Raw genomic sequence first — 55,419 nt, 5'->3', positions numbered from 1 at the left:
CTCTTATACCATTCTGGCGGATTATCTTCAAGGGGAGAATCAGCGAACATTCTCCGCATATCAGTCACGTTGGACACGTTCCATTTGCTGATATCGCCATTGAAATCGGATTCATTGAACATTGCATACATATTAGTCACGTTAGACACATTCCACTGGCTGATATCGCCGTTGAATCGGGAACTATCGAACATATGTTCCATATTGGTCACATGCGATACATTCCACTGACTGATGTCACCGTTGAATTGGGAACTCCAGAACATATGTTCCATGTTGGTCACATGCGATACATTCCACTTGCTGATATCACCGTTGAATGATGAATGAGAGAACATATGATTCATATTTGTCACATTGGACACGTTCCATTTGCTTATGTCGCCGTTGAATTGGGAATTCCAGAACATGCCTTCCATGTTGGTCACATGCGATACATTCCACTGACTGATGTCGCCGTTGAATTGGGAACTCCAGAACATATGACTCATATCGGTCACGTTGGACACATTCCACTCGCTTATGTCGCCGTTGAATTGGGAATTCCAGAACATATGATTCATATTTGTCACATTGGACACATCCCACTGGCTTATGTCGCCGTTGAATCGGGAACTCAAGAACATCTCAGACATATTTGTCACGTTGGACACATTCCACTTGCTGATATCGCCGTTGAATGATGAATGAGAGAACATATGATTCATATTTGTCACATTGGACACATCCCACTGGCTTATGTCGCCGTTGAATTTGGATAAACAGAACATCTCAGACATATTTGTCACATTGGACACATTCCACTTGCTGATGTCACCATTGAATCGGGAACCATCGAACAAGTTCGACATATCTGTCACACAAGATACATCGATAAAATTTAGGTCGCAGTCACTGCCGTAACTAGCGATAGCGACGTTTACAATCCATTTTAAGTGACCTTTGTCAATTGCAATAAGTTTACTCGACGAATCTTTCGTTGAATCTAAAATCTTTTGCTTCAGATTCTGAATAGCATCCAAATTTTCTTTTGGCTGTTTATCTTCAACATTTCCAAATATTCCATCAACGTTAGCATTGACAGATATATTCCACTTGCTGATATCGCCGTTGAATCGGGAACTCAAGAACATCTCAGACATATTTGTCACATTGGACACATCCCACTGGCTTATGTCGCCGTTGAATTCGGAAAAACAGAACATCTTTGACATATTGGTCACGTTGGACACATCCCACTGACTGATGTCGCCGTTGAATTCGGAACTCCAGAACATATATGACATATCTGTCACGTTGGACACATCCCACTTGCTGATGTCACCGTTGAATGGTGAATGAGAGAACATAAACGACATATCCGTCACACGAGATACATCGATAAAATTCAGGTCACAGTTACTGCCATAGCAAACAATGGCGGCCTTTACAATCTGTTTTAAGTGGTACTTATCATTTGCAACAAGTTTACCCGACGAATCCTTCGCTGAATCTAAAATCTTTTGATATAGGTTCTGAACAGCATCCAAATTATCTTTTGGCTGATTATTTTCAACATTTTCGAATATTTTTTTGACATCTGCTTTGTCAGATATATTCCATTTGCTGATATCTCCGTTGAATTGGGAACCACTGAACAAATACGACATGTCCGTCACATTAGACACGTCCCATTTGCTAATGTCACCGTTGAACTTGGAACTATCGAACATCCGTGACATATCCGTTACATTTGACACATCCCATTTACTGATGTCGCCGTTGAATTTGGAACCGTTGAACATCCATGCCATATTGGTCACATTCGATACATTCCAGTTGCTAATGTCTCCATTGAATTGGGAATGAGAGAACATATATGACATATCTGTCACATGAGAAACATCGACAAAATTTAGGTCACAGTTACTGCCGTAATGAGCAATAGCGGCATTTATAATCTCCTTTAGGTGATCTTTGTCAACCGCGACAAGCTTACCCGTTGAATCTTTTGCTGAATCTAAAATCTTGTGATATTGGTTCTGAACAGCATCCAAATTATCTTTTGGCTGTTTTTTTTCAACACCTTTAAATATTCCAGCAATGTTAGCATTGGCAGATATATTCCACTTGCTTATATCGCCGTTGAATTCGGAAAAACAGAACATCTTGCTCATATCGGTCACATTGGACACGTTCCATTTGCTTATGTCGCCGTTGAATTTAGAGCCCCTGAACAATTCATGCATATCGGTCACATGTGAAACATCAATAAAATTCAGATCGCAATTTTCACCATCATGTCCAACGGCAAGTTCGATGAGTTCAATCAGATGTTCGCGGTCGCGGGCTGTGACTTTGAGATTATACCATTCTGGAGTGCGATTCTCAAGGGGAGAATCACTAAACATATGGATCACATCGGTTTCCTTAGACACGTTCCATTGGCTAATGTCCCCATTGAATTTGGAACTTCTGAACATATTATGCATATCGGTCACGTTGGACACATCCCACTTGCTGATGTCTCCATTGAATTCGGATACGCTGAACATGCATGACATATTGGTTACATTGGATACGTTCCACTTGCTGATGTCTCCGTTGAATTGAGAGTTGCTGAACATAAACGACATATCCGTCACCATGGAAACGTCAATAAAATTCAAGTCACAATTACAGCCATAATAAGCAATAGCAGCATTTATAATATCATTTAAGTGATCTTTATCAACTGCAATAAGCCTACTTGAAGAAGTTTTTGCTGAATCTAATATCTTGTGATATGTACCCCAAACAACATCCAAGTTATCTTTTGACTGATTATTTTGAACACCATTGAATATTCCAATAACATTTGCATTGTCAGATATATTCCACTTGCTGATGTCCCCGTTGAATTGGGAATCGCAGAACATCTCGCTCATATCTGTCACATTGGATACATTCCACTGACTGATGTTACCGGCAAACATGGAATATGCAAACATATAGTCCATCTTTTGGACTTTTGACACATTCCACTTGCTGATGTCACCGTTGAATTTAGAATCATAGAACATCCACGACATATCGGTCACATTGGACACGTTCCACTGACTTATGTTGCCATTGAATTGGGAATTGCAAAACATCGATGACATGTTAGTCACATTGGACACGTTCCACTGACTTATGTCGCCATTGAATTGGGAATTGCAAAACATCGATGACATGTTAGTCACATTGGACACGTTCCACCTGCTGATATCGCCGTTGAACTGGGAGTTGTCTATGTTGTCGTTATATTGGGAGTCAGAAAATATATCCGACAAATCTGTCACTTGAGACACATCTACAAAATTTAGGTCGCAGTTACTGCCATAACGAACAATGGCAGCGTGGACAATTCGTTTTAAATGAGCGTTGTCAACCGCAATAACTCTACCCGACGAATCCTTCGCTGAATCTAAAAATTTTTGATATAGGTTCTGAATAGCATCTAAATTATCTTTTGGCTGATTATTTTCAACTCCTTCAAATATTCCAGCAACGTTAGCATTGGCAGATATGTTCCATTTGCCAATGTCTCCGTTAAACTGGGAACTCTTGAACATTTCTGACATATCGGTCACATTGGACACATCCCACTGACTTATGTCGCCATTGAATTGGGAATTGCTAAACATCGATGACATGTTAGTCACATTGGACACGTTCCATTTGCTGATGTCGCAGTTAAGCTCGGAACCAGAAAACATCCAATGCATATTGGTCACATTGGATACATTCCACTGACAGATGTCGCCGTTGAACTGGGACCAGCTGAACATTGATGACATGTTAGTCACATTAGACACATCCCACTGGCTGATGTCACCGTTGAATTGGGAATTGCTAAACATCGATGACATGTTAGTCACATTGGACACATCCCACTGGCTGATGTCACCGTTGAACAGGGAACCATCGAACAAGTTCGACATATCGGTCACATGAGACACGTCAACAAAATTTAGGTCACAATCACAACCATAACGAGCAATGGCGGCGTTGACAATCCGCTTTAAGTGATCTTTGTCAACCGCAACAAGCCTACCCGACGAATTTTTCAATGAATCTAAAACCTTTTGATACAAGTTCTGAATAGCATCCAAATTATCTTTTGGCTGATTAATTTCAACACCTTCGAATATTTTAGCAACATTAGCATTGACAGATATATTCCATTTGCTAATGTTTCCGTTGAATTGGGAACCACTGAACAAATACGACATGTCCGTCACATTAGACACGTCCCATTTGCTAATGTCACCGTTGAACTTGGAGCTATCGAACATCCGTGACATATCAGTTACATTGGAAACATCCCACTTGCTGATATCTCCATTAAATTTGGATTTGTAGAACATCCATGCCATATTGGTCACATTTGAGACATTCCATCGGCTGATGTCTCCGTTGAATGGGGACCAACTGAACAAATCCGACATGTCCGTCACCTGCGATACGTCGATAAAGTTCAAATCACAATTTGAACCTTCTTGTTCTATGGTTTCTTTGATGAGTTGCTTTAGGTGTTCGCTGTCGCGGGCAATAACTTTTTCTGACATATTTTTCCTTTTGCGTATGAACAACGCAAAATCTTCATTATCTTCTTTATATATACATTATTTGGGTAAAAAAAATGAATCCCTCAAAAATCCATCCATAAAAGGGAGCTGTAGATACAATAAACCCACCCCTATATATCGGAAAAAGGAGTGGGGAGTGTATAATCAAGAAGGAAAGTTACCTTCCGACAACGAATCGTCTTCTCTCGAAATCAAATAGCACCTTGAAATTGCGGAAAAACTCATAGCCGATAATACCATCTACACCGAGATAAACCAAAGTATTTGCTATGGATTCCGTAGGTGGAGCAAAATTCATGCAAACAAACTGATTTCCGACATTAACGCGATGCTCAAAAAGCTTGACTTTGAACAAACTCGGTTCGCCAATGAAAAAATCGTCAATTTCGCCAACAGGATTTCCTACATTCACATAAGGCGTAAACAAATAACTCGTGCGAGCCCCGGTATCCAAAAGCATACGATGCATCTGCCCGTCGATACTGATTTGAATCGTCGGCCAAAGGTCCCGTAAATCGATTTCGAACCTTGCAATGGGGGATGCGATTTCCGGGATGCCGTTTATAAAGATTTCGTTATTCAAGTAATCTACAAGGATCTTGCGGTGAGACATCGTGTTCATGCCTTTCAGTATCGTAATAGACGAATCTACAAATTCATGAATTTTTGGAAAAATGTGCAAGTGATCGTTCGCAACGTTAATTGTCTGCTGACTACCCGTATCTAACAAAACAACGTCTGAGCCTTCTTTATAGACGATACAACCGTTTTTGATTTCGAAATGGAAGTTTTGAGAGTTGTTGTTCATGAACGCTCCTTTTTTTGACGATGATTTAGATACAATAAACCCACCCCTATATATCGGTAAAGGAGTGGGATGTGTAAAGGGGCAAGGAAATATCAATCCAAATATTTTATTGAATCATCTCCATTAGCTTTTTTGGTGTATTTTTTCAAGCATCTTTTCTATTTTCTTTCGCCTATCAGTAAGGAAAGCTTCCATATTTTCCAAAGTCCCGACAGGTTCAGCCCATTCAAATTTGTCCAAGTCCCATCGAGGATCTTCATTTTTTTTGATTTTAGCATAAGGCGGAACGATGTTGCAAACACCTTTGTATAAAGATTCCGCCTTGCGGAACAACATATTTCTAATAGCACCATTAAAATCAGTCAGTCTGATCAAATTTGTCGGCGTATAAACGGTATTGGACGGACAAGAATATAAACCATAAAATGGCTTTTGAAATTCATGACCGCGACTAAAAATAAACTCATCGGCCATTCTATTTTTTTCTTTTTTGTGGTCAACCAAATGAGCTAAGCTATACCCACCTGGACCAAATTTACTAAACTGTTTTCCTCTAAAAATAAAAGACCATAAATGCTTCGGGTAATCGTTGTCATCTATTCCAATTGCATCTTCAAATTTTGGCATTTCAACATGACCTCGTAAAGCAGAAACTTCCTCACTGCCGGCGGTTCTACGAATACCTGGAAAACAACAAGGAGATTTTTCCCATAAATAGAGCTCCGGGACTATTCCCGCTTCATTAAGATACTCACAAAACATATCTCGGTTTTCTTCATTGTCCCGAACAACGGCTTCAATTATTTCGGGAGACAAGAATCTTAAATATTTAGTTGTCGCCTTTGCGAATTGATAACATTCATCTTCAGCAGGCATATCCCAATCAGGCCATGGACGAGCACGTCTAGCAGCATGCACCACAGCTCGTGCAGCTTGCGCCACAGCCCGCACTTCACGAGCCCCACCATTGCGAAATTCAATATAGCGATTTAATGCAGATCTTAAGGTCGCTGTACCATCATATATATTTTTTTTGATTGGAACACTATGTCTAGCCGGATGCCCAGCACGTTCATCATCTTTTGAATATGAAAGTCGCCTTAACAATTCGGCACATTCATCTTCGTCATAATGTTCATCTATATCGCCCTCATAAGAGCAAATAGTCGAACAGTTTGCTATACGCGAATTAATCGTTCTCTCATCATATCCTGCATTTTCTAGCCATGCTCTAAATTCTTCTTTTTTCATATTATTCCTATCAAAGAATTGTTTCCTTTTAAAACAATTTAACAAAATTAATTGTAAGTTTTTCAACCCATTTTGAAAGGGTTAGTCTTTTTTCCAAGTCGGAAGTTTACCAGCCTCTCCCAAAGCAGAGTTTTTGAACATGTCTTGCATTTCCGTCACATTGGACACATATTACGAATAGCATTCGCTCGAATACGGCTTTTGAATATAATTCTGAGCCTCATCTTGAGCGGAGAGGAAATCCGCAAATTCTTTTTCCAGACCATTTTCTTCGGCGATAAAGCGAATCTTCTTGAAATTTGTATTAATCATCTGACGTGAAATTCCCATAACCTTCGCCATGTCTGTTTGGCTGACATAGCCAAGCTCGTCAAACGTCGCTACATACTTTTTAAAGAATGCTCGAAGCCTTTCATTTCCACTAAGACATTTTTCAATGGAGTTCACGATTTCCGTCATATCATCATCTTGATCTCGGAACTCATAACTATCATAATTCTCACAATAAGAGTTCCTCATCGACATCTCGGTATTAAACGACTTCTCATCCTTAAACGCATACTTGTTCTTCATCGCGAAATACGCAAGAAACGGCACGCTATAATTGGAATCATAAGTTTCGGCAGCCTTAGCCAAGTTAATATAAGAACTACCTAAACGGTAACTCCAGAGTTTTTCGGAATTCAAAAAGTCCTCAGAAAAATCCGGACGAATTTTATAATACTGGTTAAGGGTGACTTTCTTGATAAAATCCACATGCCGGATCCACAGTTCCGACAGAGCGTCAAAATCGCCATTCTGCGTCATGTTCACAAGTTGAACATCGTCAAAATGAGCGTAACTTTCGTTAATTGTATTTACCATATTTTTTCTCCTTATAATTAAAATCCTCATTTTTAAACACGACAAAACGTGTTTTTCAAAAATCCAAGCATGTCAAAAAACAAATAATTCTCACGGAATTATTTTATACAAAATCACAAATACAAAAATTCTATTTCAAATTTTTTATTTATCTACAACAATTTTTATTAAATAAAAAAAAACGCAACCCTTCAAAAACGGGTCGCGTAATATAGTAAATTTCACGTCATTTGTCAAGGGTCGTCACTAGAACGACAGATTCTCCAATTCACCATCATCAGATCGATTAAATTCTTCCTCCTTGACAGAATTTTCTTCGATGTCAAGGTTCTCTCTCTCAAGGCGTTGTTTTTCTTCAATAGCCCTATACCATTCGGGAATTTGCCCATTCAATTCTAAAAGGGAGCCGTTGAACATTCCGACACAAATAACATCATCGGCGACGTTCCATCCGCTGACATCCCCCGTGAATTGCGAATAAGCAAACATATCGGTCAATTCCCAAACATCAGAAACATTCCAGAGTGACACATCGCCATTAAACTGCGAATAGGCAAACATGCCCCCACATCGACACTACAGACGACACATTCCAACGGCTGATATCGCCATTGAACTGAGAATCCTCAAACATGCCCGACATGGATTCGACACAGGACACGTTCCAATTGCTGATGTCGCCATTGAAAACAGAATTTTGGAACATGCCGTCCATATAACAAACTCTCGAAACGTCCCAATCGCTGATGTCTCCATTAAACTGCGAACCGTGAAACATGTCTCGCATTGATTCTACATTGGACACATCCCATTGGCTAATATCACCATTGAAAATACTATTCGCTCCCGCAAACACGCCCTCCATATCTTCAACATTAGAAACATCAATGAAGTTCAGGTCGCAATTAGGGCCATTCTTTTGTATGGACTCATAAACTAACTGTCGGAGGTGATTACGGTCGCGGGCGATGACTTTTTTTCTTTGCAGGTTCATATTTCCCCTTAAAAACAAGATTCTTTATACCAAGCGGGGATTTTGCCAGACGTTTCCAGAGTGGAGCCATAGAACATATCTTCCATTTCCACGACATTGGAAACATCCCAATGGCTGATGTCGCCGTCAAAAGACGAGCCTGCAAACATGCGATTCATACAAGTTACATTCGACACGTTCCATTGGCTGATATCGCCATTGAACTGAGATTTATAGAAGATAGCGCTCATGTCCGTCACGTTCGAGACATCAATCACATTTAAATCGCAGTCGAAGCCGTTCAACTCGATCATCACTTTAATCAATTCCCTTAAATGGGCATTGTCGTTTGCCACAATCTTTCCGTCAGGATTTTTCGCATGTTCAATTCTTCGAAGATTAAACACATTCATCCAATCTTTAACGGCACCGCTCTTTTCAAAGGCCGAATCCTCAAAAAGACCATCGACAAGGCACAAGTCATCAATGTTCCACCCGCTCGTGTCCCTATCAAAAGGAGATGCACAGAACATCCAACGCATATCCCGGACTTTGGACACGTTCCACGAACCAATATCGCCATTAAATTGAGATTCCTGGAACATGCACCTCATATTCTTGACATTCGATACATCCCATTTGCTAATGTCGCCCGTAAAATGAGAAAGCGTGAACATGCAGCACATTTGAGTTACATTCGAGACATTCCACTGACTTATATCACCATTGAATTGAGATTCGCAGAACATCCAACTCATATCCGTCACGTTCGAGACATCCCATTTGCTGATATCACCCGTAAACTTGGAAGACCGAAACATGCCCGCCATATTTTGGACACTCGACACATTCCATCCACTAATATCGCCATTGAATTGAGATTCACAAAACACCTCGCCCATATCCGTAACTTTCGAGACGTTCCATTTACTGATATCGCCATTAAACTTGGATTCAGCGAACATACCGTACATATTCGTGGCGTTCGACACATCCCACTTGCTAACGTCTCCATTGAAACGAGAGCCATAGAACAAGTTGCCCAAATCCGTCACCTGCGACACATCAATACAATTCAAATCGCATTTATTGCCATACAGAAACGTCATCGCCTCAATCAAATCACAAAGATGAGTTCTGTCCCCCGCAATTATTTTCCCAGTTGAATCCTTTGAGCTTTCGATTTTCTTAAGATAACGTAAGCGAAGCCACTCTTTTGCCTTTCCGGACTTTTTAAAGACCGAGCCCGTAAAAATATCTTTTAAAGAACAATCGGCATCAACATTCCATTTGCTGATATCGCCATCGAATTGCGAACGCTTAAACATGCCGGTCATATCCAGCACATTCGAAACATTCCATTCGCTGATGTCACCATTAAATTGTGACCCGCGGAACATGTCATTCATATAAATTACATTAGCCACATTCCATTTGCTGATGTCGCCTGTGAACTTGGATTCGGCAAACGTTCCAAACATCACGCACACATTCGATACATCCCATTCACTGATGTCGCCATAGAAAGGAGATTCAATGAACATCGAAGTCATATCGCTCACCTGCGACACATTCCACTTGCTGATATCGCCATTGAATTTAGAGCGGCCAAACAACCAACTCATATCATGCACGCTCGACACATCCCAACCGCTAATATCGCCCGTGAATTTGGATTCGCTGAACATGTTGGTCATACTAGTCACATGCGACACGTTCCATTTGCCGATGTCGCCATTGAACTTGGATCTGCTGAACATCCAGCCCATATTTTGGACACGCGACACGTCCCAGCCGCTGATGTCGCCCGTAAATTTAGAGCGAGAGAACATGCTGCTCATATCCGTCACGTTCGAAACGTTCCATTTGCTGATGTCGCCATTGAATTTGGACGCGGCAAACATCGCATGCATGTCGGTAACGTGCGACACGTCCCATTGACTAATATCGCCCTTGAATTCAGAATTGCAGAACACGCAGTTCATGTCGGTCACCTGCGACACGTCGATAAAATTCAAGTCGCATTTCGGGCCTTTATTTTCGATAGCTTCTTCGATGAGTTGCACCAAATGGTCGTGGTCGCGCGCAATAATTTTTTCAGGCATGTTCATCAACCTCCTTATTCTTCTATATTATCGTCAATAAGGGCGAAAATGTAAAGAAAAACGCCTAAAAATGCGACACAGACCAAAATGAGCCCCAAAACGGAATGTTCAATTTTGAGCGAAAAACGGCATTTTTCAAAAAAGTCCATTGAAAAAGTCGCGATTTCGACAAAAAGTCGTTGGAAAAAGTCTCAACATATTGCAAAAGTCGCTTGAAAAAGTCTATATTACTATTAAAAGTCACTTAAAAAAATCGCAAAATACTAAAAAAGTCGTTGGAAAAAGTCGCACAGAGACCAAAATGCTGAAGAGAAAAATTGAAAAACAGCTTATGGATTGGAAGAGTTCTCCATCTAGAAAACCCCTCATCATAAAGGGGTGCAGGCAGTGCGGCAAAACCCACTCCGTTTTGGAATTCGCTCGAAAGAACTACCAAAGCGTGGTTTATCTCAATTTTTTCAAAAATCCGGAATATGCACAGATTTTCGAAGGGCCGCTTGACATCGACACACTTACGATGCAAATGGGAGCAACCATTCCCGGTTCAAAATTCCTGCCACACAAGACTATCATCATTCTAGACGAAATTCAAGACGCCCCCAACGCTCGCACCGCTTTAAAGTTTTTCAAAGAAGACGGCAGATACGATGTCGTCGGAACAGGCTCCTTGCTAGGAGTTCAAGGCTACGGAAAAGCCCCCAAATCTATTCCAGTCGGCTCCGAAATGATCATCACGATGTATCCGCTAGACTTCGAGGAATTTCTTTGGGCAAACGACATTCAGGAACCGGTCTTTAAAAAACTCCGCGAATGTTTTGAACAAATCGCACCTGTTCCCGAAGCACTCCATAACAGGATGCACCAGCTTTTACTGCAATACATCGTCGTTGGCGGCATGCCCGAAGTCGTGCAGGAATTCGTGAACACACACCAAATGGATAGCGTGTTCCAACTGCAAGAATCAATCGTCAATTCTTATCGCGACGATATGGTCAAATACGCATCTGATTCAGATAAAGTTCGAATCAAAGAATGCTTCGACTCCATTCCGAACCAACTCGCCAAAGAGAACAAAAAATTCCAATACTCGCTCATCGAAAAAAAAGGAACCGCCAACAAATTCGCAGAATGCCTACAATGGATTGAAGATGCCGGAATTGTAACTCGATGCAACAACCTGCATTTAACAGAGCTCCCGTTAGAAGGCAATGCCGACAAAAGCATTTTCAAAGTTTATATGAACGACATAGGACTGTTCGTCAGCATGCTTGAACAAGGAACGCAAGGTGATATTTTACGTGGAAATCTACTTGGATACAAAGGCGCCATTTTTGAAAACCTTGCCGCAAGCATTCTCTATAAAATGGGAAGAAAACTGTTTTATTTCCGCAAAGATTCTGGTCTAGAAATAGACTTCGTCATCCGTCACAAAGGCGAATGTACCTTATTAGAAGTCAAATCTGAAACAGGCAATGCGAAGAGTGTCAAAACAATCTTGAACCATCCCGAAAAATATCATGTCAATAAGGCTATCAAGTTCGGGAATTACAATGTCGGAAATACGGGCAGCGTATTAACGCTACCACTGTATATGCTGATGTTTGTGGATGAAAGGTAGTGAACATCATTTAAATAACGTTTTTTATTTCCTCTTGAATTTAAATGACATAATTAATCCAATATTTCCCAATAATAAATATATATTTTCGTGTGAGAATACAATTCCGTATTTTACTAAAGCATCTATGCCTATTTCATAAGGAGAAAAAATGCTAAAAACTGGCGATATATTCTATGGACCAGAAGGACTTAAAATGGCTATGCAGGAAAACATCGGAATTAAATTTCCACAAAATGGTTGGATACCGCATGTTCCAATCAGCCCTGATAACCCCAAAGTTAGACATCCAAATATCGGTGCTGCAAAACATATTTTTTACAACATTGATTTTTTCCCAACAGGACGTTGGAATGAATTTGACGGTGTTTCAAAGGCGGAAGCACGGAGTAATTGCCTTAATGCTAAATGGATTCAAGAAAAGACTAAGGTCATTCACGAAATTATCTCTCCGTTAGCAAATACCGAAATGCCAGGAGCAGAACCAAGAAATCATTACGAACCTTTCTTCGATTTAAACGTTTTAAGGGGAAGATTGCCAGACCCGACACAACGTTTAATTTTCGGGCAATTTAGAGGATTGCCAAATTGCGTTCCCAATACATATATATTCCTAGGATTGTATGAATACGATACAAATTACTACAATCTTAGCAACCCTGACAAATATAAAGACGATAAAGATTCTTTCAGAAGGGATCTAAACAATTGCAAAAATGTGAAACCATATAAGATTGATGAAGATTCATTTCCTAAAAAAGAAATTGTAAATGAAATGGATACTAATCTAGTATATCAATCATCCGATAAAGATGGTATACGAGATGGTATACAAGACGGTCTAATTGTATACAAACATCAAGTTTTTACTCGAATTGCTGACCATTGGCCGTTGTAATCTTTAAATTCCTATCATCAAAATCGTTTAATACAAAATCACCTCTGATCACTATCGATCAGAGGTTTCGTTTATATCAAAATCCACCTCCCAGCACGAGAAGCAGCTATTTCGCTTACCATTTTCCTCTAAAACGGCAAATCGTCGTCCAGCTCCTCATCGTGAACCGGGGGGTGGTTCTTTTGCCACTCTTCTTCCAAATTTTTACACCATTCGAGAGGCAGCCCCTTCAACTCCATGAGCGAGCCATAGAACATATCGAACACGCAAACGTCTTTCGAGAAATTCCATCCGCTGAGATCTCCCATGAATCGCGAAAACGAAAACATCTCGATCATCATTTTAACGTTCGAAACGTTCCACTGCGAAATGTCTCCATTAAACTGTGAATGAGCAAACATGTTGCTCATATCGAAAACGGACGATACATCCCAGCGACTAATGTCTCTGTTAAATTGAGAATCTCGGAACATGCATGACATGTTTCCAACGTTTGACACGTTCCAATTTCCAATGTCGCCATTAAACGCCGAACTTTGAAACATATACGACATATCTTGTACTTTTGAGACATTCCAGCCGCTAATGTCTCCATTGAATTGGGAACCGTGGAACATATCGTTCATCGATTCAACGTTCGACACGTCCCAACCGCTGATATCACCATTGAACACGCTGTTCGGTCCGGAGAAAATGCAGTACATATCCGTGACTTGCGATACATCGATAAAATTCAAGTCGCAATTCGGTCCGTACTTTTCGATGGACTCAAAAACGATCTGTCGAAGGTGATCGCGATCGCGGGCAACAATTTTTTCTTTTTGTAAGCTCATATCACTCCTTAAAAATCCTGTGAAAAAAGTCCGAAAACAAATTTAAAAACGGTATTTTTACAAAAGTCCCTTGATTCTCTCGCGAGTTTTCCGCTTGAGTTTGGCGACGGTCTTTTTTACCTTTTCGCGGAGTTTTTTGTCGTCGCGTTCTTTTTGCAGAACCGCCTCGCGCGGGTACTTGGCATTGACCCATTCGATGAATTCCTTGCAAACAGCAATAAAACCGTCCAGGTCATTTTTCTTGACAGAGCGACGGTGGTAACCGTACTCGTTCACCATTTGGTCGAACATTCCATAACCAGTACTTTTATATATATAATTGACGTCGGAGCAGTAGAGTTTTTCTATTTCGTATAGGATTGGCTCCTTGAAACTCCATTGCCTTAATTCGATGAAGCCGATTGCGTACCCGTCACGCGGGTTTATAACAGTATCGCTGCCTATCGTCAGACCTGCCGCCTTTAGTTTTTCTTCTAATTCTTTTCTAGTAATTCTCATTTTTACCCAAAGGTCGTAGACTCAGCCGATATTCTCGAAATCTTCTTTTTCCGCTCCGCAGTGGGGACAAACCCAGTAATCGGGCAATTCATGGAAGGAAGTCCCCGGCAAAGCATCTTCGCCGGCTTCCGGATCCCCGCTTTCGGGGGCGTAAACGTAGTTGCAAATATTGCACTGGTATCTATCGAATTCATCCATAAAATGCTCCTTTGGCCTTCTCTTGTATTATCGTCTAAAAGGCGGCATTTGTCAAAAAATATTTAAAAATCCAACCTCCACCCAAAATAAACTTTCCCGTTTACAATTTCGCCTCCCCGAACGATACATAAAGAGAACCATTCTCCTAAAAGTTCAGTGAGGCCACATGTCTTTTGCAACGCAATCTTTTGCACATTCATTCGCATCTGTCAAGCGGATACTCCTCTGTTCGCTCGCTCTAATCCTTGCCGCCTGCGACCAAGAAGCACCACCGCCTTTGCAATACAAGGAAGCACACCTGGAATTTATCGACTTCCTAAAAACAATCACCATCGCAGAATCCGAATGCAAAAATCAAGGCGAATCCTATTGCGTCCCCTCGATGCGTGTCGGAGCCGAGCCATGGTCCAAAATCCAGTGGTACACGGAATACACCGAAGAAATACCTTACAGCAAAGATCCAATGAAACCATACGGAACAGGCAGAAAGGGCGAAGTTTACCTCAGCGTAGATGGCAAGCCCACGAACTTAGATTTGGACACTGTCCTGAAGCCGCAACCATGGAGCGTCACTGTAACAGGTCCCAACGTCAAGCTGGTCTATCATGTATTTTTATGCTCAAGCTATTTCGTAGAAGACTATGTTGATTTCGGCGAATACCTTGTCAATAAAGGATGGGCGAAACGTGTTGAAGTCCCTCCCCAAGACACAATAAGCGAAATTCCTTGCATAGTAAGCTGGTACAAGATAAAGCTCAAGGGACGGAACCCTATTTGGATGGGAATATTGAACGATTCAGGGAGCACTCTCGGCTTTCAAAGAATCCGTTTTGACTACGAAAAACCCACCGAAAACGATTTTTGGTGCAGAGAGCCAGAAGACGAGTAAAAGCAAACCGGAGCAGACATGGACAGGGAAAATTGGATTGAATTCTTAAACATCATCACGATGGACGACGAGAACATCGAAAAGTTCAAGAAGCTCTATGGCGAAGGTGAACAACATCTTATATGTGATGTTCTGGTGGATACAAAAATATCTTTTTCGACGATTATCCCTGAACCGGCAAAGAACGGGTCAGACAAGAATTGGGTCGATAATTCTCGGCAAGATATATGGTCCTTCAGACATTTTGCTGAAGAGGAAAAGCCCGAACCGGTTGGTCGAGAACTTGAAATCTGGCGATATGAAAACTGGGGAACACCTAGTGATCTTTTGTACGACTCACTTGAAGGGCCGGATATTCGATCATTAGAGGGATTGTTGAAGGGGGAATATGGGTTCTACACTTTTGGAAGGCCTCCCTTTAAAGTCTATGAAAAGATGGCGGCGGATGGCTTGGTGTTTGAAATACGTTGGTGGTGTGATCAAGCCTATGACGAGTGGTTTACAGGTAAAGGTCAGGTTGAAAAAGGTCGCTTTCAGTACCATGTCGGACCGATGACTGGTGACGAAAACCTTCAAATGCAGTTGGTAGCCCATGATTTTTTAGATTGTTCAGAAGAAGATACTGATAATCAAAAGAGAATTGTCGTGAAAAATCGTGAACATCTTGACCAACTCCTTAAGGAACTGCAAAGATATGTCAAAACAAATTTGTATATGCAAAGGAAAATTATTGAGGAAAATACAATTACCCTGAGCAATGTTCTAGACCTGAATTTTTTAGACGTTTCTAATGTGACCGACTTGAGCAATCTTTCTGAATACCTCGATGTTTCCCCATTCCCCGACAATGGATGGTTCTGCAAAATCAAACTGGACACCAGCAAATGGAAAAAATGACGCCACAACCCAAAGATACGCCTACCGTCGTTGTAACGACCCGTGAACAACTAAAGTCTCTGATTATAGAGACTTTTGTTTTGCCTTTTGCAAATAACATCTGGTCCGTTCCGGTTCAATAAAAAATACAGCCACGCTAATCACAGTCATCACATTTAAAAGGGAATGGATAAGCATGATGGAAAGCATATAAAAGCTCCATCCATCTATGTGAATAATTTGCATCACGCTCCAAAAAATTTTCACAAACATCATTAAAGATCCCACCATCAGAACAGGCACATTCTTTTTGGCAAGTGCAAATACGCCGACCGCTAAATAAAAAACGCCAAAGAAGGCAAGCTGAAAAATGGGTGGCTGTATAAAAACAAAATGAGCCAAGCTATTCAATCCGCTTACGGTAAAAAAGATGGCGCAAAGCCGGAACAAGCCCAAATTAAACTTTTCATCTACAACAGCCCCGATTTCATCACGTTTTCTAGGGGCAACAAAGAACGCCGCTATCGCAACAACCACGTTCACGTTAAAAATCAAGTTAACTATATCATTTCCCGCATTCGTGTGATTAATAACGATAGCACTTAGCACAACCCAGGCAAGGAACATCACCGCCAATATTTTTAAGGTTTTCACATTCTTTTTGACAAGCGTAAATATCCCCAGCGCAAAAAGAGCTACAACCGCCAAAGTTCCTAATACCAATGGAATGAAAACCCCCGACGCAATCATCAGCCCACCCGTTCCAAGCAAATCTTCAAATGACGATGTCGTAAGCGCATTCCATAGCGAAGCCAGTTCACCGGAATGCACAGCCATAAAAAGCATACTGATAATAAAACCGAGTATGTTCACAAAAAACACGATAGTGCAAACCCTGAGTAAAGCGAGATTCATAGCTCCCCTATTTCGTTAAATAATTAACTCGTTCTAAAAATACAAAAAAACGACCCGGATTTTTTAGCTATCCACCCCTGCACACTTTCCTATACCACACGGTAAACCACACGCAGGCCACGGCAAGGCAAACAAGGCCCAAAGGATAGCCAATGCAGTCGGGCAAATGAAGCGTCTGGCGCGAAACGAAGAAGTATGTCGTACAAACGGTGGTCATAAACAGGGCTGGAATAAGGGACACCCAAAAATTCTTCCGTTCCTGCACCAGATAGACTGTAATCGCCCATAGAGTAAATACAGAAAGCGTTTGGTTAAAAAATCCAAAGTATTGCCAAATAGTATTGAATCCATCGGGAACCTTGATTTGCCACACCAATATGGCGATAGACGTCGCAAACATGGGTACGCAAATGTAGAGACGATTGCGGATGGGACGCTGATCGATTTTCAGCCAATCCGCCACGATAAGGCGGCCGGAGCGAAATGCCGTATCACCACTGCTAATGGGAGCCGCGACCACACCTAATACGGCAAGGACTGCCCCTACAACGCCCAACCATTCATTACACACCAAATGCACCACCATCGGGGCCGAGGTAAAGAAACCATCCTTTGCACCTGAAATCTGTTCGTAGCCCGGTGGGCCTGCATAGAAAAACCACATGGAAACGGTAGCGCAAACAAGAGCAACAACGCCTTCGGTAATCATCGCCCCATAGAACACACGACGGCCCATGTGCTCACTTGCGAGGCAACGCGCCATCATCGGTGTCTGCGTTCCATGAAAACCAGAAATAGCACCACAGGCAATAGTAATGAAAAGTGCAGGGAAAATATGGTCCGTAAATTTTCCTGGATTTGCACTAGCCCCCATATTGTGCAGGTTCGACCAAATTTCTGGCAGTTGCGGCATCTTGACAAAGAGCATCACCATCAACGCCCCAGCCGTAAGCAGGAGCGAAATAGCAAACAAAGGATAAACCTTCCCAATAATTTTGTCGATGGGTGTCATCGTGGCGATCACGTAATAGACAAAGATGATAGCCACCCACATCATCACGTCACCGCCCAGCGTATGCAAAATTACCGCTGGAGAATAGACAAACACCGTTCCCGCAATGACCAAAGGAAACACGGTCAGCAACAACATGACCTTCCTCGTCTTGTCGCCCAGATACTTGCCAATCAGTTCGGGCATTCCCGCACCGCCGTTACGCATAGACAACATTCCGTTCAGGTAGTCGTGAACTGCCCCCGCAAAAATACAGCCAAGCACAATCCAGAGATAAGCGACTGGACCGAATTTTGCCCCCATGATTCCACCGAAGATGGGGCCCGTGCCAGCAATATTCAGAAACTGGATCGTATAAACTTTCCAACCGGGAAGTGCGATATAGTCCAGCCCGTCTTTTTTAGAAACTGCGGGAGTCTCACGGTCATCGGGACCGAACACGCGTTCCACAAAGCGGCCATAGAAAAAGTAACCCAGGATTAGGGCGGCAAGGCTCAGGATAAAAGAAATCATATAATCAAATTATACAATTTAATAGACAAAAAACGGCCCGGATTTTATTCCGAGTCGTCTTTGAAATGTTACTGGATCCTTCGACTTCGCCCTTACGGGCTTCGCTCAGGATGACAATCGCGAATTACTTCACGAAGGCGGCGTAGATGGCCTTGATAGCCTTTTCAGCATCGGCTTCGTCAACACCAGTGATGATGTTGATCTGGGAAGAACCCTGGTCGATAATGCGGACGTTCACCTTATTTTCTGCGAGAGCCGTAAAGAGCTTTGCTGCAACACCGATCTTGTTCGTCATGCCGTGACCCACGGTAGCGATAAGAGCGATGCCCGGGAAAATCTTGATACGGTCCGGACGCATCTGCTGCGTGATGTCTTCGAGGACAACGTCCTGAACGGCGTCGAGAGCCTTGGAATCCACGACGATGCTCATGGAGTCAATTGCGCTCGGGCAGAGTTCGTAGGAGAGTCCTTCGCTTTCGAGAACGGCGAGCACGCGACGGCCAAAGCCAACTTCCTTGTTCATCATGGACTTTTCGATGTAGATCATCGAGAAGCCCTTGCGGCCTGCAACACCCGTAATCGGGAGCTTTGCATTTTCCGGAGTCGGGCCAATGATGGTGCCGGCGTCTTCCGGACGGTTCGTGTTGCGGATGTTGATAGGAATCTTCTTAGCGCGGCACGGAGCGATGGATTCATCGTGGAGCACGCTTGCACCGGAGTAAGCGAGTTCGCGAATTTCGCGGTAGCTCACGTATTCAATCGGGAGCGGATTTTCGACGATACGCGGGTCAGCCATGAGCATGCCCGAAACGTCGGTCCAGTTTTCGTACTTGGCAGCGTCAATGCCGTTCGCGAGGATAGCGCCGGTGATGTCAGAACCGCCACGGCTGAAGGTCTTCACTTCGCCACGGAGGTTAGAGCCATAGAAGCCCGGCAAGACGTACAACTGATTTTCGTCGCCGAGAGCCTTTGCAATTTCTTCGTAGGTTTTCGGAGCGATGCGGTACTTGTCATCGAAAGTGATGAGCGGGTAGCTATCGACGAAGTTTGCACCGAGATACTTTGCCATGAGGCGTGCGCAGAGGAATTCGCCACGGCTCACGAGGAAGTCCGTGCTCACGGATTCCGGATGGTTCTTGAGCTTGTCTTCGAGACTGTCGAGGTCTTCGGTAAGCTTGTCTTCAAGACCGAGGTCCTTGCAGATTTCATCATAACGCTGGCGGATGAGGTTCCACGGCGTGGAGAAATCGAGACCCTTGGAGGCGAGATCATAGGTGCTGTAGAGGAGGTCGGTCAGTTTGGTTTCTTTCGGGTTACGCTTGCCCGGAGCAGAAACGACGATGACTTTGCGGTTCTTGTCGCTTTCGACAATGGCCTTGATTTTTTTGAACTGACCTGCGTCGGCGACAGAGGAGCCACCGAACTTACATACGATTCTAGACATGTTTTTCCTTTGGGCCGCTGACCTCTCAGCTTCAAGCTTGACCGCTTTCCTCGCGATCATACCCCGTTCGGGATATTGCCCAAGCTTACCCATCGAGCCAGCCACTTGGTGTTTCACGACGGCATTTTACCGCCGCGCGCGAAAGATAGAAAATAAACGTCCCACGTGCAAGGCTTTTGGCTTTAACATTAGCCCCCAAAAATCCATTTACTATATTCCCATAATGAATTGTGTTTTAGGAAAAAGGAGAAAATCATGAAATACACCCTGCTTACGGCTGTATCATCTGCATTCCTCATCGCCGCTTGTAGCGACAGCAATCCGTCAAGCGCTTCAAATGACAGTAGCACCAATAGCGCCTCTAATAATGATCCGAATTCAGCAACAGGAACACTTTACGTCGATGAATCGCAACACCTGATGGTAACAACATTCACAGACGTCCATGGAAACCGTTGCGATCTCGAAAACGACAATTTGATTTGGAAAACTATAACAAAAAACGCTATAATAGATTCCTTCGAGTACGAATTCATCGGCGATACGCTAGTCCTCTACGATTATTACGAAGGTGGAGCCGACAACTATGGCAAACTGTACGTGGGTGGCACAGCAGGTAACATTTACGGGTGCTGGGTCTATACCGGCATTGAGCGCAATCGAAAAACAGGCGAAGAAGAACACTCCACAAACACCCGTTACGTGACCCGAACCTACACTTACGCTCCGGGAAAAGTGACCATCAATCTCGAATACCACATGGACCTTTACGTTGCCGACGAACAGGAAAGAGGCTACATGGAATCCAGCTTTATGGTGGAATTGTATGGTTATCTCGCCCGCCGAAGCCACATGGACGATGTCATCAACATCATGGACAACGAAGATCTAGCTAGCAGCATCGCCAGAAGCATTGAAAACAACGGCGTTCAAATTATCGAAGGCACCAAGACAAACCAAACTTTCAAAATTGGCGACAAGACATACACCGTAACCATCAAGAAAGCGGAAACCACCCTCCACTACAGCGGTCGCACCAACAGGGAAGCCATCGTCGAAGTGTCTGACGGCACCACCACCTGCAGCAGCTACGCCATCTACAAGAACGTAGACGAAAATCTCTGCAAAACGGAAAACCTCGAATATTTCACGGTCAAAGATGACGAAGACGAAGATGGCAACAAGTACTTCTATGTTTCGAGGTACAAAAACACCGACCACGAAAAGTTCCAGGAATGCCTCAGCACCATCGCATTACCCATCACAGAGGCTCCATAAGGGGCCTTTTATTTAAACAAAATTTTACCGAATAATTTGGCGGAAAAAAGCGTGTTATATAGTAGAGCCACCTCAAATAGAATTTTGAAGGTCTATGAAAAAACACGAACAATTGATGCTTATCGCAGCCCAATCGAACATTCCCGTGCTGTTGCAGGGGGAATCGGGAGTCGGCAAGGAAATCGCCGCCAAGTTTATACACGAGCATAGCCCACGAAACGAGGGTCCATTCGTTGCACTCAACTGCGGAGCCATTGCACGGAACCTTGCCGAAAGCCTTTTGGAAGGCGCCAAAAAAGGCTCTTACACCGGAGCCGCGTGCGACCACCAGGGCATTGTGCAAGCCGCAAACGGCGGCACGCTATTCCTCGACGAAATCGGCGAAATGCCGTTCGACATGCAGAGCAAGCTATTACGCATCTTGCAGGAACATTCCGTGCTCCCGCTCGGCGCCACGCAAAACGAGCCGGTCGACTTCAGGCTTATATGCGCCACAAACCGCGACTTGCAAAACGAAATTCACAGCGGCAATTTCCGCAAGGACCTATTCTTCAGGCTGAACGCCTTCCCCATCGTGATCCCGCCCCTCCGCAACCGGGAAGACTTTGCCGACATTGCCACAGCCATTTGGAACGATATCACAGCAAGGACTTTCGCCGTACAGCTACTGCTCCGCAAATGGGAAATCAGGGTTCTTTCCAGGTACGACTGGCCGGGCAATATCCGCCAGCTGAAAAACGTACTCCAGCGTTACGCGCTTTTAATGCAGCACAACATCTCGCTTGAAGAAATCCTCTCCGAAGAATTTTCACGCCAAGCGATAAACGATATCGATGAACACTACACGTACAGCGGGACACGCGCCTCGGCACCGAATTGGCAATTTATTCAAAAAGCACTATACGAGCACAACGGGAATAAAAGCAGGGCCGCCAAAGCTCTAAAAATCAGCCGTGGCTGCCTGTGCTATCAAATAAAAAAGCACGAGCTCCGCGAATGGAACTCGTGCGAAAAATTGAACCGTCCGATTGAGGCTTAAATTAGAACTTCACGCCGACGGCGATGTAATGGTTGCCACCTTCAAACGCCGGGCGCGGGCTATAAGCGTAGTCAAACACGATCATGCCAAACGTCACACCGAGACCGCCACTAACTGCATCTTCGGTATCCGGGCGGATTGCGTAGCCCATGCGGAACGAAAGCATGTCGAAGTAGACCACTTCGCCGCCAATCAAGACCTGAGCCTTTGTATCGGCACGGCGGTACGCATCTACAGACAAATGCACCATCCAACGGTCAAGAATCGGGATGAATCCCGTCACGCCCGCCTGGAGCGCAAGCGGAGCCGCCTCCTTCTCGGATTCATACTTGCTTGCAAAACCGAGATTCGTAAAGTTTGCACCGAATGATAAATACTGATTCACGCGGAAAGAGCCACCCGCATCGACAGAGAACAAAAATCCAGTTTCATCATCAATCGTCTGCGTGGCAAAACGTGCCGAAGCGGCCCAGTTGAAAATCTTGGAACGGCTACCAAAACCCGCCAAAAGCGACCAGGCATAAGAGCCGTATTTCGAAGTCTTGAGACCATCCTCGTCACGACCTTCAATGTCGTCGTAACCCAAAAAGTCAACCGCAAGCCCTAGCGTGTACTTTTCGCCAATCGGGAGACCGTAATATGCCGAAACAAAGTTATCGGCACCGCCCTCGCCAAAAATCACCTGACTGAGTCCAAATTCCGCATCGTTTGCAACGCTCATCGCAAGTGGATTGCGCGAAATTTCGGACACGCGACCGGGATCAGCAACGCCTGCACCCGAGAGCGCAGCCGCACGCGGCGAAACCTGCATCGCAAGGAACTTCATCGTCACACCGCCCGGGTCCAAATGCCAATACTCCCCTGCAAACGCGAGGGAACCAACAGTCAGTGCAAACGAAAGAAACTTTTTGAACATACGATTAATAAGATACAAAAAAGTGGGAATTCAGATTTTGTCTAAACGCGCCAACCTTCCATAATCTTGAGGCAGTCCGCGAGGAGTTCTGCACTGCGTTCCTTGCCTTCCGTTTCCACATAGCAGCGGAATTCCGGAGCGTTTCCGCTCGGACGCAAGTGAATAATGTCACCAGAATCGAATTCCATGCGGTAGCCATCAACTTCGTTGAGCGATACCATCTTGCCCTGGAACGTCTTGTCCTTTGCAAACTTGGAGGGCTTTGCAGCGAGAGCGCCGAACAGCTTTTCGCCGAGATTCTTTTCGCGGATTTCAGCGAGCTTCGCCTTCGACTTTTCGGTCGGGAATTCCTTGAGGCGGTCGCTCACGGTAAAGCGCTTCGGCAACTTGCGGAGCAAATCCACAACGCACATGCGTTCCTTGCGGACCATCACCATCACGGCAATCATCGGGAGGAGCGCATCACGCGTCGGGAGTGCCTTGAGCGTGCGACCATCGAGCGTCAAATCCGTTTCGAGCAGGAAGCCACCATTCGCTTCGTAACCCGCAACCGTGATGCTCTTGTCGTTTGCATCGACCAGGCTTTCCATGCCGGCAATCACATACGGGCTACCAATGCGCGTGCGGCAAATTTTTTCAAAGCTACCGGACTTTTCAAGTGAAGTGTTGCAGCTCACCGGAGTTGCAATGCGCTTGATGCCAAGAGACTGTGCGGCCAAAATGCCAAGCACGTCGCCACGGAGCCACATGCCCACGTCATCAGCCAAAAGCGGGCGGTCCGAATCGCCATCCGTGCTGAACACAGCATCCACGTAATCCTTGTGCGTAAACTCACGGGCGAGTTCTTCATCTTCCTTGCGGATAGCTTCGGTATCGACCGGCACAAACACATCGCTACGGCCAAACGGCTTGACCGTTGCACCGAGGCTTTCGAGAACCTTCACCACAATGTCGCGGCCCACAGCGGAATGCTGGTAAACGCCAATCGTGAGTCCATGCAATGCATCGCTACCGAAAAAGTCCGGGTAACGCTTGCAATAATTCGTTTCGGCTTCCGCTTCGACCGCCGGGAGTTCAGGCGCAGCCTTCAGCATGCCCTTGTCGTCAAAAAGCGCTTCGTCGAAATCGACCGACTGCGACACGATTCCCTGTTCATCGGCCTTCGTGATTTCGCCATTCGGGTGGTTGAACTTGATACCGTTGCGGTCTGCCGGGATGTGGCTGCCCGTCACCATGATGGTCGGCAAATGCTTGTCGATGCCGTACATCGCAATCGCGGGGCTCGGGATGCGACCGCAGTAAATCACCTTCCAGTTCGCATCAGTGCCAGCCTGCACGAGAGACTTCAAAATGCGTTCCGTACTCGGACGCAAGTCACCCGCAATCGCAATCGTGCGTTCGCACTTGTAAGACGCTTCGCAGTACTTGATAAAAGAACGTGCATACACATAGCACACACGGTCGGTCATAGCGCTCACGAGACCGCGGGCACCGCTCGTACCAAACGCCACCCCGGACTGTTTCATAACATCTTGCATCGCAACGGACATATTAAACCTCTGTTTAGCAGGCGGTAGGAAGTAGACAGTAAGAAGTCTCTAAAACCGCCAAATGATTTACAATGGACAAGATAGAAAAATCTGTTTTTAAGATATTTCCAACGCCCTTGCTCTATCGTAAATACATTCCTTATACTTAGCCTTCGCTTCTTCACTTAAGAAAGACGCGTCTATCATTTCGTTCATTTCATCAAGATGGTTGGTCATTTCACGAATAAACCGCTCAGCCCTTTTCTCGACAATGCCGATACGTTTTGCAAATTCCATAAAATCCGGAGCACCATAAAAGCCATTGGCACTAAAGAAGTCGCTTTCGTAATTCTCTTCATCTGCAAAAAGATCAAGTGCCATTCTTTCATCAGAAGCATGCAACGACGTATTCAACAAATCATAAGCGGGAGTCAATACAAATACCCCCTCCTTATTTGGAGAGTATATCGAAAAATTCTTGATATGCGCATCGCCGTTACACACAAGATAATTAAACAAAATAATCTTGAAAAATTCTTCGGCAGCAACAATATAAGCACTCACATGTTGTTTTATAAGTCCCGCAATTTCTTCGTAACTAATACTTTCGTACTTAAAGTTTGAACCCGCATTTTGGCTGCACAAGTCCGCAACTTGGGCAAAATCCTCTTGATGAATCCTCGTACCGTCTTTACGGACATCAAACCGTTTTGTTAAATAGGCAAATTCTCCAGAAGAAAATTCCATCAATGCCGACTCAGCCACATTCATCTTGAAAATCTGTTTTGCCATTTGCATAGTGACATGTTCATTGGCTGGCATATCACGAAATAAGCGAAACCGCATACTTGTAGCAGGCTTGAGAATATAGGTTCCAGCACGATCGGTAGGCTCCAATTTTTTCCAACCAAATCTTAATGAAAACTTTATCTGCGCTCCAGATATTGAAATGCGTTTGACTACATCACCTGTACCTTGAGCAATATCAGGAAGTGTAAAATCAAGTTTCGCACTAAATTTATCCTTATTAAAAATTTTTCTAGAACAAGTGCGGCAAAAATCATCTTCACATTCCCTAAGACAGCTACGGCAACGCATTATCGAGCCTCCTGCACTGTAATATCCCCGATAGATTCATTTTTACAAAGTGCCAATAAAACCGCAAAATCATCATTGACGTTAATCTTTAGTCGCTTGCAGATATCTGCTCTATTTTCGCCTTCAGGCAAAAGTCCGCTAAAAAAAGGGAACAAACATTTAGAATAAAAAATCCTTTTCGATTTCGGCAAATTGATAGCAATAGAGGTTCCGTCTTTATCGATATAATCCGCATCATAAATAAAGACGAACCGCCTTTTACTAGCAAGAAGAATACCTGCAATTTTTCCGTTCTTGAAAACAAAAGCCTTTCGAATTTTATAATAAATGCTATTCATGGACGACCCGTTCCTTCAAAGTGATAACGAGTCCAAGAACTTGCAAAATTTCGAAAAGTACTTTAACGCTCGGATTTGCGCGCCCGCTCTCAATGCCATTAACAGTACGCAGACTGACTCCCGACATTTCAGCAAGATCAGCTTGAGATATATTCAGCTCCTTACGCCTGTCGGCAATCTGCTTGCCCAAAGAAGATATTTCCGTCTGACCCATCGGTTTAAACTCCAAATTATGCAACATATTGCCTATTCTATAGTAAAAATACTACAAATAGTATAATTCGTCAACTAAAATGCGCAATATATTGCGCAAACAAGCAACCAGACAGCGATTACTTCGCAAACGTAAACAGGATTGCGGTGATAATTATAGCGGCGATAAGGGTAAAACAAGAACACATACTTAGAATGTACATTTTGATTTTGACACTTTACTGTCAAAAAATCAACTTTAATTTTTTGCTAGCCTAGAACACCCGCAGCAATTTCTATATTCCCCGTCATGGATAGAGCACGCCGTCGCAAATTTGGACAGAACTTTCTCGATGTTGAAACCGCCACCGCCATCGCAGGCGATTTGCCAGCCGAAGCAGGCGAATTTGTCCTTGAGATTGGTCCCGGTCACGGCGCTCTCACGGAGCACTTGCTCAACCGCGGGCTAGAACTTACTGCTGTCGAAATTGACGAGCAGTGCGTTGAAGTCTTGAACGAAAAATTCAAAGATTACAAGAACTTCAACATTGTCAACATTGACTTTTTGAAGTTTGACTTGCAATCATTTTTGGACGCACACGCAAAGCCGTGGGTTACTGGCAACTTACCATACAACGTAAGTACAGCAATTATCGCAGGGCTTATGCCGCGCTTGCACTTGACCAAAGGCTTTATGGGAATGGTGCAGCTCGAAGTCGCTGAACGCATCTGCGCCGAACCCTGCTCCAGCAATTACGGGAGCCTTTCCGTACTCGTTTCTGCATTTGCAAACACGCAGATTTTGCGCAAGATCGGGCCGGAACATTTCACGCCAAAGCCAAATGTCGATAGCGCGACGATGCTTTTGACACCGCGCGAAGACGCAATCCAGGCGCCCGACGGATTCTTTGACTTTGTCCGTACCGCATTCACGCAAAAGCGCAAGACGCTTGCGAATTCCTTTGGACGCAATTACGACAAGAAGAAAATCCAGGCGACCATCGAACTTTTGGATTGGCCTACGACCATCCGCGCCGAAGAACTCAGCCCCGAGCAGTTCCTGAATTTCTACAAGGCGTTTAAAGGTGAATAAGGAGATGCCCGCAAAAGGCACTGTCATCCTGGAGCCGAAGGCGATAGGAACCATAAGAGAAAATGAAAATTAAAATTCTTATCGACAACATCAGCTGTTCCGAAAAGCAATTAAAAGGCGAATGGGGACTTTGCGTCTATACCGAATTCAATGGCAAGCGCATTCTGCTCGACACAGGTGCCTCTGCGCAATTCGCCAAGAACGCCGCCATCATGGGGATTGACATTTCCAAAATCGATGCAGGCGTCTTAAGCCATGCGCATTACGATCACGCCGACGGCATGCAGGAATTTTTCGACAAGAACGACCACGCCAAATTCTACTTGCGTGATGCCGCCCGCGAAAACTGCTACCATACGCACAAGTTCTTAAAGTTTTTCACCTATCAAGAATACATCGGCATCCACAAAGGAACTCTCAAGCGCAATGCCGACCGAATCGTATTTGCAAAAGGCGACTGCGAAATTTTTCCGGGAGTCACACTCGTCGGTCACAAGACTCCGAACCTCGATGAAATTGGCAAACGCGCCCACATGAGCGTCAAAGAAAACGGCAAATACCGCCCCGACAGTTTCGACCATGAACAAAGTCTAGTCTTTGATACGCCAAAAGGCTTGTTCATCATGAACAGCTGTAGCCATGGCGGCGCCGACAACATCATCAAGGAAATCGAAGCAACATTCCCCGGCAAGCAAATTTACGCCATCCTCGGCGGATTCCACCTTTTCCGTACACCCGACGATCGCGTGAAAGCATTCGCCGAACGTCTCCGCACTTTGAACGTTCAAAAAATCTACACAGGGCATTGCACGGGGCAACGCGCCTACGAGATTTTACACGATGTGCTCGGCGACAAAGTCGGACAGATGCACACCGGCATGGAAATTGAGGTGTAGAGTTCCTAAGCGGGATCGTTCACCGGCTTAGAATAGTCACGCTCTCCAAACAAAGCCGTTCCCACGCGAATCATCGTAGAGCCTTCTTCAATGGCGACTTCCAAATCAAGCGTCATGCCCATCGAAAGCTGATCGAACTTAGCAAAGGCGCCACCTTTAGCAAGGAACTTGTCGCGCAGCCCACGCAAAAAAGCAAAGCATTCGCGGCTATCTTCAGGTACGCCCGTATTCTTGCCAATCGTCATGAGGCCGCGGAAACGCAAATGCGGGAAGTTTTCGCTTTTGCCGTCCGCTGCTGCGCCCGCTTTTGCCGCAAGATCGTTCAAGAAAGCTTCAGCCTCATGCACGTCCAAGCCGCTCTTCGTTTCTTCTTCGCCCGCATTCACCTGGAACAAAATGTCGAGAACTTTTCCCTGACCATTTGCAGCTGCAGCGCAAACCTTCTCCAACTTTTCCACCGCTTCGATACTTGCAATGGAATGGATGCAGTCGGCTACAAGTGCAGCCTTCTTGAGCTTGTTACTTTGCACAGGACCAATTACATGGCAACGCACGCGGCTCCCGTCCTTTGCCGTACGCGGCTCGGAGAACTTGAGTTCGGCTTCTTGCACGCGGTTTTCGCCAAAGTCCGTTGCACCCAAAGCAATCGCATTTTCCACAGCTTCTGCCGGGTGGAACTTGCTCACCCACACAAGCTTAACCGAATCACGGCTGCGGCCCGCAATCTTGCAAGCCTCGCCAATCCTTGCTTCGAGAGCTGCAAGGTGCTCGCGCATTTCATCAAGTGTGAATTCCATAGTTTTAGTAGACCGTTAGAAGTTGGAAGTAGACAGTGATTAGTGATTATGTTTTTCAGTTAAAAGATAATAAATCCTTTTCGGCCTAATATTAAAAAATTTATTCGCCAGTTAATATACTACTCTTCTCAAAAAGATTTTTATAAATTACAAAGTACCAGTATCAACATACTGGATTTTGCTATATCCTTTCTTATATCTTTTCCTAAATCCTTAGCTATATCGTTTGCTAGATGAATCGGCACTCCGATTCAATTTAATCAACTATATAATCTAAAGGATATGAAAATATATCTAGACAACTGCTGCTACAACCGGCCTTATGACGACCAAAGCCATTTGACCATTTCCATTGAAGTACAAGCTAAAATGCAAATACAATCTCTTGTAAAAGCACAAAAATTGCAATTGGCTTCATCATTTATTCTTGATTACGAAAATTCTTGTAATCCGTACACAGACAGAAAATCTGCTATAACAAAATTTTTGAATGATAATGTTTTCGATTATGTAGGAAGCGACAAATCAGATGTAATCGCCATAAATGCCAAGAAAATCATGGCAACAGGGGTAAAAATGAAAGACGCTTGTCACATTGCCTGTGCAGAATTAATGAATTGTGATTATCTTTTAAGTACGGACAAGCGGATGCTTAAATATAAAAGTAATTCGATAAAATTGATCAACCCCATAGAGTTCCTTAATCTAATAAGCGGAGGTGCTGAAAATGATAACTGAAATCACTCCACCAGCAACAATCGAATTGCTTTCCAGAGGAATGGAATGCCTCATCCGTGAACTCGGAGTTGTTGACACTGAGTATTTTATAGCAGCGGTCCAAAGAGAACGATTTGACTATACCAAATGGCAACGTGAACATTTCGACAAAATGGATCTGCAAACCTTTGTTGACAAGGCCTCTGCCTACGCCAAAGAAAAAGGGAAATAGCAAAAATGCCCGCGCACATCACTGTGGCGGGCTCATTTTCACAATTAATTACGCTTTCTTCGCGCTTTTTGCGACCTTCGGCATTTTGAACAAAATCTTCACGATTTCGTCAATATGCTTGTGCGGGTAAATCTTGAGGCCCTTCTTCGCCGGTTCCGGGAGTTCAGCCACGTCCTTCTTGTTGCCTTCCGGCAAGTGGAGCGTCTTCACGCCAGCGGCGAGTGCAGCAAGCGCCTTCTCGTTCAAGCCGCCAATCGGGAGGCAGGCGCCCGTAAGGCTCACTTCACCCGTAAACGCAATGTCCGGTGAAATCGGCTGCTTCGTAAACGCACTCAAGAGGCAGAGCGTAAGCGCAATACCTGCAGAAGGTCCATCCTTCGGCACGGCACCTTCCGGCACGTGAATGTGGATGTCCGTCTTACGCACAATCGCAGGATCAATGCCAAAGCGCTGCAAGCGTTCACGAACAAGCGAAACGGCAATCTGTGCGGATTCCTTCATCACGTCGCCAAGCTTACCCGTCAAAATCAGCTGACCCTTGCCGCTCAAGAGCATGCATTCAATGGGCAAAATTTCGCCACCGACACTTGTCCAGGCAAGACCCGTCACAACGCCCGGGCGACCTGGTTCCGGCAGCTGGTTGTCCAAGAATCTCGGAGCGCCGAGGTAATCCTGAAGCACCTTCGCCGTCACTTCCGGCTTAATCTTCTTGCCCATCACAATGTCTTTTGCACGATGGCGCACAGCACTTTCAAGCACGCGTTCGAGTTCACGAACGCCCGCTTCGCGCGTCCAGCCGCGCATCACAGCGTTAATCATCTCGTCACTGAAGCTCACCTGTTCGCCAAGCTTCACGCCCGTGCGTTCACAGATGCGCGGGAGCAAATACTTGCCCGCAATCTGCAACTTCTCATGCGGATAGTAGCCCGGCAGGCGCACCACTTCCATACGGTCACGCAGAGCTTCCGGAATTTCGCCTTCGCTATTTGCCGTCGCAATAAAGAGCACACGACTCAAGTCAAGCCCCACTTCCATGAAGTGGTCAGTAAAGTCATGGTTCTGTTCCGGGTCCAAAACTTCGAGCATAGCGCTTGCAGGGTCACCTCTAAAGTCGCTTGCCATCTTGTCGATTTCATCGAGCAAAATCACCGGGTTCATGCACTTTGCACGGCGTAACGCATGGATAAAGCGGCCCGGCATCGCCCCAATGTAAGTGCGGCGGTGACCACGGATTTCAGCTTCGTCACGCACGCCACCAAGCGTAATGCGGACAAAGTTACGCTGCATCGCGGTTGCAATCGATTCCACGAGAGTCGTCTTGCCAACACCCGGAGGACCCACAAGGCAAAGAATCGGAGCGCGGCGTTCCGTACCGGTAAGCTTCAGCACGGCCACGTATTCCATAATGCGTTCTTTAACTTTATCCAAACCGAAATGTTTAGAGTCAAGTTCCGCCTTCACCTTCTTCATGTTCAAAACGGTATCGGTGTAAACACCATACGGGAGCGAGAGGAACCAGTCCACGTAATTGCGGCTCACCGCGTATTCCGGGGACGTCGGCTGCATCATGCGCATGCGACCGATTTCTTCTTCGAGCTTTTCTTCAATCGCCTTGCTAAACTTCTTGGCCTTGATTTTCTTGAGCAACTGGTCCGGTTCCGAAGCACCGCCATTTTCGCCGTCCAGTTCATCCTGCAACTGGCGAATCTGCTCCGAGATAAACCATTCTTTCTGTTGCTGAGCCATCTTCTGGCGTACGTTCTGCTGAACGCGAATCATCACGTTCTCGTTTTCCTGCGCCACCTGCATCAGGCTAATCAAACGATCCGCAAGAGCGTCAATCGTTTCGAGTTCCAAAAGCGCCTGCTTCTCGGAAAGCGAAATCGAGAGGAACGGGATCATCCCGTAAAACGCGTTGATGTGGCTATCCATCGTAAAGAGCGCTTCGACCATGCCATCGGCAATATTCCTGTGCATGGCGTACTCGCGGAACATGTTCAGCACATCTTCAAACTTTTCGCTCTTGTCTTCGGCCTTGATAAAATGTTCTCTCGGCGAGACCGTCACCTGCAAAAATCCGTCGCGCAAAGCAATCGAACGGAGATCCACCACGGAATCGCCTTCCAGCACGACCTTCACACAGCCATTCGGGAACGGCGTCACATTCGCCACGCGAGCCACCACGCCCACCGAGTAAAGGTCGAGCATCGGGTTATCGAGCGTTTCCTGTTCCACATTCTTCTGTGCAACCAAGATAATTTCGTTGTTATGATTCTCAGCAAATTCCAGGGCACGGAGCGACATCTCGCGGCCCACCAAAATGCGTCTAGTCGTCAGCGGAAATACAACAGCATCCCTCAGAGGGAGCAACGGATACGTTTTATTAAAGTCAAAAGCCATATACTACAAAGATAGTATTTTGAAGATGAGGGGACAAAAAAGCAGTCACCGTTTTTCGGCAACTGCTAAAATTCGCATTCGTGAAGTCGCAACGTTCAGGAATTCGCGGATCACAGCAACAACTAAGACTTTTTCTTGTTGTGCGTGAGGCCTTCCTTGACCATTTCGACAGTCACGGTAAACTTCTTTTCGCCAGAGCCCGGCATCTTGAACATCGCCTGCTGCAGCACGCGTTCCATCACGGATCTAAGCCCACGTGCACCCGTCTTGCGGGTCATCGTTTCACGGACAATTTCCTTGAGGGCATCGTCTTCGAATTCGAGCTTGATGTTGTCCATTGCGAACAAGCTCTTATACTGCTTCACAAGCGCATTCTTCGGCTTCGTCAAGATGTTGAGGAGAGCCGTCTCGTCGAGTTCTTCGAGAGCAACAGCAATCGGCAAACGACCGACAATTTCCGGGATGAGGCCAAACTTGATCAAGTCTTCCGGCTCCAGCTGCTTGAAGAGTTCGCTCAAGCTGTTTTCGCTTGCCGTGTGGATATCGGCACCAAAGCCCATGCCACCCTGGTTCACGCGCTGGGAGATAATCTTGTCCAAGGTTTCAAAGGCGCCACCGCAAATGAACAAGATGTTTCTCGTGTTCACCTGCACAAGCGGCTGTTCCGGATGCTTACGGCCACCCTTCGGCGGGACCGATGCAACCGTACCTTCCAAGAGCTTCAAAAGTCCCTGCTGCACACCTTCACCGCTCACGTCACGGGTGATGGAGGGGTTTGCAGTCTTACGAGCAATCTTATCAATTTCGTCGATAAAGATAATGCCGCGTTCAGCCTTCGCCACATCGTAATCGGCAGCCTGCAAAAGGCGCACGATAATGCTATCGACGTCTTCGCCCACGTAACCAGCTTCAGTCAAGACAGTCGCATCGGCAATCGTGAACGGCACGTCCAAAAAACGGGCCATCGTCTGCGCCAAGAGCGTCTTACCCGAACCGGTCGGGCCGACCAGGAGCAAGTTCGACTTTTCGACATCGACATCGTCCTTGGACTTGTGCGTCTGCTTGTAACGCAAGCGTTTATAATGGTTGTAAACCGCCACAGAGAGCGCCATCTTTGCACGATCCTGCCCAATGACAAAATCGTCCAGGTGCGCCTTGATTTCGGTCGGGAGCGGGAGCGGCTTTGAAGAAATTTCCTTCGCTTCCTGTTCCTGTTTCGTACGTGCCAAGTCTTCTTCAAGAATGCGGCTGCACATGCGTATGCAATCACTGCAAATATACGCACCTGCACCGGTGATCATCTTTTCGACTTGTTCTGCCGGCTTTCCGCAAAAACTGCAGCTTACAGCCGGGTGGTTCTTGCCACTACGGTACATTAAATTCCCTCTTTACGCGGCACAAAAATTTCATCAATGACGCCAAAGGCCTTAGCTTCTTCCGGGCTCATGTAAAAGTCGCGGTCCGTCTTTTCGCGGACTTCGTCGACAGGCTTTCCGGTATGCTTAGCGACAATTTCGGTAAGGGTATCCTTCGTGCGGATAATTTCCTTGGCGGTAATCTGAATATCTGTAGATTGTCCAGTAGCGGCACCCGACGGCTGGTGCAACATGATGCGGGAATGCGGGAGCGCATAGCGCTTGCCCTTCGTACCTGCAGCAAGGAGCACGGCGGCCATCGAAGCACAACTACCAATGCAGATCGTAGCGATATTCGGGCGTACGTGCTGCATGGTATCATAAATGGCAAGCCCTGCCGACACGTAACCGCCCGGGCTGTTTATATACAGCGTGATATCCTTTTCCGGATTCTCGTATTCAAGGAAAATCAACTGGGCCATGACATTGTTTGCCACTTCGTCGTTAATCGGCGTGCCCAAGAAGATAATACGTTCCTTGAGAAGTCTGGAATAGATATCGTAAGCGCGTTCACCGCGCCCGGTTGTTTCAATGACGGTAGGGATGATCATTTATTCCTCTTATTACTTTGTTTCTTCAGCTGCCGGGCGGATACCGACGATGAAGTCAGCAGCCATCTGGAAGCGAAGTTCGTCGCGCAGCTGGTTGATACGGCCAGACTGGCGGAAGTGGTTCTTCAGATTTTCGAATTCCACGTGGTAAGCGTTAGCCATCTGCTGGAGGCGTTCGTCAACGAGAGCCTGCGTCGGCTTGATCTTTTCCTGCGTAGCAACGAATTCGAGAATGCGGTGTTTCTTAATTTCGCGGATTGCTTCAGCGGAGAGTTCGTTTATCTGTTCTTCGGTCGGTTCGACAACGTCCTTTTCGCTCTGGGCATTGCGGTTGAGCGTCCACTTGATGAGGTCGTAGATGCGAGCCTTCGGCACTTCGAACGGGTTAGCTTCGATGAGCTTGTCGATAGCTTCGTTGATAGCCTTGTTCTTAGCAGCGTCCTTCTTCTGGGCAGCGAGGCTTTCAGCGAGGTTGTTTCTCAAGTCAGCTTCGTCCTTAACGCCAATCTGCTTGCAGAATTCTTCGTCCACAGTCGGCGGAACGATTTCGCGAACGTCCTTGATTTCGACGTTGAACTGGGCAGTCTTGCCGCGATAGCGTTCGTCCTTGTGGTCATCCGGATACTTGAAGTTGATTTCCTTCTTGTCACCGGCCTTAACGCCCATGAGGCCTTCATCGAATCCCGGAGAAGCGGATTCACCGAGGAGAGAGCGGAATTCCTTGTTTTCCGGAAGTTCCTGCTTTTCACCGTCGATAACAACTTCGATATAGTCACCAACAACAACGTCACCCTTCTTGGCTTCGCGGTCAACGTGTTCGTCCTTGCTCCACATCTGCATGAGGCGGTCGTATTCGGCCTGGACTTCTTCTTCGTGGACGGCTGTAGCCGGAACGGTGATGCCCGTGTCAGCGTAACCCTTGATATCGATTTCCGGATCGACTTCGACTTCCACCTTAAGTGTGATGTCATTCTGTTCGTCGTCCTTGAAATCCTGGACCATCATCTTGCCAACCGGAATGATGTTAGCCTTCTTGAGGGTTTCCTGAACGATAGAGTTCACGACTTCATCAACAGCTTCGTGACGGATGGACGGTCCGAACTGCTTCAAGATCATGGACTTCGGCACTTGACCCTGGCGGAAGCCCTTCAAGGCGACCTGCTTCTTGTACTGAGAAAGCTTCTTTTCGAACGGAACCTTGAGATCACCCTGCGGGATTGTAATTTCAAGGGTGCGCACGGTTGCGCTTGTTTCTTTGATTTCAGCGGACATATATACTCCGGTATACGGTTGTTAAAAAGGTGATAAAAAAGAACTGCGAGGGGTGGGAGTCGAACCCACACACCGAAGTACCAGATCCTAAGTCTGGCGCGTCTGCCAATTCCGCCACTCTCGCGATTTCAAGACCAAAGATACAAAAAATTGCCTAAAAACGAATCACCTTTTTTCGATGACCCCGTAAAAACGGGACGGGTAACGCTTCGGAATCATGCCCAGCTTGTTCAGTACGCGGAACGGAAGCATCAAAAGACCCAAAGGTCCCTTAAAGCAGCCGCGCAAGAGCTTGATTCCAGCCCCCGGGAACAGGTAATCGCCCATAGTAAGGCGATATTCCACGCCAAGGGAGTCAAGCATCTGCTTCATCTCGTCGTACGAGAAATGCCACAAGTGGTCGGATACCGCAATATGCGCATACGTGAGCCCGCTTTCGAACAAAGTGTTAAAATCGTTCGTACACGGGAGCGAAAACACCACGCGCTTTTTTGCAGCCCCGATGGCAGACTTCAAGAAGTCCACCGGACTCGGCACATGTTCCAAAACTTCGATCATCATGACCGTATCGGCAAGATTTACGCCTAGCGGTTCACCCGGTTCAAGCAATTTAGTCTTGAGTCCATTCTTTTCGGCAACCGCAAGCGACTTCTCGTTGATATCGGCGACAGTCGTATCAAAGCCCGCCTTCTTCACCTCAAGTGAATAGGCTCCTTCGCCACCACCGAGATCGAGCACGGTCTCCCCGCGAACTTCGCGAAGCAAGAACTCGACCAGCGGCTTGTGAGCCTCGCCCGGCTTTGCCGGCGGACCCGGAACGAAGAAAGAACTTTGACCTTGCAACTTACCCATGACTCGAAATATAGTAAACAGTTTTTAGTGATTAGTCAATAGTTCTTAGTCACTAGTTGTTAGTCTTTAGTACTAATCGACCTACAACCAATGACTATTGACCAATAACCAATAACTAAACTCTTTTTTATCTTTACCTCCATGTTTCAAGCTTTCCGCAATATAAGAATCGGTGTTTTCATCGCATTTGTAAACCTCCTTATCCAAGGAATTTCATTTTTCGTCCAGAATTTTATTGCGCGTAACCTTGGAACCGCTTCTTACGGGCATTTCGGGCTGCTCCAGACCGACTACTCCATTTTCTGCGCCATCGCCGATTTCGGCATGACAACCCTCATCCTCGCCTTTTTCGGGAACCGCGCCACAAAAGGTTCTCTTTTCAGGAGCATCCTCCAGCTACGACTTTTCTCTGCCGTGGTTGCAGCACTCCTCATGGTCGCCTTCGCGTTCACGTTCCGCTACAACCACCCAATATTCTACGGCGAACTGATTTTCACGTTCGGGCTCGTATTCCAGCACGCGTTTTTCGACTGGTACTTCATCTGCGGGAAATTCTGGAAGCGACTCTTCGTCTCGAAGCTATTGCACACGATTTCGTATTCTGCGGTCATGTTCATGACCCTTCTCTACTTCAAGATTGAACGCATCGAACTCATTGCACTTGCGATGGTGCTCGCCGCACTCCCCGCATTCTTCTACGGTGTCACACAGGCATTCCACGCGCACCTCTTAAAAATCACGCGCCGCACGTTCCGCTTTATCGTGCTCATGGTCAAAGCGGGCATTCCGTATGCCATCTCGAGCTTCGCCGCTTTCGCCTACCTCCCCATCGGGCTTTATGTCGCGGATAAATTTGCAAGCGCCGAATTCCTCGGCTGCTACAACTTCGGGCATAAAATTCTCGTGCTCTGCTCCGGCATCATGGTTCACTTCATCTCGTCGAACCTCATCACGCTCCACTCCACGCACGACAAGAACATCCACCTCAAGGACATCGCAGTATTCACGCTGTTCATCGCCGTCTGCTCCTCGCCCCTTTGGCTCTTCCCCTCGTGGATTCTCAAAATTCTCTTCTTTGCCGCCCCCTGGACCGACGCCACATTACAGACAAGCGCAAATATTTTACGGATACTTTCGTTCTCGCTCATTTTCCAGGCCGCACGCACCACGCTCATCTCCACACTCCTCAAGGAGCATGCGACACGCGCCTACGCCATCATGGTAAGCATTGGCGGAGCCTCGAACGTCATCGCTTGCGGACTCGCCGGAATGTATCTAGAAAATGCAATGATCCCGCTATTTGCACTCACAGGCGATCTTGTGATCACTGTGATCCTCTTCGGGTATTTCACCCACCACCGCAGGGTCCGCTGGTAATATCGTACGACCGCTGCTCACTGTGCAGACAAAGAAAAAGAACGACATCCACACCCAGTACATGCTCTGCTTGTAACCGGTCGTGAAGTTCCACAGGATAATCCACATCATGAACGTCGCCGTGAGCAAAAGCATAAGCGGGCTTTTAGCAACCGCCATCTTGTGATAGCTATACGTGAACAGCACGCCAAAGAAAAACGGCAACAGGAAAATCCCCGGGAGTCCAAAGTCCTTGTACGCATCCCAAAGGTACGGAATAGTATTTAAGCCCGTGTACTTTACCACGCTCTCGTTAAACGGCGTATCCCAGCCAAAGTTCGCCTGGAGCCCATCGCCAATATGCAACAGGTGCGTCACGCCAAAGAACGCGTCGATGCCGTACGTCCATTCGTGTTCGGGAACATCGCTATAACGGTTGAACGCATAATCCAAATTCCAGTAGTTGTTCGCCACGTACTTATACGGGAGAAGCGCCACTTCTTTTGCAATCTTGCTATCAGTCACATCCGAATTGCCATACTGCCCCTTGAGAGCTGCCACCGCCACAAAGAAAATGCAGACAAACACCGTCACCACCGCGAGTGAACGCCACGAGAATCGCCCGCGCAAGTAGTTGAACAAAATCATGAACATGCCAAGGCAAAGCATGTTGATACCGCGGCTCGGGTACGTCGCAAACGAAAGGAGAATCGTAAACACCACCATGAACCGCGATGCATAGCGCACCCAGCGCACCGGGTTCATCGACTTGAACGACGCTACCGCAAAAAGCCCGACCACCATTGCGCCCGAGGTAAAGAAGTCTGCGTACTTGAGCACATCGTTATCTTTTCCCGTAAGCCACTGCGACGGATTGTCCGTCAAAAGCACAAGGTTCCCGGTCACAGAAATCACGCCGAGCACGCCCACAAAGAAATAGGCGAACGCCGAAAAACTCAAGAAGAAATGACAAACCCAGTTGTACTCGCCGTGAACTTCAAGCTTTTTCTGCAACGGAGGTCCGCCAGCCGATTTCCAGGCAAAGTCCGTCACATAGCAACCGACCAAAAAGCAGAACATGCCGCCGCCCCAAACGAGCCACGTCGAATAATTGAAATCCGACATCATCGGCAAGAACTGCAAATAAGAAACACCAAGCATCACCATCTGCACCAAGAAGTACAGAGTCGACGGGCGGAAAAAATCTTCCTTGAAAATGGAGACAAGCACCAAGGCGACGATGCCAAGCGTAAACATCACGCTTGACTCTGGATGAGCAAACAACGCCTCCATCATGCCTTGACGCCCCAGAAATTACTTATGCCAGAAGCAGACTTTCTTGACGAAGAAATCCCACTCGGCAGCGGTCTTAGAGTTCGTGCGGCTTTCAGAGCGCATATACTCGACAAGGTTGCTGAGAAGTGTTGCCAAGAAGAACGAGAAGAACACCGTAAACGCAAGGATAAGTCCACGCTTCGGAGAAATCTTCTTGTCGTTTTCCCAAGGCGCTTCAAGTACATGCAGGTTCGTGAGCATCTTTGCTTCTTCCAAGCGCATCTGTTCGCTCTGCTGACGCAACACCTTGTACATCGCTTCCTGAATACGGATTTCCGCTTCGCGCCTCATGTATTCCGCATAAAGCTCCGGAGACTTCTTGAGTTCCAGAATACCGATATTGCTGTGCTTGCCCTTGAGCGTCCCGCCGAGAGCGGAGTTCACGCCCTTTGCACGTTTGGAAAGTTCCTGATAACGCTTGCTGTTTTCGCCACGGTCAAGCTTTTCAAAATTCATCTCGATGCCGACTTCCTCGCGCATCGCCTGCAATTCGCTCAAGTACTTGATTGTCGCTTCGAGCTGCACGTTCGGTTCATACACGTTGTTGCTGACCTGGAAATTGACAAAGTCTTTGATCAAGGAATCCAGCACATGTTCGCAGGAATCAAGTCTCGACTGGAAATATTCCCTGGACTGGCGGGCCTGCTTCGTCTTAAATGCGTTGAATGAGGAATCAGCCTTTTCGAGCATGAAGTTTAAAACTTCAACTGCAAGTTTTGCGTCCGTATCCTTGTAATAGAGGGAAAGCATGTCTTCCTTGTTCATCTCGAGCCCGAAGTTCTTGCGGAACTCCTTCAGCAAGTCGGCATGGAACTTTCCCTTGAACTCGTAATGCCTGGCAAGGTCAAACTTTTCAATCACCATGTTGTGCAGTTCCCAGGAATTGAAAATCGTCCACACGGCATTCACATCCTCGTTGTCCATAGTGATACCGAGCAACGAGCTCATACCCGAACCACCCATGAGTCCGCTAAGCGCACCCGCCATAGGCTGCGTCGATGCAGGCGGAGTGACAACCGCAGCAGCGGCAAACTTGGGCTTAATGACCCACATGACCATTACAAAAGCGACAATCGTCGAGATAAGGACCATTGCCACAACAAACTTGAAATGTTTCAAGTCATTATTCAGAATCCGCAAGCAGATTTCAACAAAACCGATAGACTCTTGCTTTTCCATAAATTACTTGTAGTTGACGTAAATGATGAACGCAGACGAAATCACACTCAAAAGTGATGCCATGAACAAGGTGAAATCCTTGAACGATTCGTAATGGTTCTTGGGAATTTCAATGACGTCGCCCGGCAAAATCGGGTCCGTCGCCACGTTGATAGAAATCGCTTCCGGCTTTGCACCGCGCCAGACCTTCGCCTGGGTCCAGGAACCCGTAATCGTATTCACGCCACCCGAAGAGATATAGTCAATGGCATGCCATGTCGGATTGTAAGTGTAACGGCCGATATAGTTTACGGCACCGCCAAGGTACACGAACAGTTCCTTGATAAAGAATTCCACTTCCGTATTCGGCTCGACAGTCGTCGTCTTCATTTCGCCAAGCGAAATCCAGCGGGGTTCCTTGTCCGGTTCGCGAATGCATACAGACTTATAGCCCTGGTTGTGCATCCTATCAGCACCAGCAAGCTCAAAGTAATCCTGGAGAGTCCTATCCGAACGGTAAGCGACCGTCGTTCTATACCCCGGGAAAACCAGGGAAACGTTATCGCCCATCGGGACAAACGGCACATAAATCTTGTCTCCCTGCTGTAGCAGAATATCGTTTTCAAAATTGCCGTTCTTCGCCATGTCATTGAAGTTCACGTGGATGGTATCCTTACCGCGAATAATCTGGACATCTTCCTTATTGGCGTTCGGGAGAAGCCCGCCAACCGCACGGATAAACATCGAAAGCCTGTTCTGCGGGTCAATCACATGCTGTCCGACCGCAGGAATTGCACCCATGGCGTTCACGCGGAACCTCTTCATGGCTGCAAGTTGCACAAAGCAGTATTCACGCTTGTAACGCCTGGAAACAAGGTCGAGAATCAGCCTCTGCGCCTCAGCCAAAGTCTTGCCGTTCACATTCACGACACCACACTCTTCGACAGCCACGCCGCCGTCCGGATACACCTGGATAGAGAGGTACTTGTCTTCGAGCATCAAGTCCAGAAAGTCGCCCGGACCGAGCACGTAATTGGAATCCACAGCCATTTCGGCATACATCGGCGTAAGCGATGCGGCGCCACGCGTAGACGTACCTTCGCCGAGAACTAGACCCTTAGACGCAGAATTGCCAAACATCGAATCCGAAGCAAAGGCACAAACGCACGCCAATAAAAGACAGACAATAAAAGATCGCATAATACTTTTCTACAGTTGAGAAAAAGACTGACAAGTTACCTAATTATACAAAAAATCAAAATGCAAAAAAGGCGCGGCATATAAGCCGTGCCTTTTTTAAAGACCGTTTTTGATCTTAGTTAGCGGACTTGCCTTCGCCTTCGACCATGTCAACAGCAGCGTCAGCCTTGGCAGGTTCAGCAGCCTTCTTAGCCTTAGCAACGATTTCGTCTTCGACGAGACCGATCAAAGCCATTTCAGCAGCGTCGCCGGCGCGGTTCGGGCCGAGCTTCAGCACGCGAGTGTAACCGCCGTTGCGGTTAGCATAACGCGGACCGATCGTGTTGAACAAATCCTGGAGAACCTTCGGGTCCATCACGAAGCGAGCTGCTTCACGACGTGCAGAAAGGTCACCCTTCTTTGCGTAGGTAATCATGCGTTCTACACAGCTGCGCACAAGCTTAGCCTTGTGGAGAGTGGTACGCACATAGCGCTTGTTCTGATCCGTTTCCATGCCCTTCTCGAGAATAGAAGTCGTGAGGGCGCGGAGGATGGCACGCTTGTGTTGGGCGTTAACACCCAGTTTCTTGTTTTTTACACCGTGTCTCATGTTTAATCCTTCAAGTAATCATCGACGTCCATGCCAAAAGAAAGGCCCATCGACGTCAACACCTCGTTAAGTTCAACCAAGGACTTCCTACCGAAGTTCTTGTATTTGAGCATATCGTTTTCCTTGTTGCGAACAAGCTCGCCAATGGTATGGATGTTTGCCATACGGAGGCAGTTGCTGGAGCGAACGGAAAGTTCCAGATCGTCCACGCGCATACGGAGGAGGTTAGCGATACGCTGACGTTCTTCATCCATTTCGAGTTCTTCAGGAGATTCGAGATCGCCTTCGAAGTTGATGAAGATTTCCAAGTGATCCACAAGAAGCTTTGCAGCGTATGCAAGAGCGTCTTCCGGGTCAATGGAACCGTCTGTTGTAATTTCAAGTTCCAGACGGTTGTAGTCCGTCTTCTGACCAACGCGGGTATCGCTGATGTGCATTGCGACTTTCTGAACCGGGTTGAAGTTCGCATCCATGGCGATAACGCCAATCGGAGCGTCCTTGTCCTTGAGTTCGTCGGCAACAACATAACCACGACCGCAGGAGATCTTCACGTCCATCGACAAAGAAGCGTTGCCGTTCAATGTCGCAATGTGAACATCCGGAGTCAGGATAGTGACATTTGGATTGTCCATAAAGTCCTTGGCCGTGACTTCGCCATCACCGGACATGTCCAAGTGAAGGGTTTCATCATGATCAGACAGGAGCTTTACACGGATGCTCTTGAGGTTGAGGATAATGTCAGTGACATCTTCCTTAACACCCGGAATCGTCGAAAATTCCTTGTCAACGCCTTCGATTTTCACGGAGACAATAGCCGCACCCTGCAGAGAGGAGAGGAGCACGCGACGGAGAGCGTTACCGAGGGTAATACCCCAGCCACGTTCCAAGGCTTCTACGACAAACTTGGCGTAGCGGCCATCTTCGCCGGTTTCCACTTTCTGGAAGCTGCGCGGCATCTGAAGTGATTTCCACATCATTGGCGATACCTCTTTGGATTAAATTCTTCTCTTCTTTTTAGGACGGCAACCATTGTGCGGAATGCCCGTCACGTCTCGAATAGAGAGAACTTCGAGGCCCGCATTCTTGAGAGCGCGGACGGCAGATTCACGACCGCCACCAGCACCCTTAACGCGAACGTCCACCTTGCGCATGCCGAGATCGAATGCCTTGTGGGCAGCGGTTTCAGCGGCGAGCTGGGCAGCAAACGGCGTGCTCTTGCGGGAGCCCTTGAAACCGGAGTTACCCGGAGAACCCCAAGCGACAACGTTGCCACGAGCGTCGGTGATAGAAACGATTGTATTGTTGAAGGAAGCGAACACGCAGGCGATACCCTGGATGTCAATGCGCTTCTTGCCCTTCTTGATCTTGACTTCTTCAGCAGCAGCCGGAGCTTCAGCAGCGGCAGCAGCAGTTTCCTTGATTTCTTCTTCAGCCACGATGATACTCCTTACTTCTTCTTGTTAGCCACAGTCTTCTTGGGGCCCTTACGTGTGCGGGCGTTGGTGCGGGAACGCTGACCGCGGACCGGGAGGCCCTTGCGGTGGCGGATGCCGCGATAGCAGCCAATGTCCTGCAAACGCTTGATGTTCAAGGTAACTTCTGCGCGGAGCTGACCTTCCACAGAGTATTCATCTTCCAAAAGATGACGAATCTTACCTTGTTCTTCTTCAGTCAGGTCGTCACACTTCTTGTTCTTGTCAATGCCCAACTGAGCACAGACCTTGTTAGCGGTGAACAGACCGACACCATAGATTGCCGTCAGACCGTATTCAACAGTCTTGTTTTTCGGTAAATCGACACCAGCGATACGTGCCATACGATCTCCTTATCCCTGCTTCTGCTTGTGACGGGGGTTCTTCGAACAGATGATGCGCAATACACCCTTACGACGGATGATCTTGCAGTTTTCACATCTGGGTTTGATGGAGGCTTTGATTTTCATAGGTTTGACCTTCTTTTGTAATACCTATTACTTGTAACGGTAAGTAATTCGCCCGCGATTTAAATCGTACGGGGAAATCTCGACCAACACTTTGTCGTCCGGCAAAATTCTGATAAAATGCCGGCGCATTTTTCCTGAAACATGTGCCAGGATCTCATGACCATTTCCGAGTTGAACACGGAAGAAAGCGTTGGGAAGAGCTTCCAACACAACGCCTTCTACTTGTATACCTTCTTCTTTAGCCACTAGGATGCCATCCTGCCGCGAATGCGGCCACGTTTCAAGAAACCTTCATAATTTTTGGTATGCAACTGGGCTTCGAGCTGACGAAGAGTATCCAGAGCAACACCCACCACGATAAGTACCGAGGTACCCCCAATATAGAAACTCATATTGAGAGCGTCTTTCATGTGCAGGGGAACAACGCTGATTAAAGCGAGGTAAAGAGACCCAGGCAATGAAATTCTGGTCAAAACGTGGTCAATGTATTCTGCTGTCTGCTTACCCGGACGGACTCCCGGAATAAACCCACCACTTCTCTTGAGGTTTTCGGCAATGTCGTTCGGGTTGTACTGGATTGCCGTGTAGAAGAAGGTGAAGAATATGATGAGGAGGGCATCTACTACGCTGTAGGAGATGTGACCCGGAATAAATGCAGAAGCAAAAGCCTGCATCGCAGATACGTTCGGGAACCAAGATGCAACCATGGCCGGAATGAACATGATGCAAGATGCGAAGATCACGGGAATCACGTTAGCGGTGTTCACCTTGAAAGGCAAATAGCTAGCCTGACCACCCAAGACCTTGTTTCCGACGGTCCTGCGAGGACTTTGGAGTGGAATGCGACGGGTCGCCTGCTCGACGAAAACGATAAATCCGACAATGACAACTACCAGCGCCAAGATAAAGACCTCGATCGCAAGCGGCTGGATGCCTTCATTAAACATTTCGAATTCAGCCATGATGGCCCGCGGAAGGCCACCGACGATACCGGCGAAAATGATAAGAGAAATACCGTTACCCACACCGTGCGAGGTAATCTGCTCGCCAACGTACATCAAAAAGATTGTACCTACGGTGAAGGTTAACGTTGCAAGGAGACGAAAGCCGAGGTTACCGAGACCGGACGAGAAATTGTCGGAAAGGACCGAAATGCCCGTACCGGCGGCCGTCGTCACCTTGAGGTTAGAAAGCCACATAGAAATACCCCATCCCTGCAAGGCGGAAAGGACCACCGTGAAGTATCGGGTATACTGGTTCAGCTTAGCGCGACCTTCCTGACCCTCTTTCTGGAGCATCTGGATGGCGGGAATAACCGAGCCCATCAACTGGAGGATGATGCTTGCGCTGATGTACGGCATGATACCGAGGGCAAATACAGTTGCTTTCGCAAATGCACCGCCGGTAAACGAATCGTACAGGCCGAACAAGTTATTCGAATTTTTGAAGTATTCTGCGAGGACCGCAGCGTTAACTCCGGGGATGGTGATGTGTGCGCCAATGCGATAGACAATCAAAAGACCAAGCGTAAAAAGGATCTTTTTACGCAGGTCTTCAATCTTAAAAGCATTTACGAACGCATCGATGGCTTTCTTGAGTGCTTCCATTAGATGATCTCAACTTTGCCGCCAGCAGCTTCAATGGCAGCCTTTGCCTTTTCGCTGATAGCGTTAACCTTTACGTTGATAGCCTTGTCGATAGAACCAAAAGCGAGGACCTTGACCGGCAGTTCGACGTTCTTGATGAAGCCCTGGTCGAAGAGGACCTTGGCATCGAAATCAGTAACGCTGACACCAGCGAGGCGCTTCAGGTTCACGATCTGGAATTCAACACCAGCGTGCTTGAAGCCGCGCTTCGGGATACGACGGTGAATCGGCATCTGGCCGCCTTCGAAAGCGACGCGACCGGCCTTAGCGCTCTTACGAGCACCAGCACCCTTCTGACCACGACCGGCAGTCGTGCCCCAGCCAGAGCCCGGACCACGACCAATGCGCTTGCGGCTCTTGCCCTTGGCAGCCTTGCCAGGATTGAGAGTATTGAGTTCCATCTTAGATCTCCTCGACCTTGACCATGTCCTTCACGGCATTGATCATGCCAGCAATGGACGGAGTCAGATTGTGTTCAACAGTTTGTCCGATCTTGCGGAGGCCGAGTGCAGCCACGTTAGCGCGGTGCACCGGAAGGCGACGGACGATACCCTTGATCAAAGTAATACGAACTTTCTTCATTAGGTATTACTCCTTAGGCTTCAAAACCACGCAACTTGGCGCAGTCCTGTTTGTTCTTCTGAGAAAGCAGGCCTTCCAAGCAAGCGCTGACGACAGTGCTCGGATTGGAGGAACCGTGAATCTTCGTGAGGATGTTGCGGACACCGGCGAGTTCGAGAACTGCACGGGCAGCAGCACCGGCGATAACACCAGTACCCGGAGCAGCCGGCATGAGGAGGATGCGGGTAGAACCGCTCTTCACTTCGATGTCGTGCGGGATGGTGCCATCGAGGAGCTGGACTTCCACGATGTTTCTCTGGGCAGCTTCGGTACCCTTACGGATAGCTTCGGAAACTTCCTTAGCCTTGCCGAGACCGACACCGACCTTGCCGTTCTTGTTGCCGACGACAACGAGAGCGGAGAAGGACATGCGACGGCCGCCCTTGACGGTCTTAGCGCAACGGTTGATGTGTACAACCTTGTCTTCAAATTCAGAAACTTGAGCTTCGCGTTCCAAAGTGTACCTCACTAGAATTTGAGTCCGCCTTCACGAGCTCCCTCAGCGAGAGCCTGAACGCGACCGTGATAGATGTAACCGCCGCGGTCGAAGACCACGGATTCAATGCCCTTGGACTTGGCGAGTTCAGCAATCTGGAGACCGAGCTGCTTAGCCTGTTCGGTCTTCGTCATTTCACCAAACTTACCCTGGAATTCCTTGGAAGCTGTGGTGACCTGAGCGACAGACTTGTTGTTTTCGTCATCAAAGATCTGGGCAATCATGTGAGACAAGGAACGGCGAACAGCCAAACGAGGGCATTCTGCAGTTCCGACAACAGACTTGCGTACGCGTTCGTGGCGTGCGATTCTGGACTGGATTCTTTTTTTAGCAATTGCAGTCATAGTTTACCCTTATTTACCTGTCTTCTTACCCTGCTTGCGACGCACAATTTCGCCAGCGTACTTGATGCCCTTGCCCTTATACGGTTCAGGCTTACGGTACTTGCGAATTTCTGCGGCAGCCTGGCCAACCTTCTGCTTGTCGATGCCGGAGATCGTAATCTTCAGCGGATCAACAGCCTTCAGTTCAACGCCTTCCGGAGCCTTGAAGATCACCGGATGAGAGAAGCCGAGAACCAAGTTGAGGTCCTTGCCCTTCTGTTCTACGCGGTAGCCAACGCCAACGATTTCGAGAGTCTTCTGGAAACCCTTGGTCACGCCTTCGACCATGTTATTGACGAGAGCGCGAGTGGTGCCGTGCATAGCGCGGGTGAACTTTTCATCATTCGGGCGGGTGAAGGAGAGCTTGTCGCCATCGAGCTTGATGGAGATGAGTTCGTGAACTGTCGTTTCGAGCTTGCCCTTCGGGCCTTCGACCTTGATGTTCTGACCGTTGACGTTAACCTTAACGCCAGCCGGGATAGTGATAATAGCTTTACCGATACGGGACATCTTTACCATACCTTTGCGATGACTTCGCCACCCACCTTGAGTTCGCGGGCTTCGTGGTCAGTCATGACACCTTTAGATGTGGAGATGATAGCATAGCCGAGGCCGTTGCGAACGCGCGGAAGCTTGGCCACGTCAACGTAGTGACGGAGACCCGGCGTAGAAACGCGCTGGAGGCCCTGGATAGCGGATTCGCCCTTCGTGTAACGGAGGAGGACCTTGAGGATGCCCTGCTTACCGTCATCGACGACGACGAACTTCTTAATGAAACCTTTTTCCTGCAACACACGTGCAATATCACGCTTAAGATTGCTGGCAGGAATGTCCACCACGGGGAGCTTTGCCGTAGAGGCATTGCGGATACGGGTGAGCATATCGGCGATAGTATCTGTCATTGCCATTTTATACTCTCCTTACCAAGACGACTTTGTGATACCGGGGATTTCGCCGGCGAGTGCCATTTCGCGGAAGCAAATACGGCAAAGGCCAAAGCGGCGCATAAAGGCGTGCGGCCTACCGCAACGCTTGCAACGGTTGTACCCACGAACGGTATACTTCGGAGTACGCTTGCATTTTTCAATCATTCTTCTGCTTGCCATGGTATTACCTTACTTCCTGAAGGGGAGTCCAAGTTCTTCGAGGAGGGCACGGCCTTCGTCGTCCGTCTTAGCGGAGGTGACGAAAGAGATGTCCATACCGAAGGTACGGGAAATCTTGTCAATGTCGATTTCAACAAAGATCGTCTGTTCCTTGATGCCGAGGGTGAAGTTACCCATGCCATCAAAGCCACGGCGTGCGAGACCACGGAAGTCACGGACACGCGGAAGGTCGATGTTGATGAAACGATAGAGGAAGTCCCACATGTTGTCGCCATGAAGTGTGACCTTAGCACCGATGCCGATACCTTCACGGAGGTGGAAGTTAGCGACAGCCTTCTTAGCGTTAGTGACAATAGCCTTCTGACCGGTGATAGCAGTGAGAGTGTCAGCAGCTTCGTCGAGAATCTTGCGGTTCTGGGAAGCAGCGCCCACGCCCATGTTGAGTACGATCTTTTCGAGACGCGGAATCTGCATCACGTTCTTGTAGGCAAACTTTTGCTGCAAGGCCGGAACGACCTTTTCGAGATAGAATTGCTTCATCTGGTTCATTGCGTTACCTTACACAGCCTTTCCAGTCTTGACACTGGTACGAACGCCCTTCTTACCCTTTTCGCGAACGATGCGGGTACGAACGGGAGTGTTGCCTTCGAGAAGCATCACGTTGGAAATGTCGATCGGCAATTCCTTTTCAACGATGCCACCAGTCTGATTGGTCTGAGACGGCTTTTCGTGACGCTTGCAGACGTTGACGCCAGAAACAGTCACCTTGCCATCCTTGACACTGATCACGGTGCCGGTCTTGCCCTTGTTGGCACCGGAAATCACCTTGACGTTATCATTCTTCTTGATGTTAGCCATTACAGAACCTCAGGTGCGAGGGAGATGATCTTCATGTATTTCTTGTCGCGGAGCTCACGAGCCACCGGTCCAAAAATACGGGTTCCACGCGGTTCGCCATCCTTGTTGATGAGAACCACTGCGTTGTCGGAGAAACGAATGAACGTTCCATCCGGACGTGCGATTTCTTTAGCTGTGCGGACGACGACGGCGTCGGCCACGGAACCCTTCTTCACCTTGCTCTGGGGGATAGCGTCCTTAACGGCTACCTTGATGACATCACCGATGCTAGCATAGCGACGGTTTGTGCCACCCAAAACACGGATGCAGGCGACTTCCTTGGCACCACTGTTATCGGCCACGACGAGTCTGGTTTCTTCTTGAATCATATTCGCCTTACTCCAGGAGTTTACTTCTTCTTTTCCACAATGCGGACGAGGCGCCAGCGCTTCGTTGCAGAGAGGGGACGAGTTTCCATGATTTCGACCAAGTCGCCTTCTTCGGCTTCATTCTTTTCATCGTGAGCCTTGAGCTTGCTGGTCGTAGTCATGATCTTGTTGTACATCGGGTGACGCTTGCGGTTTTCGACCACAACCGTAATCGTCTTGTCCATCTTGTCGGAGGAGACGATACCCTGCTTGACTTTACGAAGGTTTCTTTCCATTTCCTGCTCCTGCCGGCTTATGCCTTGGCCTTTTCGCTGAGGATGGTCTTGATTCTGGCGATGTCCTTGCGGGCAGCTTGAATCACAGAGGGTTTTTCCAAATTACCGAGCTTCGCAGTCATGCGGTAATTGAACAAATCGAGATTCAACTGAGCCAGTTTTTCCTTGAGCTGGTCAACGCCCAGTTCTTTCAATTCACGTGCTTTCATTAGATCTCCGATTCTTCGATGATTTTGCACTTAAGGGGGAGCTTCTGAATTGCGACATGGAGAGCTTCCATGGCAAGTTCACGTTCAACACCACCCATTTCAAAAAGGATGCGACCCGGGAGGATTACGGCTGCCCAGAATTCGACTGCGCCCTTACCCTTACCCATACGGGCTTCTGCAGGGTGACGGGTAATCGGCTTATCGGGGAAGACGCGAATCCACACGCGACCACCACGCTTGATCTTACGAGTCATGGCGATACGAGCAGCTTCGATCTGGCGAGCGGTGAGCCAGCACTTTTCAAGAGCCTGGATACCGAATTCGCCAAAGGCGATATAGTTGCCACGAGAGGCGACGCCCTTCATGCGCCCTTTCATTTGCTTACGATGCAATGTTCTTTTCGGACTCAGCATAATTACTTCTCTCTCTTGTTGTCGTTCATGACGTCCTTACCGATCTTTTCACCGTGCATGATCCACACCTTGATACCGATGGCACCATAAACGGTCTTAGCGATGGCAGTTGCGTAGTCGATGTCAGCACGAAGAGTGTGCAGAGGCACGCGGCCTTCAGCATACTTTTCAACGCGGGCAATTTCGGCACCACCGAGGCGGCCACCGCACTGCACCTTGATACCTTCCACACCCATGCGCATAGCGGACTGGATAGCACGCTTCATGGCACGGCGGAAAGAAATACGCTTTTCGAGCTGGCGAGCAATGTTTTCAGCCACGAGCTTGGCATCAGTTTCCGGACGCTTGATTTCGTGGACTGCAATATAGATTTCTTTACCGGTGAGGAACTGGAGTTCGCCCTTCAAACGTTCCAATTCTTCGCCCTTTTTACCGATAACGATACCCGGGCGAGCGGTATAGAGGTTAACGTTCACCTTCTTGACGGTACGTTCGATGCCGACCTTGGAGAGGGAGGCATGTTCGAAACGCTTCATCAAGTAGCGACGGAGCACGATATCTTCATAGAGAAGATCGGCAAACTTGTCTTCGGCATACCACTTGGATTCCCAACCGCGGATAACGCCAAGACGAAGACCATTAGGATGAGTTTTGTGACCCATTGTTAATTCTCCTTGTCTGCGACAACGACGGTGATGTGGGAGAGCGGCTTTTCGATACGGAAAGCACGGCCCTGGGAACGCGGGTGAATGCGCTTCATGATCGTACCACCATCAGCGGTGATGGTCTTGATCACGATTTCTTCGGCGGAAACCGGAGCGGCGGACTTCTGCTTCAAGTTAGCGACAGCGGACTTGAGAGCATTTTCAACCAGCGGAGCACCCTTGGTCTGCGTACGGAGGATGGAGAGCATCGCGAAGGCTTCGCTGACGGACTTGCCACGAACGAGGTCGACTACGCGACGGAGCTTGCGAACGCCGTAACGGACGTTTTTAACTTTAGCAACAGCTTGCATTATTTCTTGCCTCCAGCAGTTTCAGTCTTGCGGTGACCGCGGAAAGTACGGGTCATGGAGAATTCGCCGAGCTTATGGCCAACCATGTTTTCGGTGACATAAACCGGAAGGAACTGCTTGCCGTTATAGACGGAGAACGTGAGTCCGACCATATCCGGGACGATTGTGGAACGACGGGACCAGGTCTTGATAGCCTGTTTCTTGTCGGAACCGGCCATCGCCTGGGCCTTGCTGAGAACGTGGGAATCCACGAACGCACCTTTCTTAAGGGATCTAGACATGAATTAGGCCCTCTTCTGACGATGACGTACGATGAACTTATCAGTACGCTTGTTGTTACGAGTTTTTGCACCCTTAGAGTTCTTACCCCAAGGAGAGCACGGATGACGACCACCAGAGGTACGACCTTCACCACCACCAAGGGGGTGATCGACCGGGTTCATAACGACACCACGGACGGCCGGGCGCTTGCCGAGCCAGCGAGAGCGGCCTGCAGAACCCGAGGATTCATTCATGTGATCGATATTGGAAACCTGGCCAACGGTAGCGAGGCAGTCTTCCGGGATGTAGCGGACTTCGCCACTCGGAAGCTTGACCTGGCAGAGCTTGCCGTCCTTGGCAACCAGTTCTGCACCGGCACCAGCGGAACGAGCAATCTGGGCACCCTTGCCCGGCTTCATTTCGATGTTGTGGATAATGGTGTTGAGCGGAATGTCGCGGAGAGGAATTGCGTTACCTACGCGGAATTCAGCACCTTCACCAGCGTTCAGCACATCGCCAACCTTGATTTCGGCCGGAGCGATGATGTATGCGCGCTTGCCGTTTTCGTACTTGACGAGAGCGATGCGAGCGGTACGGTTCGGATCGTATTCAATCGTTTCGACAGTGCAGGAGAGACCGGCAAACTGACGCTTGAAGTCAATGATACGATACAGTTTCTTGTGACCACCACCACGACGACGGGAGGTAATTTCACCAGCATTGTTACGGCCGGAGCTACGCTTGATACCTTCGGTAAGCGGCTTGTACGGCTTTACAGCAGAGAGTTCCTTGCGGTCACCAATCTGCTTGTAACGCAGTGTCGGGGTAATCGGGCGATAAGATTTCAGACCCATGGTTATACTCCTTCAAACTCGGCAATCTTTTGCCCGGCCTTCAATGTGATGTAGGCCTTCTTCCAGTTCGGTTTCTTGCCAGCGACCATGCGGACGCGCTTGATCTTGCCGCGGTTGATCAAAGTGTTGACCTTAGCGACCTTGACTTCAAAGCGCTTTTCGATAGCGGCCTTGATGTCTTCCTTAGAAGCGTCCATGGCGACCTTGAACACGTACTTGTGCACGTCGTTACGCTTGTTCACCATGTTCTTCATGGTTTCTTCGGTAACGTGCGGAGCAACGAGGATTTCGCGAATTTCTTTCATTAGCGGCCTCCTTCAAGTTCTGCGAGAGCAGCCTGAGAGATGACAACGTTATTTGCACGAACAACATCGTAAGTGTTGACGTCAGCTACGCGAGCGCAGCGGCACCAAGGAATGTTGTTAGAGGAAAGATAGAGGTTCTGATCCTTTTCGCTAACGATGAAGAGAACGTTGCGCTGTTCGATGCCGGACTTGGCGAGAACAGAGAGGAGATCCTTGGTCTTCGGAGCGCTGAAGCTGAGAGCTTCGAACACGGAGACCTTGCCTTCGCTAGCCTTGTTGGCGAGAGCGGAGTAGAAAGCGATCTTCTTGACCTTCTTGTTCACCTTTTCGAAGTAGTCATGAGACTTCGGACCGTGTGCCTTAGCACCACGAACCCAAACTGCAGAGGTGTTCTGACCGGAACGAGCGCGGCCGGTACCCTTCTGCTTCCACGGCTTCTGGCCACCGCCACTGACTTCGCCCTTGGACTTAGTCTGAGCAGTACCCTGACGATTGTTGTTCAGGATAGCCTTGATGTGGAGGTACATGCAGACCTTGTTGACTTCCTGGTCGAAGAGAGCCGGGAGCTGGATATCATTCTTAAAATCGCCAGTAGCGGCGAAAAGCTTTGCACTAGCCATTAGTCTTTCCTCACCACGATGATGCTGTTCTTCGGGCCCGGGACAGCGCCACGGACGAAGATCAGGTTGCGGTCGCCATCAACTTTGACGACCTGGAGGTGCTTCACGGTCACTTTCTTGTTGCCGTATTGACCAGCCATACGCTTACCCGGGAAAACACGACCCGGATAGGAGTGAGCGGACGTACCACCCGGTTCGCGCATATTGTGCGTACCATGGGAACGAGGACCGCTATGGAAACCGTGGCGCTTGATAGTGCCAGAGAAACCATGACCCTTGGAGATGCCAGAGACGTTCACAGTCTTTGCATCAGCGAAGTCGGCAGCGCCGAATTCCTTGCCAACCGGCCAGGATTCGAGATCAGCGACATCAAATTCAGCGAGGTGTTCACGAACAGCCACGTCAGCCTTCTTGAAATGGCCGACTTCTGCCTTATTGGCGCGCTGTTCCTTCTTGAGACCAAAGCCGATCTGGACAGCAGTGTAGCCGTCCTTCTCTTCTGTCTTATGGCAAACGACCACGCACGGACCGGCTTCGAGAACCGTGACAGGGACGCATTCGCCCTGTTCCGTGAACACTTGGGTCATTCCCAATTTCTTTGCGAGAATACCGTTCATTGTTATTAGACCTTAATTTCGACTTCAACGCCTGCCGGCAAGTCAAGTTTCATGAGGGAATCTACAGTTTGCGGCGTAGCATCAAGGATGTCGATAAGACGCTTGTGCGTACGGGATTCGAACTGTTCACGAGAAGTCTTGTCAATATGCGGAGAGCGGAGCACCGTATACTTCTGGATCTTCGTCGGGAGAGGGATGGGGCCTGCAATACGAGCCCCAGTGTTCTTAGCTGTATTCACGATATCTTGAGCAGAGCGGTCGATCATACGATGATCGAAGCTCTTCAAGCGAATACGGATGCGTTCACCAGCCATGATTATTCCTTACTTGATGATTTCGGTAACAGAGCCAGCACCAACAGTACGTCCACCTTCGCGGATAGCGAAGCGGAGCTGCTTTTCCATGGCGATCGGAGCGATGAGGTTCACGTGGATCGTGACGGTATCACCCGGGGTAACCATTTCGACGCCTTCCGGGAGCTGAATCGTGCCGGTAACGTCGGTGGTGCGGAAGTAGAACTGAGGACGGTAGCCGTTCATGAACGGCGTGTGGCGGCCACCTTCGTCCTTAGTGAGAACGTAGATTTCAGCCTTGAATTCGGTGTGCGGAGTGACAGACTTCGGAGCGGCGAGAACCATGCCACGGACGATGTCCTTCTTTTCAGCGCCACGGAGGAGGAGACCAACGTTGTCACCTGCCTGAGCGTCGTCGAGAAGCTTGCGGAACATTTCAACACCGGTGATGACGTATTCGGTGGTTTCACCGAGACCGATACGTTCAACCTTGTCGTTCAAGCGAACGACACCGCGTTCGATACGGCCAGTAGCGACAGTGCCGCGGCCAGTAATCGTGAACACGTCTTCGATCGGCATGAGGAACGGCTTGTCGGT

67 protein-coding genes and 1 tRNA gene (1 of these 68 only partly in view) are annotated in these 55,419 nt (G+C 47.6%); 11 read left to right on the top strand and 57 right to left on the bottom strand.

The window, feature by feature from the left end; all coding sequences use genetic code 11:
• The 7 genes from BUC30_RS16380 to BUC30_RS16365 form a co-directional block, all read right to left on the bottom strand.
• Positions 1-4,571, bottom strand: partial view of a BspA family leucine-rich repeat surface protein gene (locus tag BUC30_RS16380; protein ID WP_073442723.1) — the 5' portion only. Its footprint begins 703 nt before the window's first position; the window shows 4,571 of its 5,274 coding nt (coding positions 1-4,571); the start codon lies at positions 4,569-4,571; its stop codon lies beyond the left edge, outside the window.
• Between the two features lie 178 nt (positions 4,572-4,749).
• Entirely contained in the window at positions 4,750-5,400 is a 651-nt protein-coding gene (locus tag BUC30_RS13710) for a hypothetical protein (RefSeq protein WP_073442721.1), read from the bottom strand.
• A gap of 123 nt (positions 5,401-5,523) precedes the next feature.
• Entirely contained in the window at positions 5,524-6,651 is a 1,128-nt protein-coding gene (locus BUC30_RS13705) for a hypothetical protein (protein WP_073442719.1), read from the bottom strand.
• A 171-nt stretch (positions 6,652-6,822) separates the two neighbouring features.
• Positions 6,823-7,515 carry a sigma-70 RNA polymerase sigma factor region 4 domain-containing protein gene (locus tag BUC30_RS13700; RefSeq protein ID WP_073442717.1) on the bottom strand — a complete coding sequence of 231 codons (693 nt, stop codon included), beginning with the start codon at positions 7,513-7,515 and terminating at the stop codon, positions 6,823-6,825.
• A 246-nt stretch (positions 7,516-7,761) separates the two neighbouring features.
• On the bottom strand, positions 7,762-8,076 hold the full coding sequence (locus BUC30_RS16375) for a BspA family leucine-rich repeat surface protein (protein ID WP_244536657.1): 315 nt from the start codon (positions 8,074-8,076) through the stop codon (positions 7,762-7,764).
• Positions 8,054-8,509: a BspA family leucine-rich repeat surface protein gene (locus BUC30_RS16370; RefSeq protein ID WP_244536656.1), complete on the bottom strand. Its 456-nt coding sequence runs from the start codon at positions 8,507-8,509 to the stop codon at positions 8,054-8,056. Before BUC30_RS16370 ends, BUC30_RS16375 begins: the two co-directional genes overlap by 23 nt.
• A gap of 8 nt (positions 8,510-8,517) precedes the next feature.
• Positions 8,518-10,593, bottom strand: a complete 2,076-nt coding sequence (locus BUC30_RS16365) for a BspA family leucine-rich repeat surface protein (RefSeq protein WP_170861548.1) — start codon at positions 10,591-10,593, stop codon at positions 8,518-8,520.
• A 148-nt stretch (positions 10,594-10,741) separates the two neighbouring features.
• On the opposite strand from BUC30_RS16365, the gene BUC30_RS13685 reads away from it, so the two are divergent.
• Positions 10,742-12,211, top strand: a complete 1,470-nt coding sequence (locus tag BUC30_RS13685; RefSeq protein ID WP_211518023.1) for an ATP-binding protein — start codon at positions 10,742-10,744, stop codon at positions 12,209-12,211.
• Between the two features lie 151 nt (positions 12,212-12,362).
• Positions 12,363-13,109 carry a hypothetical protein gene (locus BUC30_RS13680; protein ID WP_073442713.1) on the top strand — a complete coding sequence of 249 codons (747 nt, stop codon included), beginning with the start codon at positions 12,363-12,365 and terminating at the stop codon, positions 13,107-13,109.
• 128 nt (positions 13,110-13,237) lie between these two features.
• Here BUC30_RS13680 and BUC30_RS13675 read toward each other — a convergent pair whose 3' ends face one another.
• From BUC30_RS13675 to BUC30_RS13665, 3 genes are read right to left on the bottom strand one after another with little or no spacing between them, the layout of a single operon-like run.
• A complete protein-coding gene (locus tag BUC30_RS13675; RefSeq protein ID WP_073442711.1) occupies positions 13,238-13,942 on the bottom strand; it encodes a BspA family leucine-rich repeat surface protein in 705 nt (234 codons plus the stop codon).
• Positions 13,943-13,999: 57 nt separating this feature from the next.
• Positions 14,000-14,440, bottom strand: a complete 441-nt coding sequence (locus BUC30_RS13670) for a hypothetical protein (RefSeq protein ID WP_073442709.1) — start codon at positions 14,438-14,440, stop codon at positions 14,000-14,002.
• Positions 14,441-14,461: 21 nt separating this feature from the next.
• The gene (locus tag BUC30_RS13665; protein WP_073442707.1) at positions 14,462-14,638 is read right to left on the bottom strand and encodes a rubredoxin; all 177 of its coding nucleotides are present in this window, start codon (positions 14,636-14,638) and stop codon (positions 14,462-14,464) included.
• Between the two features lie 166 nt (positions 14,639-14,804).
• On the opposite strand from BUC30_RS13665, the gene BUC30_RS13660 reads away from it, so the two are divergent.
• Both BUC30_RS13660 and BUC30_RS13655 read left to right on the top strand, forming a co-directional pair.
• A complete protein-coding gene (locus BUC30_RS13660) occupies positions 14,805-15,527 on the top strand; it encodes a hypothetical protein (protein WP_073442705.1) in 723 nt (240 codons plus the stop codon).
• 18 nt (positions 15,528-15,545) lie between these two features.
• A complete protein-coding gene (locus tag BUC30_RS13655) occupies positions 15,546-16,424 on the top strand; it encodes a hypothetical protein (RefSeq protein WP_073442703.1) in 879 nt (292 codons plus the stop codon).
• Positions 16,425-16,487: 63 nt separating this feature from the next.
• On the opposite strand, the gene BUC30_RS13650 is transcribed toward BUC30_RS13655, so the two are convergent.
• The 3 genes from BUC30_RS13650 to BUC30_RS13640 all read right to left on the bottom strand — a co-directional run bounded on the left by BUC30_RS13650 (position 16,488) and on the right by BUC30_RS13640 (position 20,287).
• Positions 16,488-17,318, bottom strand: a complete 831-nt coding sequence (locus BUC30_RS13650) for a hypothetical protein (protein WP_073442701.1) — start codon at positions 17,316-17,318, stop codon at positions 16,488-16,490.
• Positions 17,319-17,385: 67 nt separating this feature from the next.
• Positions 17,386-18,843 (bottom strand): carbon starvation CstA family protein, encoded by a 1,458-nt coding sequence (locus BUC30_RS13645; RefSeq protein WP_073442699.1) that lies wholly within the window; start codon positions 18,841-18,843, stop codon positions 17,386-17,388.
• Between the two features lie 124 nt (positions 18,844-18,967).
• The gene (locus BUC30_RS13640; protein ID WP_073442697.1) at positions 18,968-20,287 is read right to left on the bottom strand and encodes an aspartate kinase; all 1,320 of its coding nucleotides are present in this window, start codon (positions 20,285-20,287) and stop codon (positions 18,968-18,970) included.
• Between the two features lie 255 nt (positions 20,288-20,542).
• Between BUC30_RS13640 and BUC30_RS13635 the strand changes: the two genes are divergently transcribed.
• Both BUC30_RS13635 and BUC30_RS13630 read left to right on the top strand, forming a co-directional pair.
• Positions 20,543-21,565, top strand: coding sequence for a hypothetical protein (locus tag BUC30_RS13635; RefSeq protein WP_073442695.1), 1,023 nt, complete (start codon positions 20,543-20,545; stop codon positions 21,563-21,565).
• Positions 21,566-21,659: 94 nt separating this feature from the next.
• On the top strand, positions 21,660-22,604 hold the full coding sequence (locus tag BUC30_RS13630) for a sigma 54-interacting transcriptional regulator (RefSeq protein WP_073442693.1): 945 nt from the start codon (positions 21,660-21,662) through the stop codon (positions 22,602-22,604).
• A 1-nt stretch (position 22,605) separates the two neighbouring features.
• On the opposite strand, the gene BUC30_RS13625 is transcribed toward BUC30_RS13630, so the two are convergent.
• The 5 genes from BUC30_RS13625 to BUC30_RS13605 all read right to left on the bottom strand — a co-directional run bounded on the left by BUC30_RS13625 (position 22,606) and on the right by BUC30_RS13605 (position 26,699).
• Positions 22,606-23,520 (bottom strand): PorV/PorQ family protein, encoded by a 915-nt coding sequence (locus tag BUC30_RS13625; protein WP_073442691.1) that lies wholly within the window; start codon positions 23,518-23,520, stop codon positions 22,606-22,608.
• A gap of 41 nt (positions 23,521-23,561) precedes the next feature.
• Positions 23,562-25,070 carry a phosphomannomutase gene (locus BUC30_RS13620; protein ID WP_073442689.1) on the bottom strand — a complete coding sequence of 503 codons (1,509 nt, stop codon included), beginning with the start codon at positions 25,068-25,070 and terminating at the stop codon, positions 23,562-23,564.
• 96 nt (positions 25,071-25,166) lie between these two features.
• Positions 25,167-26,147, bottom strand: a complete 981-nt coding sequence (locus BUC30_RS13615) for a HipA domain-containing protein (RefSeq protein ID WP_073442687.1) — start codon at positions 26,145-26,147, stop codon at positions 25,167-25,169.
• Positions 26,147-26,485, bottom strand: coding sequence for a HipA N-terminal domain-containing protein (locus BUC30_RS13610; protein ID WP_014546078.1), 339 nt, complete (start codon positions 26,483-26,485; stop codon positions 26,147-26,149). The genes BUC30_RS13615 and BUC30_RS13610 overlap by 1 nt, the downstream gene beginning before the upstream one ends.
• Positions 26,478-26,699, bottom strand: a complete 222-nt coding sequence (locus BUC30_RS13605) for a helix-turn-helix transcriptional regulator (protein ID WP_073442847.1) — start codon at positions 26,697-26,699, stop codon at positions 26,478-26,480. The genes BUC30_RS13610 and BUC30_RS13605 overlap by 8 nt, the downstream gene beginning before the upstream one ends.
• A gap of 288 nt (positions 26,700-26,987) precedes the next feature.
• On the opposite strand from BUC30_RS13605, the gene rsmA reads away from it, so the two are divergent.
• Together rsmA and BUC30_RS13595 are read left to right on the top strand one after the other, a co-directional pair.
• Positions 26,988-27,770 (top strand): 16S rRNA (adenine(1518)-N(6)/adenine(1519)-N(6))-dimethyltransferase RsmA, encoded by a 783-nt coding sequence (gene rsmA / locus BUC30_RS13600; RefSeq protein ID WP_073442685.1) that lies wholly within the window; start codon positions 26,988-26,990, stop codon positions 27,768-27,770.
• Between the two features lie 62 nt (positions 27,771-27,832).
• Positions 27,833-28,666 (top strand): MBL fold metallo-hydrolase, encoded by an 834-nt coding sequence (locus BUC30_RS13595; protein ID WP_073442683.1) that lies wholly within the window; start codon positions 27,833-27,835, stop codon positions 28,664-28,666.
• 5 nt (positions 28,667-28,671) lie between these two features.
• Here BUC30_RS13595 and BUC30_RS13590 read toward each other — a convergent pair whose 3' ends face one another.
• A complete protein-coding gene (locus BUC30_RS13590; protein WP_073442681.1) occupies positions 28,672-29,463 on the bottom strand; it encodes a YggS family pyridoxal phosphate-dependent enzyme in 792 nt (263 codons plus the stop codon).
• Between the two features lie 282 nt (positions 29,464-29,745).
• On the opposite strand from BUC30_RS13590, the gene BUC30_RS13585 reads away from it, so the two are divergent.
• The gene (locus tag BUC30_RS13585) at positions 29,746-30,201 is read left to right on the top strand and encodes a type II toxin-antitoxin system VapC family toxin (RefSeq protein ID WP_073442678.1); all 456 of its coding nucleotides are present in this window, start codon (positions 29,746-29,748) and stop codon (positions 30,199-30,201) included.
• On the top strand, positions 30,191-30,412 hold the full coding sequence (locus BUC30_RS13580; RefSeq protein WP_073442676.1) for a hypothetical protein: 222 nt from the start codon (positions 30,191-30,193) through the stop codon (positions 30,410-30,412). The genes BUC30_RS13585 and BUC30_RS13580 overlap by 11 nt, the downstream gene beginning before the upstream one ends.
• 48 nt (positions 30,413-30,460) lie before the next feature.
• Here the strand turns inward: BUC30_RS13580 and lon are convergent, their stop codons facing one another.
• The 6 genes from lon to BUC30_RS13550 all read right to left on the bottom strand — a co-directional run bounded on the left by lon (position 30,461) and on the right by BUC30_RS13550 (position 36,902).
• Positions 30,461-32,812 carry an endopeptidase La gene (gene lon, locus BUC30_RS13575; RefSeq protein WP_073442674.1) on the bottom strand — a complete coding sequence of 784 codons (2,352 nt, stop codon included), beginning with the start codon at positions 32,810-32,812 and terminating at the stop codon, positions 30,461-30,463.
• Between the two features lie 122 nt (positions 32,813-32,934).
• Positions 32,935-34,188, bottom strand: a complete 1,254-nt coding sequence (gene clpX, locus BUC30_RS13570; RefSeq protein WP_014546087.1) for an ATP-dependent Clp protease ATP-binding subunit ClpX — start codon at positions 34,186-34,188, stop codon at positions 32,935-32,937.
• Entirely contained in the window at positions 34,188-34,778 is a 591-nt protein-coding gene (locus tag BUC30_RS13565) for an ATP-dependent Clp protease proteolytic subunit (protein ID WP_014546088.1), read from the bottom strand. The genes clpX and BUC30_RS13565 overlap by 1 nt, the downstream gene beginning before the upstream one ends.
• Positions 34,779-34,790: 12 nt before the next feature.
• The gene (gene tig, locus BUC30_RS13560) at positions 34,791-36,050 is read right to left on the bottom strand and encodes a trigger factor (protein ID WP_073442672.1); all 1,260 of its coding nucleotides are present in this window, start codon (positions 36,048-36,050) and stop codon (positions 34,791-34,793) included.
• A 44-nt stretch (positions 36,051-36,094) separates the two neighbouring features.
• Positions 36,095-36,174, bottom strand: a tRNA-Leu gene (locus BUC30_RS13555).
• Between the two features lie 41 nt (positions 36,175-36,215).
• Entirely contained in the window at positions 36,216-36,902 is a 687-nt protein-coding gene (locus BUC30_RS13550) for a class I SAM-dependent methyltransferase (RefSeq protein ID WP_073442670.1), read from the bottom strand.
• A 141-nt stretch (positions 36,903-37,043) separates the two neighbouring features.
• Between BUC30_RS13550 and BUC30_RS13545 the strand changes: the two genes are divergently transcribed.
• Positions 37,044-38,279: an oligosaccharide flippase family protein gene (locus BUC30_RS13545; protein ID WP_073442668.1), complete on the top strand. Its 1,236-nt coding sequence runs from the start codon at positions 37,044-37,046 to the stop codon at positions 38,277-38,279.
• On the opposite strand, the gene BUC30_RS13540 is transcribed toward BUC30_RS13545, so the two are convergent.
• From BUC30_RS13540 to BUC30_RS13385, 32 genes are all read right to left on the bottom strand, one after another.
• Complete coding sequence (locus tag BUC30_RS13540) at positions 38,199-39,554, bottom strand: O-antigen polymerase (protein WP_073442666.1); 1,356 nt, start codon at positions 39,552-39,554, stop codon at positions 38,199-38,201. The genes BUC30_RS13545 and BUC30_RS13540 overlap by 81 nt on opposite strands.
• A gap of 18 nt (positions 39,555-39,572) precedes the next feature.
• Positions 39,573-40,772, bottom strand: coding sequence for a GumC domain-containing protein (locus tag BUC30_RS13535; RefSeq protein ID WP_073442661.1), 1,200 nt, complete (start codon positions 40,770-40,772; stop codon positions 39,573-39,575).
• Positions 40,773-40,775: 3 nt separating this feature from the next.
• Positions 40,776-41,951, bottom strand: coding sequence for a polysaccharide biosynthesis/export family protein (locus BUC30_RS13530; RefSeq protein WP_073442659.1), 1,176 nt, complete (start codon positions 41,949-41,951; stop codon positions 40,776-40,778).
• A gap of 115 nt (positions 41,952-42,066) precedes the next feature.
• The gene (gene rplQ, locus BUC30_RS13525) at positions 42,067-42,540 is read right to left on the bottom strand and encodes a 50S ribosomal protein L17 (protein WP_015732008.1); all 474 of its coding nucleotides are present in this window, start codon (positions 42,538-42,540) and stop codon (positions 42,067-42,069) included.
• A 2-nt stretch (positions 42,541-42,542) separates the two neighbouring features.
• The gene (locus tag BUC30_RS13520; protein WP_015732009.1) at positions 42,543-43,517 is read right to left on the bottom strand and encodes a DNA-directed RNA polymerase subunit alpha; all 975 of its coding nucleotides are present in this window, start codon (positions 43,515-43,517) and stop codon (positions 42,543-42,545) included.
• Positions 43,518-43,535: 18 nt separating this feature from the next.
• Positions 43,536-43,961, bottom strand: a complete 426-nt coding sequence (gene rpsK / locus BUC30_RS13515; protein WP_049858437.1) for a 30S ribosomal protein S11 — start codon at positions 43,959-43,961, stop codon at positions 43,536-43,538.
• Positions 43,962-43,987: 26 nt separating this feature from the next.
• The gene (gene rpsM / locus BUC30_RS13510) at positions 43,988-44,356 is read right to left on the bottom strand and encodes a 30S ribosomal protein S13 (protein WP_014546096.1); all 369 of its coding nucleotides are present in this window, start codon (positions 44,354-44,356) and stop codon (positions 43,988-43,990) included.
• Between the two features lie 9 nt (positions 44,357-44,365).
• Complete coding sequence (gene rpmJ, locus BUC30_RS13505; protein ID WP_014546097.1) at positions 44,366-44,482, bottom strand: 50S ribosomal protein L36; 117 nt, start codon at positions 44,480-44,482, stop codon at positions 44,366-44,368.
• Between the two features lie 27 nt (positions 44,483-44,509).
• Positions 44,510-44,728, bottom strand: coding sequence for a translation initiation factor IF-1 (gene infA, locus BUC30_RS13500; protein ID WP_014546098.1), 219 nt, complete (start codon positions 44,726-44,728; stop codon positions 44,510-44,512).
• Positions 44,728-46,089, bottom strand: a complete 1,362-nt coding sequence (secY, locus tag BUC30_RS13495) for a preprotein translocase subunit SecY (protein WP_073442657.1) — start codon at positions 46,087-46,089, stop codon at positions 44,728-44,730. Before secY ends, infA begins: the two co-directional genes overlap by 1 nt.
• A complete protein-coding gene (rplO, locus tag BUC30_RS13490; protein WP_073442655.1) occupies positions 46,089-46,529 on the bottom strand; it encodes a 50S ribosomal protein L15 in 441 nt (146 codons plus the stop codon). Before rplO ends, secY begins: the two co-directional genes overlap by 1 nt.
• A 1-nt stretch (position 46,530) precedes the next feature.
• A complete protein-coding gene (rpmD, locus tag BUC30_RS13485) occupies positions 46,531-46,710 on the bottom strand; it encodes a 50S ribosomal protein L30 (protein WP_073442653.1) in 180 nt (59 codons plus the stop codon).
• A 13-nt stretch (positions 46,711-46,723) separates the two neighbouring features.
• The gene (rpsE, locus tag BUC30_RS13480; protein ID WP_015732010.1) at positions 46,724-47,206 is read right to left on the bottom strand and encodes a 30S ribosomal protein S5; all 483 of its coding nucleotides are present in this window, start codon (positions 47,204-47,206) and stop codon (positions 46,724-46,726) included.
• 11 nt (positions 47,207-47,217) lie between these two features.
• Positions 47,218-47,589, bottom strand: a complete 372-nt coding sequence (gene rplR, locus BUC30_RS13475; protein ID WP_014546103.1) for a 50S ribosomal protein L18 — start codon at positions 47,587-47,589, stop codon at positions 47,218-47,220.
• Positions 47,590-47,598: 9 nt separating this feature from the next.
• The gene (gene rplF, locus BUC30_RS13470) at positions 47,599-48,138 is read right to left on the bottom strand and encodes a 50S ribosomal protein L6 (RefSeq protein WP_073442845.1); all 540 of its coding nucleotides are present in this window, start codon (positions 48,136-48,138) and stop codon (positions 47,599-47,601) included.
• A 2-nt stretch (positions 48,139-48,140) separates the two neighbouring features.
• The gene (rpsH, locus tag BUC30_RS13465) at positions 48,141-48,536 is read right to left on the bottom strand and encodes a 30S ribosomal protein S8 (protein WP_014546105.1); all 396 of its coding nucleotides are present in this window, start codon (positions 48,534-48,536) and stop codon (positions 48,141-48,143) included.
• A 12-nt stretch (positions 48,537-48,548) separates the two neighbouring features.
• Positions 48,549-48,734, bottom strand: coding sequence for a type Z 30S ribosomal protein S14 (locus tag BUC30_RS13460; RefSeq protein WP_014546106.1), 186 nt, complete (start codon positions 48,732-48,734; stop codon positions 48,549-48,551).
• A gap of 9 nt (positions 48,735-48,743) precedes the next feature.
• A complete protein-coding gene (rplE, locus tag BUC30_RS13455; RefSeq protein WP_014546107.1) occupies positions 48,744-49,283 on the bottom strand; it encodes a 50S ribosomal protein L5 in 540 nt (179 codons plus the stop codon).
• Between the two features lie 9 nt (positions 49,284-49,292).
• A complete protein-coding gene (rplX, locus tag BUC30_RS13450; protein WP_073442651.1) occupies positions 49,293-49,592 on the bottom strand; it encodes a 50S ribosomal protein L24 in 300 nt (99 codons plus the stop codon).
• Positions 49,592-49,960 (bottom strand): 50S ribosomal protein L14, encoded by a 369-nt coding sequence (gene rplN / locus BUC30_RS13445; protein ID WP_015732011.1) that lies wholly within the window; start codon positions 49,958-49,960, stop codon positions 49,592-49,594. The genes rplX and rplN overlap by 1 nt, the downstream gene beginning before the upstream one ends.
• 20 nt (positions 49,961-49,980) lie before the next feature.
• A complete protein-coding gene (gene rpsQ, locus BUC30_RS13440; RefSeq protein WP_015732012.1) occupies positions 49,981-50,235 on the bottom strand; it encodes a 30S ribosomal protein S17 in 255 nt (84 codons plus the stop codon).
• 17 nt (positions 50,236-50,252) lie between these two features.
• Positions 50,253-50,444 (bottom strand): 50S ribosomal protein L29, encoded by a 192-nt coding sequence (rpmC, locus tag BUC30_RS13435; RefSeq protein ID WP_014546109.1) that lies wholly within the window; start codon positions 50,442-50,444, stop codon positions 50,253-50,255.
• Positions 50,444-50,857, bottom strand: coding sequence for a 50S ribosomal protein L16 (gene rplP, locus BUC30_RS13430; protein WP_014546110.1), 414 nt, complete (start codon positions 50,855-50,857; stop codon positions 50,444-50,446). The genes rpmC and rplP overlap by 1 nt, the downstream gene beginning before the upstream one ends.
• Before the next feature lie 2 nt (positions 50,858-50,859).
• A complete protein-coding gene (gene rpsC / locus BUC30_RS13425; RefSeq protein WP_014546111.1) occupies positions 50,860-51,519 on the bottom strand; it encodes a 30S ribosomal protein S3 in 660 nt (219 codons plus the stop codon).
• Between the two features lie 2 nt (positions 51,520-51,521).
• A complete protein-coding gene (gene rplV / locus BUC30_RS13420) occupies positions 51,522-51,872 on the bottom strand; it encodes a 50S ribosomal protein L22 (protein WP_014546112.1) in 351 nt (116 codons plus the stop codon).
• A complete protein-coding gene (gene rpsS, locus BUC30_RS13415; protein ID WP_014546113.1) occupies positions 51,872-52,153 on the bottom strand; it encodes a 30S ribosomal protein S19 in 282 nt (93 codons plus the stop codon). Before rpsS ends, rplV begins: the two co-directional genes overlap by 1 nt.
• A gap of 3 nt (positions 52,154-52,156) precedes the next feature.
• A complete protein-coding gene (rplB, locus tag BUC30_RS13410) occupies positions 52,157-52,987 on the bottom strand; it encodes a 50S ribosomal protein L2 (protein ID WP_014546114.1) in 831 nt (276 codons plus the stop codon).
• Positions 52,988-52,989: 2 nt separating this feature from the next.
• Positions 52,990-53,292 carry a 50S ribosomal protein L23 gene (gene rplW / locus BUC30_RS13405; protein ID WP_015732013.1) on the bottom strand — a complete coding sequence of 101 codons (303 nt, stop codon included), beginning with the start codon at positions 53,290-53,292 and terminating at the stop codon, positions 52,990-52,992.
• Entirely contained in the window at positions 53,292-53,912 is a 621-nt protein-coding gene (gene rplD / locus BUC30_RS13400) for a 50S ribosomal protein L4 (RefSeq protein ID WP_014546115.1), read from the bottom strand. Before rplD ends, rplW begins: the two co-directional genes overlap by 1 nt.
• Complete coding sequence (rplC, locus tag BUC30_RS13395) at positions 53,912-54,529, bottom strand: 50S ribosomal protein L3 (RefSeq protein ID WP_014546116.1); 618 nt, start codon at positions 54,527-54,529, stop codon at positions 53,912-53,914. Before rplC ends, rplD begins: the two co-directional genes overlap by 1 nt.
• Before the next feature lie 5 nt (positions 54,530-54,534).
• On the bottom strand, positions 54,535-54,843 hold the full coding sequence (rpsJ, locus tag BUC30_RS13390; RefSeq protein WP_014546117.1) for a 30S ribosomal protein S10: 309 nt from the start codon (positions 54,841-54,843) through the stop codon (positions 54,535-54,537).
• Between the two features lie 9 nt (positions 54,844-54,852).
• A partial coding sequence (locus tag BUC30_RS13385; RefSeq protein ID WP_244536581.1) for an EF-Tu C-terminal domain-related protein occupies positions 54,853-55,419 on the bottom strand: 567 nt, incomplete at its 5' end.

Source organism: Fibrobacter sp. UWB7, assembly GCF_900142945.1.
Classification (GTDB): domain Bacteria; phylum Fibrobacterota; class Fibrobacteria; order Fibrobacterales; family Fibrobacteraceae; genus Fibrobacter.
This window is presented reverse-complemented; position numbering and strand designations above follow the sequence as displayed.

Excerpts from the sequence above, each read along its gene's own strand:
- BUC30_RS13710 (WP_073442721.1), bottom strand. The coding sequence starts at position 5,400 with ATGAACAACAACTCTCAAAACTTCCATTTCGAAATCAAAAACGGTTGT.
- BUC30_RS13705 (WP_073442719.1), bottom strand. The coding sequence starts at position 6,651 with ATGAAAAAAGAAGAATTTAGAGCATGGCTAGAAAATGCAGGATATGAT.
- BUC30_RS13700 (WP_073442717.1), bottom strand. The coding sequence starts at position 7,515 with ATGGTAAATACAATTAACGAAAGTTACGCTCATTTTGACGATGTTCAA.
- BUC30_RS16375 (WP_244536657.1), bottom strand. The coding sequence starts at position 8,076 with ATGTTTGCCTATTCGCAGTTTAATGGCGATGTGTCACTCTGGAATGTT.
- BUC30_RS16370 (WP_244536656.1), bottom strand. The coding sequence starts at position 8,509 with ATGAACCTGCAAAGAAAAAAAGTCATCGCCCGCGACCGTAATCACCTC.
- BUC30_RS16365 (WP_170861548.1), bottom strand. The coding sequence starts at position 10,593 with ATGCCTGAAAAAATTATTGCGCGCGACCACGACCATTTGGTGCAACTC.
- BUC30_RS13680 (WP_073442713.1), top strand. The coding sequence starts at position 12,363 with ATGCTAAAAACTGGCGATATATTCTATGGACCAGAAGGACTTAAAATG.
- BUC30_RS13675 (WP_073442711.1), bottom strand. The coding sequence starts at position 13,942 with ATGAGCTTACAAAAAGAAAAAATTGTTGCCCGCGATCGCGATCACCTT.
- BUC30_RS13670 (WP_073442709.1), bottom strand. The coding sequence starts at position 14,440 with ATGAGAATTACTAGAAAAGAATTAGAAGAAAAACTAAAGGCGGCAGGT.
- BUC30_RS13665 (WP_073442707.1), bottom strand. The coding sequence starts at position 14,638 with ATGGATGAATTCGATAGATACCAGTGCAATATTTGCAACTACGTTTAC.
- BUC30_RS13660 (WP_073442705.1), top strand. The coding sequence starts at position 14,805 with ATGTCTTTTGCAACGCAATCTTTTGCACATTCATTCGCATCTGTCAAG.
- BUC30_RS13655 (WP_073442703.1), top strand. The coding sequence starts at position 15,546 with ATGGACAGGGAAAATTGGATTGAATTCTTAAACATCATCACGATGGAC.
- BUC30_RS13650 (WP_073442701.1), bottom strand. The coding sequence starts at position 17,318 with ATGAATCTCGCTTTACTCAGGGTTTGCACTATCGTGTTTTTTGTGAAC.
- BUC30_RS13645 (WP_073442699.1), bottom strand. The coding sequence starts at position 18,843 with ATGATTTCTTTTATCCTGAGCCTTGCCGCCCTAATCCTGGGTTACTTT.
- BUC30_RS13640 (WP_073442697.1), bottom strand. The coding sequence starts at position 20,287 with ATGTCTAGAATCGTATGTAAGTTCGGTGGCTCCTCTGTCGCCGACGCA.
- BUC30_RS13635 (WP_073442695.1), top strand. The coding sequence starts at position 20,543 with ATGAAATACACCCTGCTTACGGCTGTATCATCTGCATTCCTCATCGCC.
- BUC30_RS13630 (WP_073442693.1), top strand. The coding sequence starts at position 21,660 with ATGAAAAAACACGAACAATTGATGCTTATCGCAGCCCAATCGAACATT.
- BUC30_RS13625 (WP_073442691.1), bottom strand. The coding sequence starts at position 23,520 with ATGTTCAAAAAGTTTCTTTCGTTTGCACTGACTGTTGGTTCCCTCGCG.
- BUC30_RS13620 (WP_073442689.1), bottom strand. The coding sequence starts at position 25,070 with ATGTCCGTTGCGATGCAAGATGTTATGAAACAGTCCGGGGTGGCGTTT.
- BUC30_RS13615 (WP_073442687.1), bottom strand. The coding sequence starts at position 26,147 with ATGCGTTGCCGTAGCTGTCTTAGGGAATGTGAAGATGATTTTTGCCGC.
- BUC30_RS13610 (WP_014546078.1), bottom strand. The coding sequence starts at position 26,485 with ATGAATAGCATTTATTATAAAATTCGAAAGGCTTTTGTTTTCAAGAAC.
- BUC30_RS13605 (WP_073442847.1), bottom strand. The coding sequence starts at position 26,699 with ATGGGTCAGACGGAAATATCTTCTTTGGGCAAGCAGATTGCCGACAGG.
- rsmA (WP_073442685.1), top strand. The coding sequence starts at position 26,988 with ATGGATAGAGCACGCCGTCGCAAATTTGGACAGAACTTTCTCGATGTT.
- BUC30_RS13595 (WP_073442683.1), top strand. The coding sequence starts at position 27,833 with ATGAAAATTAAAATTCTTATCGACAACATCAGCTGTTCCGAAAAGCAA.
- BUC30_RS13590 (WP_073442681.1), bottom strand. The coding sequence starts at position 29,463 with ATGGAATTCACACTTGATGAAATGCGCGAGCACCTTGCAGCTCTCGAA.
- BUC30_RS13585 (WP_073442678.1), top strand. The coding sequence starts at position 29,746 with ATGAAAATATATCTAGACAACTGCTGCTACAACCGGCCTTATGACGAC.
- BUC30_RS13580 (WP_073442676.1), top strand. The coding sequence starts at position 30,191 with ATGATAACTGAAATCACTCCACCAGCAACAATCGAATTGCTTTCCAGA.
- lon (WP_073442674.1), bottom strand. The coding sequence starts at position 32,812 with ATGGCTTTTGACTTTAATAAAACGTATCCGTTGCTCCCTCTGAGGGAT.
- clpX (WP_014546087.1), bottom strand. The coding sequence starts at position 34,188 with ATGTACCGTAGTGGCAAGAACCACCCGGCTGTAAGCTGCAGTTTTTGC.
- BUC30_RS13565 (WP_014546088.1), bottom strand. The coding sequence starts at position 34,778 with ATGATCATCCCTACCGTCATTGAAACAACCGGGCGCGGTGAACGCGCT.
- tig (WP_073442672.1), bottom strand. The coding sequence starts at position 36,050 with ATGTCCGCTGAAATCAAAGAAACAAGCGCAACCGTGCGCACCCTTGAA.
- BUC30_RS13550 (WP_073442670.1), bottom strand. The coding sequence starts at position 36,902 with ATGGGTAAGTTGCAAGGTCAAAGTTCTTTCTTCGTTCCGGGTCCGCCG.
- BUC30_RS13545 (WP_073442668.1), top strand. The coding sequence starts at position 37,044 with ATGTTTCAAGCTTTCCGCAATATAAGAATCGGTGTTTTCATCGCATTT.
- BUC30_RS13540 (WP_073442666.1), bottom strand. The coding sequence starts at position 39,554 with ATGATGGAGGCGTTGTTTGCTCATCCAGAGTCAAGCGTGATGTTTACG.
- BUC30_RS13535 (WP_073442661.1), bottom strand. The coding sequence starts at position 40,772 with ATGGAAAAGCAAGAGTCTATCGGTTTTGTTGAAATCTGCTTGCGGATT.
- BUC30_RS13530 (WP_073442659.1), bottom strand. The coding sequence starts at position 41,951 with ATGCGATCTTTTATTGTCTGTCTTTTATTGGCGTGCGTTTGTGCCTTT.
- rplQ (WP_015732008.1), bottom strand. The coding sequence starts at position 42,540 with ATGAGACACGGTGTAAAAAACAAGAAACTGGGTGTTAACGCCCAACAC.
- BUC30_RS13520 (WP_015732009.1), bottom strand. The coding sequence starts at position 43,517 with ATGATGTGGAAATCACTTCAGATGCCGCGCAGCTTCCAGAAAGTGGAA.
- rpsM (WP_014546096.1), bottom strand. The coding sequence starts at position 44,356 with ATGGCACGTATCGCTGGTGTCGATTTACCGAAAAACAAGACTGTTGAA.
- rpmJ (WP_014546097.1), bottom strand. The coding sequence starts at position 44,482 with ATGAAAATCAAAGCCTCCATCAAACCCAGATGTGAAAACTGCAAGATC.
- secY (WP_073442657.1), bottom strand. The coding sequence starts at position 46,089 with ATGGAAGCACTCAAGAAAGCCATCGATGCGTTCGTAAATGCTTTTAAG.
- rplO (WP_073442655.1), bottom strand. The coding sequence starts at position 46,529 with ATGGAACTCAATACTCTCAATCCTGGCAAGGCTGCCAAGGGCAAGAGC.
- rpmD (WP_073442653.1), bottom strand. The coding sequence starts at position 46,710 with ATGAAGAAAGTTCGTATTACTTTGATCAAGGGTATCGTCCGTCGCCTT.
- rplR (WP_014546103.1), bottom strand. The coding sequence starts at position 47,589 with ATGACTGCAATTGCTAAAAAAAGAATCCAGTCCAGAATCGCACGCCAC.
- rplF (WP_073442845.1), bottom strand. The coding sequence starts at position 48,138 with ATGTCCCGTATCGGTAAAGCTATTATCACTATCCCGGCTGGCGTTAAG.
- rpsH (WP_014546105.1), bottom strand. The coding sequence starts at position 48,536 with ATGGCAATGACAGATACTATCGCCGATATGCTCACCCGTATCCGCAAT.
- BUC30_RS13460 (WP_014546106.1), bottom strand. The coding sequence starts at position 48,734 with ATGGCAAGCAGAAGAATGATTGAAAAATGCAAGCGTACTCCGAAGTAT.
- rplE (WP_014546107.1), bottom strand. The coding sequence starts at position 49,283 with ATGAACCAGATGAAGCAATTCTATCTCGAAAAGGTCGTTCCGGCCTTG.
- rplX (WP_073442651.1), bottom strand. The coding sequence starts at position 49,592 with ATGGCTAACATCAAGAAGAATGATAACGTCAAGGTGATTTCCGGTGCC.
- rplN (WP_015732011.1), bottom strand. The coding sequence starts at position 49,960 with ATGATTCAAGAAGAAACCAGACTCGTCGTGGCCGATAACAGTGGTGCC.
- rpsQ (WP_015732012.1), bottom strand. The coding sequence starts at position 50,235 with ATGGAAAGAAACCTTCGTAAAGTCAAGCAGGGTATCGTCTCCTCCGAC.
- rpmC (WP_014546109.1), bottom strand. The coding sequence starts at position 50,444 with ATGAAAGCACGTGAATTGAAAGAACTGGGCGTTGACCAGCTCAAGGAA.
- rplP (WP_014546110.1), bottom strand. The coding sequence starts at position 50,857 with ATGCTGAGTCCGAAAAGAACATTGCATCGTAAGCAAATGAAAGGGCGC.
- rpsC (WP_014546111.1), bottom strand. The coding sequence starts at position 51,519 with ATGGGTCACAAAACTCATCCTAATGGTCTTCGTCTTGGCGTTATCCGC.
- rplV (WP_014546112.1), bottom strand. The coding sequence starts at position 51,872 with ATGCAAGCTGTTGCTAAAGTTAAAAACGTCCGTTACGGCGTTCGCAAG.
- rpsS (WP_014546113.1), bottom strand. The coding sequence starts at position 52,153 with ATGTCTAGATCCCTTAAGAAAGGTGCGTTCGTGGATTCCCACGTTCTC.
- rplB (WP_014546114.1), bottom strand. The coding sequence starts at position 52,987 with ATGGGTCTGAAATCTTATCGCCCGATTACCCCGACACTGCGTTACAAG.
- rplW (WP_015732013.1), bottom strand. The coding sequence starts at position 53,292 with ATGAAAGAAATTCGCGAAATCCTCGTTGCTCCGCACGTTACCGAAGAA.
- rplD (WP_014546115.1), bottom strand. The coding sequence starts at position 53,912 with ATGGCTAGTGCAAAGCTTTTCGCCGCTACTGGCGATTTTAAGAATGAT.
- rplC (WP_014546116.1), bottom strand. The coding sequence starts at position 54,529 with ATGAACGGTATTCTCGCAAAGAAATTGGGAATGACCCAAGTGTTCACG.
- rpsJ (WP_014546117.1), bottom strand. The coding sequence starts at position 54,843 with ATGGCTGGTGAACGCATCCGTATTCGCTTGAAGAGCTTCGATCATCGT.